The sequence below is a fragment of the Vibrio sp. 10N.237.312.B06 genome, from assembly GCF_041464685.1.
GTDB classification, from domain to species: domain Bacteria; phylum Pseudomonadota; class Gammaproteobacteria; order Enterobacterales; family Vibrionaceae; genus Vibrio; species Vibrio tasmaniensis_A.
The window spans coordinates 1-41,433 of record NZ_JBFSPI010000042.1; the positions used below are offsets into that span (position 1 = coordinate 1).

The 41,433-nt window shown below is 44.6% G+C and carries 33 protein-coding genes and 1 pseudogene; 14 read left to right on the plus strand and 20 right to left on the minus strand.

All coding sequences use genetic code 11. The annotated features are described in order from the left end of the window. Positions 1-120: 120 nt before the first annotated feature. From AB6C75_RS12810 to AB6C75_RS12825, 4 genes are all read right to left on the minus strand, one after another. Positions 121-1,146 carry a LacI family DNA-binding transcriptional regulator gene (locus AB6C75_RS12810; RefSeq protein ID WP_017105499.1) on the minus strand — a complete coding sequence of 342 codons (1,026 nt, stop codon included), beginning with the start codon at positions 1,144-1,146 and terminating at the stop codon, positions 121-123. A 316-nt stretch (positions 1,147-1,462) separates the two neighbouring features. After that, the gene (locus AB6C75_RS12815; protein ID WP_371709094.1) at positions 1,463-2,557 is read right to left on the minus strand and encodes a porin; all 1,095 of its coding nucleotides are present in this window, start codon (positions 2,555-2,557) and stop codon (positions 1,463-1,465) included. Positions 2,558-2,852: 295 nt separating this feature from the next. After that, positions 2,853-3,869 (minus strand): nuclear transport factor 2 family protein, encoded by a 1,017-nt coding sequence (locus AB6C75_RS12820; RefSeq protein WP_371707931.1) that lies wholly within the window; start codon positions 3,867-3,869, stop codon positions 2,853-2,855. A gap of 126 nt (positions 3,870-3,995) precedes the next feature. Further along, complete coding sequence (locus AB6C75_RS12825; protein ID WP_371707930.1) at positions 3,996-5,291, minus strand: MFS transporter; 1,296 nt, start codon at positions 5,289-5,291, stop codon at positions 3,996-3,998. Positions 5,292-5,639: 348 nt separating this feature from the next. On the opposite strand from AB6C75_RS12825, the gene AB6C75_RS12830 reads away from it, so the two are divergent. After that, a complete protein-coding gene (locus AB6C75_RS12830) occupies positions 5,640-7,181 on the plus strand; it encodes a sodium:solute symporter family transporter (RefSeq protein WP_372107936.1) in 1,542 nt (513 codons plus the stop codon). 26 nt (positions 7,182-7,207) lie between these two features. Then, positions 7,208-8,578, plus strand: coding sequence for an L-serine ammonia-lyase (locus tag AB6C75_RS12835; protein WP_371707928.1), 1,371 nt, complete (start codon positions 7,208-7,210; stop codon positions 8,576-8,578). Positions 8,579-8,695: 117 nt separating this feature from the next. Here AB6C75_RS12835 and AB6C75_RS12840 read toward each other — a convergent pair whose 3' ends face one another. After that, the gene (locus AB6C75_RS12840; protein WP_004736367.1) at positions 8,696-9,181 is read right to left on the minus strand and encodes an Lrp/AsnC family transcriptional regulator; all 486 of its coding nucleotides are present in this window, start codon (positions 9,179-9,181) and stop codon (positions 8,696-8,698) included. Between the two features lie 122 nt (positions 9,182-9,303). Between AB6C75_RS12840 and AB6C75_RS12845 the strand changes: the two genes are divergently transcribed. Then, positions 9,304-9,903 carry a LysE family translocator gene (locus tag AB6C75_RS12845; protein ID WP_004736366.1) on the plus strand — a complete coding sequence of 200 codons (600 nt, stop codon included), beginning with the start codon at positions 9,304-9,306 and terminating at the stop codon, positions 9,901-9,903. Between the two features lie 152 nt (positions 9,904-10,055). On the opposite strand, the gene ahpF is transcribed toward AB6C75_RS12845, so the two are convergent. Together ahpF and ahpC are read right to left on the minus strand one after the other, a co-directional pair. After that, positions 10,056-11,648: an alkyl hydroperoxide reductase subunit F gene (ahpF, locus tag AB6C75_RS12850; protein WP_372107937.1), complete on the minus strand. Its 1,593-nt coding sequence runs from the start codon at positions 11,646-11,648 to the stop codon at positions 10,056-10,058. Positions 11,649-11,876: 228 nt separating this feature from the next. After that, positions 11,877-12,434 (minus strand): alkyl hydroperoxide reductase subunit C, encoded by a 558-nt coding sequence (gene ahpC, locus AB6C75_RS12855; protein WP_017078889.1) that lies wholly within the window; start codon positions 12,432-12,434, stop codon positions 11,877-11,879. Positions 12,435-12,933: 499 nt separating this feature from the next. Between ahpC and AB6C75_RS12860 the strand changes: the two genes are divergently transcribed. Both AB6C75_RS12860 and AB6C75_RS12865 read left to right on the plus strand, forming a co-directional pair. Further along, positions 12,934-13,425 carry a VOC family protein gene (locus tag AB6C75_RS12860; protein WP_372107938.1) on the plus strand — a complete coding sequence of 164 codons (492 nt, stop codon included), beginning with the start codon at positions 12,934-12,936 and terminating at the stop codon, positions 13,423-13,425. 307 nt (positions 13,426-13,732) lie between these two features. Then, positions 13,733-14,185, plus strand: coding sequence for a septal ring lytic transglycosylase RlpA family protein (locus AB6C75_RS12865; protein ID WP_371700974.1), 453 nt, complete (start codon positions 13,733-13,735; stop codon positions 14,183-14,185). 202 nt (positions 14,186-14,387) lie between these two features. Here the strand turns inward: AB6C75_RS12865 and AB6C75_RS12870 are convergent. Beyond that, positions 14,388-15,634, minus strand: a pseudogene (locus AB6C75_RS12870) (lipase family alpha/beta hydrolase). Positions 15,635-16,473: 839 nt separating this feature from the next. Here AB6C75_RS12870 and AB6C75_RS12875 point away from each other — a divergent pair. The 3 genes from AB6C75_RS12875 to AB6C75_RS12885 are packed head-to-tail and all read left to right on the plus strand — an operon-like array spanning position 16,474 to position 19,830. Beyond that, positions 16,474-18,570 (plus strand): protein-disulfide reductase DsbD family protein, encoded by a 2,097-nt coding sequence (locus AB6C75_RS12875; protein ID WP_372107939.1) that lies wholly within the window; start codon positions 16,474-16,476, stop codon positions 18,568-18,570. Then, positions 18,567-19,094 carry a protein disulfide oxidoreductase gene (locus tag AB6C75_RS12880; RefSeq protein ID WP_009847199.1) on the plus strand — a complete coding sequence of 176 codons (528 nt, stop codon included), beginning with the start codon at positions 18,567-18,569 and terminating at the stop codon, positions 19,092-19,094. Before AB6C75_RS12875 ends, AB6C75_RS12880 begins: the two co-directional genes overlap by 4 nt. A 10-nt stretch (positions 19,095-19,104) precedes the next feature. Further along, positions 19,105-19,830 (plus strand): DsbA family protein, encoded by a 726-nt coding sequence (locus AB6C75_RS12885; protein ID WP_372091222.1) that lies wholly within the window; start codon positions 19,105-19,107, stop codon positions 19,828-19,830. A gap of 505 nt (positions 19,831-20,335) precedes the next feature. Here AB6C75_RS12885 and AB6C75_RS12890 read toward each other — a convergent pair. Next, positions 20,336-20,467 (minus strand): hypothetical protein, encoded by a 132-nt coding sequence (locus AB6C75_RS12890; RefSeq protein ID WP_372100535.1) that lies wholly within the window; start codon positions 20,465-20,467, stop codon positions 20,336-20,338. 261 nt (positions 20,468-20,728) lie between these two features. Between AB6C75_RS12890 and AB6C75_RS12895 the strand changes: the two genes are divergently transcribed. Beyond that, positions 20,729-21,208, plus strand: a complete 480-nt coding sequence (locus AB6C75_RS12895; RefSeq protein ID WP_009847195.1) for a hypothetical protein — start codon at positions 20,729-20,731, stop codon at positions 21,206-21,208. Between the two features lie 140 nt (positions 21,209-21,348). On the opposite strand, the gene AB6C75_RS12900 is transcribed toward AB6C75_RS12895, so the two are convergent. The 5 genes from AB6C75_RS12900 to AB6C75_RS12920 all read right to left on the minus strand — a co-directional run bounded on the left by AB6C75_RS12900 (position 21,349) and on the right by AB6C75_RS12920 (position 29,046). Continuing rightward, the gene (locus AB6C75_RS12900) at positions 21,349-23,502 is read right to left on the minus strand and encodes a TonB-dependent receptor (protein ID WP_372107940.1); all 2,154 of its coding nucleotides are present in this window, start codon (positions 23,500-23,502) and stop codon (positions 21,349-21,351) included. 604 nt (positions 23,503-24,106) lie between these two features. Next, complete coding sequence (locus AB6C75_RS12905; protein WP_372107941.1) at positions 24,107-25,063, minus strand: GntR family transcriptional regulator; 957 nt, start codon at positions 25,061-25,063, stop codon at positions 24,107-24,109. A gap of 289 nt (positions 25,064-25,352) precedes the next feature. Continuing rightward, the gene (gene fhuB, locus AB6C75_RS12910) at positions 25,353-27,350 is read right to left on the minus strand and encodes a Fe(3+)-hydroxamate ABC transporter permease FhuB (protein ID WP_372107942.1); all 1,998 of its coding nucleotides are present in this window, start codon (positions 27,348-27,350) and stop codon (positions 25,353-25,355) included. Continuing rightward, entirely contained in the window at positions 27,350-28,261 is a 912-nt protein-coding gene (locus tag AB6C75_RS12915; RefSeq protein ID WP_017096909.1) for an iron-siderophore ABC transporter substrate-binding protein, read from the minus strand. The genes fhuB and AB6C75_RS12915 overlap by 1 nt, the downstream gene beginning before the upstream one ends. A 17-nt stretch (positions 28,262-28,278) precedes the next feature. Continuing rightward, entirely contained in the window at positions 28,279-29,046 is a 768-nt protein-coding gene (locus AB6C75_RS12920; RefSeq protein WP_372107943.1) for an ABC transporter ATP-binding protein, read from the minus strand. A 152-nt stretch (positions 29,047-29,198) separates the two neighbouring features. Here AB6C75_RS12920 and AB6C75_RS12925 point away from each other — a divergent pair, with 152 nt between their 5' ends. Then, on the plus strand, positions 29,199-30,404 hold the full coding sequence (locus tag AB6C75_RS12925) for an MFS transporter (RefSeq protein WP_122046393.1): 1,206 nt from the start codon (positions 29,199-29,201) through the stop codon (positions 30,402-30,404). 101 nt (positions 30,405-30,505) lie between these two features. Here AB6C75_RS12925 and AB6C75_RS12930 read toward each other — a convergent pair whose 3' ends face one another. After that, on the minus strand, positions 30,506-32,221 hold the full coding sequence (locus tag AB6C75_RS12930; protein WP_372107944.1) for an amidohydrolase: 1,716 nt from the start codon (positions 32,219-32,221) through the stop codon (positions 30,506-30,508). Between the two features lie 322 nt (positions 32,222-32,543). Between AB6C75_RS12930 and AB6C75_RS12935 the strand changes: the two genes are divergently transcribed. After that, complete coding sequence (locus AB6C75_RS12935; RefSeq protein ID WP_371727335.1) at positions 32,544-33,062, plus strand: lipocalin family protein; 519 nt, start codon at positions 32,544-32,546, stop codon at positions 33,060-33,062. 98 nt (positions 33,063-33,160) lie between these two features. Here AB6C75_RS12935 and AB6C75_RS12940 read toward each other — a convergent pair whose 3' ends face one another. Then, on the minus strand, positions 33,161-33,535 hold the full coding sequence (locus AB6C75_RS12940) for a hypothetical protein (protein WP_009847186.1): 375 nt from the start codon (positions 33,533-33,535) through the stop codon (positions 33,161-33,163). A 70-nt stretch (positions 33,536-33,605) separates the two neighbouring features. Then, positions 33,606-33,911: a monooxygenase gene (locus AB6C75_RS12945; RefSeq protein WP_017101594.1), complete on the minus strand. Its 306-nt coding sequence runs from the start codon at positions 33,909-33,911 to the stop codon at positions 33,606-33,608. A 156-nt stretch (positions 33,912-34,067) separates the two neighbouring features. On the opposite strand from AB6C75_RS12945, the gene AB6C75_RS12950 reads away from it, so the two are divergent. After that, positions 34,068-34,967, plus strand: coding sequence for a LysR family transcriptional regulator (locus AB6C75_RS12950; RefSeq protein ID WP_372107945.1), 900 nt, complete (start codon positions 34,068-34,070; stop codon positions 34,965-34,967). A gap of 41 nt (positions 34,968-35,008) precedes the next feature. On the opposite strand, the gene AB6C75_RS12955 is transcribed toward AB6C75_RS12950, so the two are convergent. Beyond that, complete coding sequence (locus tag AB6C75_RS12955) at positions 35,009-35,623, minus strand: TetR/AcrR family transcriptional regulator (RefSeq protein WP_017078915.1); 615 nt, start codon at positions 35,621-35,623, stop codon at positions 35,009-35,011. 193 nt (positions 35,624-35,816) lie between these two features. On the opposite strand from AB6C75_RS12955, the gene AB6C75_RS12960 reads away from it, so the two are divergent. Together AB6C75_RS12960 and AB6C75_RS12965 are read left to right on the plus strand one after the other, a co-directional pair. Then, entirely contained in the window at positions 35,817-36,932 is a 1,116-nt protein-coding gene (locus AB6C75_RS12960; protein WP_372107946.1) for an efflux RND transporter periplasmic adaptor subunit, read from the plus strand. Between the two features lie 8 nt (positions 36,933-36,940). Further along, the gene (locus tag AB6C75_RS12965) at positions 36,941-40,039 is read left to right on the plus strand and encodes an efflux RND transporter permease subunit (protein ID WP_372107947.1); all 3,099 of its coding nucleotides are present in this window, start codon (positions 36,941-36,943) and stop codon (positions 40,037-40,039) included. A 91-nt stretch (positions 40,040-40,130) separates the two neighbouring features. Here AB6C75_RS12965 and AB6C75_RS12970 read toward each other — a convergent pair whose 3' ends face one another. Both AB6C75_RS12970 and AB6C75_RS12975 read right to left on the minus strand, forming a co-directional pair. Further along, positions 40,131-40,619, minus strand: coding sequence for a hypothetical protein (locus AB6C75_RS12970; protein ID WP_012604429.1), 489 nt, complete (start codon positions 40,617-40,619; stop codon positions 40,131-40,133). A 167-nt stretch (positions 40,620-40,786) separates the two neighbouring features. Then, the coding region (locus AB6C75_RS12975) for an alkyl sulfatase C-terminal domain-containing protein (RefSeq protein WP_372107948.1) at positions 40,787-41,433 on the minus strand (647 nt) is incomplete at its 5' end.

Sequence of the window (41,433 nt, forward strand, 5' to 3'; positions counted from 1 at the left end):
TACCGATGTATTGTTGAACGCGAAATGTACAGCAAAGATCAACACGCCCTAGTTAAATATCATAAAAAATCCCGCTCACACTGAGTGGGATTTTTATTGGAATGCGTTTTAACGTTGGTTCTATTTCAGCGTGGTATTTCGTTCAATGAACTTCACTGGCACCATCAACTTAACCAAGCTCGTGTCTTGTTCTTGAATCTGACTAACCACAATTTTCACAGACTCACGTGCAAGGCGTCTGAAATCTTGCTTGAAGGTCGTGAGTTGATAGTTCAACCACTGAGTCTGCGGGATATCATCAAAACCGACCACTTGCAGATCTTCTGGAATACGCAGGTTGAACTCTAAGCGCGCCACATCCATCACTGCCATTGCTAGGTTATCTGTCGCACAGAAAATCGCTTGCGGGTGTGTTGGTTCTGAAAATAGGGCGCGAATAGTATCCAGTGAATCAAGGTAGTCATAATCAGCTTCAATAACACGAGCTTGTTTGCCCGTTAGGTCTTCGAATTCTGAGCAAAAGCCTGCCTCGCGTTCGCCGTTGGTGTAGGTCGGTACGTTACCGGTCAGGTAAACCGCTGATTTCGTTCCCACGCTATGAAAATGTTGAGCGGCAACTTGGCCTGCGGCGTAGTTGTCGCTCACCACATGGCTACTCTTAGTCCCTTCAACAACACGTGCGAACTGGACGATAGGGATGTCGAACTCTTCACATTCTTCATAAAGCGACTTATTGAATGTCGCAGAAGCCGCAATCACGCCATCAACTCGGTACTGGAAGATATTAGGAATAGAGTGGTTGTCGTTTCCATCAACTTGCCAAGGAATCAATACCGCAGAGTAACCCTGTTTTTGTAGCTCAGTGGAGATAAGCTGTAGGGTTTTCATATGGATAGGGTAGTCAGCGTCAGGAAAAACTAGGCCAATCAATTTGGATTCATTTGTCGTCAGACTGCGGGCAAAGGCATTCGGGCGATAATTCAACGATTTTGCTGCATCGAACACTTTCTGCTTGGTCTTTTCAGACACCGAACTGCCCGGTACAAATACGCGAGATACCGTTGATTGAGAAACGCCAGCCAGCTTAGCGACATCTTTAGAGGTGACGGTTGGCTTTGACGCCGTGGAGTGTTTTGGAGAGCTCATAGACCATACTTTTGAACCAAATTAACTGCGCACAGGATACCATAATTAGGTACGTACTCATAAAGCAATAACAAGGAATGATATGAAAAATAAGGAATAATGACTATTTTGAATTTGATGTTGGGTATAACCCATTCTCAGTGTTGGTAAAAAAGTATGATTACAGAGACAGTGACTAAAAAGCTCTGCGTGAGAGCAGAGCTTTAGATTACAAGTTTACCCACAAATGGAGTGACATACCGCTAAGTCATTAGACTGTTAAGCCAAAAGCCAAAAGCCAAAAGCCAAAAGCCGCTAAGCCATAAGTCACTAGCCATTAGAAGTAGTAACGGATACCAGCTGCGAATTGGTCATCGCTATTCTCGTAATGGTTACCAACAGACTTGTCGTTGCCATTATCAAATTGGTATTCCGTCCAAACTAAGAACTTGTTCTTCTTAAAGTGGTACTCAAGGCCCGGGATAATTAGCTGACGCTCGTAGCCATTTGCGTTGTCGTCTGTGTCCGTTAAGTAGTTAACGTTAAAGGTTGGACGTAGACCATTTTCAAAGTGGTAGTAGGTGAAGAATTCAGCACCACGGTGGTCGTAGAATTCTGCTTTGCTGGTGGTTTCCCAGTTAGAACCTTGGCTGTAGGTGAAGCCAACAAACAGACCATTATTGGTGTAGTTCAAACCTAATAAACCGATGCGTTGTGTGTCGCCATCTTTGATGTTTTGAACTGTGCTATCCACATCATCAAACTCATTCTGATGGTACGCTAAGCCAATCGTTAGGCCATCCATAACGGTGTACAGCGTTGAAGCACCGATACCGTTTTTCAGCGTAACAGTATCTGAATTCGTTTGGTTGAATCTTGTTGATACAGCGACATCTTCACGAGTTGTTTGGTAAGTGAAGCCGTATTTCCAGTTGTCGTTAATGTTGTTGCGGTAAGTTATCGAGTTTTCAGCACGGCCTGTGCCTGATGAAATACCCCAGTCAGATAGGTTGTAGTAACCAGAACCACGTGAACCAAACACACGACCCATATCGGTAAACCAAGCCACATCGTAGAAGGTAGACCACTGCTTAGTACCTGCTGCGATCTTGCCGTATTTCTCGTGCTCGACGCCTGCGTATAGAAGTCGGTCGTAAATGTTATCGCCGTTAGCGCCCGAGTTATAACCCCATTCGGCATGGCCAAAGCCAGTCCAATCGTTGTCTAGTCCCATTTGACCTTTAAGGCCGAAACGAGAACTACCACTGTTCCATTCGCCATTATGATCGCCGCCCTTATCTTGGTAACGAACGTCGAAACGACCGTCTAAAGTAAGGCTATCGCCCGCGTCATTGGTAAAAGTGTGTGCAGCAAAAGCTGAACCTGATGTAAGTGCCGTCAGGATCACTGCAGAAAGTATCGACTTGTTCATTGTTGTTCTCTTTATTCAGGTCGCAGAAAGCCACCGTGCTTTCAAGCCCGTTATTAGTATTGGTTTGGCAGGATGTACCCCATCCATGAGGCACTATTTGATTCAATTATTGGTGGAGCAATTATTGACTGGTGAAGCAATTGATTGATGGAACATTGATTAGTTGGTGAAGCACTTGCTAGGCGCGAGAAGGAACGCCTAGCAAGTCATAGCAACCCAAATTAGATGTCGACTTAGGTTGCTACTGTTTGGTTTCTATCTTTTGGCTATTATCGCTAGGATTAAAGCGTTTCGATTACAGCGTTGGGTTCATGATGGTTGAAGTGCGCTCGAACACGTCTAGACCTTGTTGTTGTAGCCAGTAAGGAAGGTCGATAAGCACCCAGTTCTCAGACAGTTTGTCGCCGTCACGGTAGTAAACGTCAACCACTTGCATGTTTGCGCGTACTTCACCACCAGTCATACCAAGGAAGCCACCTGTTGGTGTGTTTGATAGGTTTGGCCAACCGAAGAAACAAGAGAAGTTACCTTCAGCGAAACGACAAACGTGACCGTTGAACTTCTTATCTTTCAGGTTGTTACGGAAAGGAAGTTGATGCTGTTGTTGGTAGCGAGGAATCGTGTAAGACGCGCCGATACCACATGGGCCGTACCAAATCATGTCTTTTGACCAGCTCTTCGCTAGTACTTCTGGTGGACAACCCATTGCGCCGCTGTCGTTTAGTGCAGAAAGGTCATCAACCATCTTGTTTACAAGAGCAAGAGTCGCAACGCCTTCTTCTGGAGCTGCATCTTCGAATAGCAGACCATCGTGATTACGTGGGCCAGGGTAAACGAAGTGCTTACCTGTTGATGGTGGAAGTGGGTAACAACCCGCTTGGTCCATCATGCCTAGAAGATCTAGGAACAGGCCTGTCTTTGTGATCTTGCCGTCAACAACACAGTTAAACTCTGCGTAGCGAACGTTCATGATTTTGCCAGTAGGGCGCATGCCTAGGTATTCAGCGTCGAATAGACCCATGAAGTGACCCATGCTCATTACCCAAATCTCCTCTGGGTTAACTTCGTTGTTACCGCCGATGAAGATATCTTGACGACGCTGCATGCGTGTCATTGATTTCATCATTGGAGCCCAGAATACGTCAGCCGCAGCTTGAGCGCCTTCTTGTTCGCGGAATGGGTAAACACCGCGCCATAAGTAATCTTCAGACGTGTGTGCTTTTAAAACTTCAGCAACGTTTTCGTGAGTAGCGTTTTCCATTGCGTCAAAGTAGTCACGAACAATGCGTTTAGCTTCTTGATATTTAGACATAATTAATTCTCGTTTTGTTGTCGAGTCAACATTCGGAACAGGACTCGATTTGGATTTTGTTACCGGCTGATTTATCAGCCGGATTGATGTTTATTTCGTGTCTTTAGAGGTTTCGACTAAAGGGGATTAAGCTTTTGCTGGTTCCGCTTTCTTGCTCTTGTCGAAAATGCCGCCTTTCAATGTTTCTGGTAGAGATAGCCACAGTAGACCAGCCAGAATCCATACGATTGGCGAGCCCCACATTGCTGTCGCAAGGTCGCTGCGCTCTTGGATGAATACCAACACCATTGGTGCCCACATGCCGATGATACGACCACCGTGGAACAGAGCTGCACCGAAGCTACGTAGGTGAGCTGGGAACAACTCAGAGAAGTAGCCACCCCATACCGCAGAAGCAGACAGACCGAAGTTGTAGATAAGGCCTAGGATAGCCAGCATGTTTAGGCTGCCGATCATCACGTCGCTTGGCGCAACGAAGAATACTGACGCCATGACACCCGCAAGAATGAAACCAAACGCGTTCACTTTACGGCCGTATTTGTCGGCGATTGCACCCCATACCCAAGCACCGAATAGAGAACCGAATGCTGAGATAGAGAAGATGATGCCGATAGTTGAACCGTCAAATTGGCGAACTTCTTTCAGGTACGTTGTCACGAAGCCTGAGAAGAATTGGTAGCCATAGAAGTTAAGGCCAGCCAGTAGTAGACAAGTGATGGTTAGCTTGCGGTAAGGCGCGCTTAGCATTTCACCCCAAGAACCTTTCTTCGCTGGTTTATTCGATGCTTCAGCCGCGGCTTGATCTTCTTCACCGTAAGCGATCACTTTCTTGTCGCTAGGCAGGATGAAGATCATCAGTGCAGCTGCAACTAGAGGAGGAATACCACCCACCCACATTAGGCTCTGCCAAGGTGCATCGATGCTAGAAATGAACGCCGCGTATGCACCCATTGCCATTAGGGCAACCGAGAACATCGAAGAAGCGAATGCCGTTAACTTACCGCGAACGCTTGGTGTGAACAGGCCGATCATCAGGCTTACTGCTACGGTGAAGTAGCCACCTAAAGAAATACCGATGATGAAACGCATTGCTGCCCACATCGCGTAGTCAGTAAACATCATGTTGATGATGGTTGCGCCACCGTTCAGTGCAGTGATGACAATAAGAGTCGATTTCTTACCAAAGTTTGATGCCACCCATGCACAGCTCAGAGCACCAATAAGTGCACCAACCGACTGCCATGTATAGAACTGAGCGGTATCCGCCAAGTTAATACCATCATACGCATCAACGATGTATGGGCGTACGTAGTCAATAATTACAAAGTTATAACAATAGAAAAAGTAGCCAACTAGAATTGCAAGATAAGCAGCTACCCTTTGAATCATAGGAACTTCGCTCATGTGTTTTTTAGTAGTCATGACCGATAAACCTTTATTTTTTATAGGGTGTTTTTAGTTTCGATTATTGTGTGGCGGTTATTGAATATCACCACACCATCTTCATTTCGGGAGAGATAATAGAATTTTTGTGGTTATTAGATCCGTGATCAAAGTCAATTTTAAAATGAGTGCGTACCCATGTTGTGTATTTTAGTGATCTTGATCTCATTAGATCGTCGTTTTGCGACTTTTTGGGCATTTAGAGTGTTTAATCATCTATCTTAGTGACAATACTCACACTTATTGTGGGTTTTTGAGGGAAAATATCCATTTTTGAGTACTATTGGCGGCGAATGAATTGCGAAATATAATAAACGGAATCTAAAAATGGTTACGTACTCAAGTTTTGTGGTTATTGCTTTGTATGTACTAACTACTCTATTTATCAGTTACTTAGTGAATAAGCGTTATAGCGTTGGTGGCGATTTCTCAACGGGCGGAAAGCAATTTGGTTGGTTTACGGCAGGTGTGTCGATTCTTGCAACCTACATCAGTGCGATGACGTTCGTGGGTATGCCGGGTTGGGTTTATAGCTCAGGCATGGAAGCGATGAGCGTCCATTTGAATTACCCAATAGTGATCTTTTTTGCTGTGGTTTTCTTTGTCCCGGTGTTTTACAAACTCGGCCTGACTTCGATTTATGAATACCTAGAGCACCGCTTTGGCGTTGTTGCTCGCACGATCAACTCTATCGTGTTTATTGTGGTTCAGTGTATTTCGGCTGGGGTAATTTTGTATGCAGTTGCACTGATCTTGGTGCAAGTGTTGCCGGTGAGTATCTCCGAGGCGATCATCTACATCAGTTTGTTTACCGCTTTGTATACTTATGCGGGGGGTATCTCAACCGTCATATGGACAGACATGTTGCAGTCGGCGGTGCTGATCATAGGCAGCATTGCGATCTTTGTTTTATTGCTGATGAAGATTGATGCAGGTGAGGTGTTGTCTCCTGAACATCTGAATATCATCAACCTCGATTTCGACTTGGGTGTTGATACCACATTGTGGGCAGGTGTAGTGGCTGTGAGCTTCTTACATCTAAGTGTGTATGGCACTAACCAACTGATTATTCAAAGAACATTGGCGACTAAGAACGTTAAAACTGCACAAAAATCGATGTTGCTTTGTGGTTACGGCGCGTTCTTTATTTACCTGTTTTTCTCTGTAATGGGCGTTCTTCTGAGTGTCTTTTATCAAGACCAAAGCTTTGAAAACAGCAACGAAGTGATTCTCGATTTTGTGTTTAACCATACCAACCCAATCATTGTTGGTTTGGTGATTTCCGCACTCTCAGCAGCAGCGATGTCGACCTTGGATTCGACTTATAACTCAATGGCGACAGTCGCAACATTCGATTTCTACAAGCGCTTTTTCCGTAAGAAAGCCTCTGATGCACATTATGAATCGGTGGCAAGAAAAATGAGCCTTGTTGCTGCAGCGTCGGTTGTTGTTCCTGCATTACTGGCGGTTTCTAATGAATCAGTGCTTAAAACTATTGCTAGCCTGACCTCCATTTTTGTTGGTATTCGCCTTGGCTCTTTTATCCTGGGTTTGTTCTTTAAAAAGGCAAATGAGAAAGGGGTGATTGCAGGCAGTATTGGCAGTGTGGCCGTCGTATTCATCGCTAAATACAGCGGCATAGCTTGGCCTTGGTTTGCCTTGATTGGCACTGTGGTTTTCTTGGTGTTAGGCGTTGTTGTAAGCCGTTTCTGGGGAGAGGTGACCGAGCAACAAAGCGAATTTATTGCCAAGCAGAAGCATTTGTTCGCTAAGCCTACCGCGAGTCATTACGGCTTGTTGGTATTTGCTGTTGTGACGATTGCTGTTTGTACTGTTATCCCTGATTGGCTTTATGCCGCTCTTTCTTAATTGACCGATTTTTTACTGGTATATCTATGTTATCGATCTTTGATATCTACAAAATTGGTGTGGGACCATCGAGCTCTCACACCAACGGCCCAATGATTGCGGGTTTTCATTTCACACAATTAATCGCTGATAGAATCGCAGATGTGACGCGTGTTCAGGTGGATTTATACGGTTCTTTGTCATTGACTGGAATAGGGCATCACACTGACAGAGCAACCATCTTGGGTTTGCTTGGAAATAAGCCAGACACGATTAAGATCACCAGCGCTAATGAAGCGATGCGTCTTGCTATCAACAGTGGTGAAATGCAGCTGAGTGGCCATCACACCATTGGCTTCAATTATCAAACCGACATGCTATTCCACGAAGACAATCTGCCTTTGCATGAAAACGGCATGATGATTACAGCGTTTGACCAAAGCGGAAGCATAATTGTTGATGAAACTTACTATTCGATTGGCGGCGGTTTTATCGCAACCGCGGATGAACTGCAGAATGGCACTCAAACTCAATCGGTCGAAGTCACCTTCCCATTCAAAAATGCCGATGAAATGCTGCAACAAGCCGATAATAGCGGGATGAGCCTCGGTGGCATGATTCTAAAAAATGAAGCGGAGTTCGAAGGTTCTGACATTATTTCAGAAAAAGCCGATCAAATTTGGCGAGTAATGACTCGCTGCATGGAACGCGGATTTGAAACCGAAGGCATTCTTGATGGTGGTTTGAACGTGACTCGTCGTGCGCCAAACTTGTTGAAGAAGCTTGAAGCGAATGCGGCCGTTGAAAACGACCCAATGGAAATCATGGATTGGATTAACTTGTTTGCCTTTGCCGTGAGTGAGGAAAATGCGGCTGGTGGCCAAGTGGTGACATCACCAACTAATGGTGCCGCGGGTGTCATCCCTGCCGTATTGATGTATTACCATCGCTTCATTAAAGAGTTGGATACTAAGCAGTTAAAAGACTTCTTAGCCGTATCGGGCGCGATTGGTATTTTGTACAAAACCAACGCTTCTATTTCTGGTGCGGAAGTAGGGTGCCAAGGTGAAGTGGGCGTATCGTCTTCTATGGCGGCAGCGGGTTTAACGGCACTACGCGGCGGCAGCAACGAGCAGATTTGTATTGCAGCAGAGATTGCGATGGAGCATTCACTCGGTATGACGTGTGATCCGATTGGTGGCTTGGTACAAGTGCCATGTATTGAACGAAATGCGATGGGTTCCATGAAGGCGATTAATGCTTCACGAATGGCACTCAAACGTAACAGCAAAAGCCTGATTTCATTGGATAAGGTTATCGCTACTATGTATCAGACGGGTAAAGACATGAATAAGAAGTATCGTGAAACGTCTCTAGGTGGTTTGGCGCTGATTCATTTAGCTCACCCTTGTGAATAGCAAGCGTAAATAAACGATATCTGTTTCAAAATAACAAAGCCCAGCCCCTAAGTTTTAGAAATCTAGGGAGCTGGGCTTTTATTTTGCTTAAAGTAAAGGGCTGTCAGGAGAAGTGAACTAGTCTCCAAGAGGCAACTTATAGCTGTTTTTCAACTCTTTAACCGAGATGTTCGACTGAATCGCACTCACGCCTTTTACTCGTCTGATCGAGCTGATACGCTCAAAGTACTCTTCTAAATCTTTCGCTAGCACTTGAATCATATAGTCGGCACCACCTGCAATGCAGTGACACATAGGAATCCAATCGGTTACTTCGACAAACTCTTCAAACGGTTCCGTGTTTTCGACCTCGTGGTTGCCCAGTGTCACTAGCGTAAAGCCTGCAACATGAAAGCCTAATTTCTTGCGATTCAGCTTAGCGGCGTAACCATCGATATAGCCCGTCTCTTCCATGCGTTTCCAACGGCGCCAGCACGGGGTTTCGCTGAGGTTGACCTTCTCTGCGAGCTTACTGTTGCTCATGCGTCCGTCTTGTTGGATATGTTCTAAGATGGCGATATCTGTGTCATCTAACACTTCTTTGGTGGATTCTTTCTGTTTCATGGTGTTTTTAGAAAAGTCTTGCTCAAATTTGGATTAATATTAGCCTATATAGCAATTTAATTCCTAGTCGAATCTGTAAACTCTCTCCGTATAAATACTTTACTTATTAGGAGTGAGAGGAAATGAGCTCTCAATTAATGCTGGCGTTCTTGCTATTTTCAACATCAATTGCAATTACACCTGGGGCAGGCAATATCGCATTACTTGGGATTTCAAGTCGTTATGGATTTGCTGCGACTTTACCTTTTATCTCTGGGAACGCTGTTGGTATCATCATCGTACTGGCGGGTTCCAGTGTCGGTTTGGTGAGCCTATTTACCCTTTATCCAGAGCTATACAACATTTTGAAATACGCGGGTGCGGCTTATTTGCTGTTCATGGCGTGGTCGATTGCTAACATGCAAATCGAAGAAAGCACCACAGATAAACGTTCAGGTTTTATGTCAGGTGTGTTGGTGCAGGTGTTAAACCCTAAAGGTTGGATAGCTTCATTAACCGTGTTTTCGCAATTCATTACTCCGAATGCAGATTACTTGATTCAAGTAGTGACCATTATCGCGGGTATGGTGATTACCGGTGTGCCGTGCATGTTGGTGTGGGCGTATTGCGGCACCATGCTGAAAAAATTACTGCAATCACCAAAACAGATGATGTTTGTGAACCGTTGCTTGGGTGGAAGCTTAGCGATGGTGGTTGCCTTTATGCTTTATCAACCGGCATAAATCACAAAGAAAAAAACCACTCCTAAATCCATAGGAGTGGTGTCTAAATGTCGACTAAGTCGTTAACAGTAAAGAAATAAGTTAACAAATATTTAAGGAACTTGAGCTAAAAGCTTTTAAGCCTAGAAGCTTTTAAGTTTTAAGTTTAAAGCTTAAGCCGTTTCAGCCTCTTTAACTGGAGCTGAGTTACGGATTAGGTGGTCAAATGCACCTAAGCTTGCTTTCGCACCTTCACCCATCGCAATGATGATCTGTTTGTAAGGTACGGTTGTTACGTCACCCGCTGCGAACACACCTTTCATTGATGTAGCGCCATGAGCGTTAATTTCAATTTCACCGCGTGGTGACAGCTCAACTTTCGAACCCTTCAACCATTCACTATTTGGCATCAGGCCGATTTGAACAAAGATGCCTGCTAGTTCGATCTGTTTAAGTTCGTCGGTGTTGCGGTCTTTGTATTCCAGACCGGTTACACGGTTTCCATCACCAATCACTTGTGTGGTTTGTGCCATCTTGATTATTTCGATGTTTGGTGTTGCGTTTGCTTTGTCGATAAGCACTTGGTCGGCACGCAATGTGTCTGCAAATTCAAGTACGGTTACGTGTTCAACGATACCCGCTAAATCAATTGCCGCTTCAATACCTGAGTTACCACCACCAATAACCGCTGTTTTCTTACCTTTGAATAAAGGGCCGTCACAGTGTGGGCAGTAAGCGACGCCTTTGTTGCGGTAGTCTTGCTCACCCGGAACGTTCATTTCACGCCAGCGAGCACCGGTACTGGTGATGACCGTGCGAGCTCGTAGTGTTGCGCCGCTCTCTAGCTCAACGTGGATGTAACCGTCTTCTGTGTCTTCTGCCGCAATGATGTTTGCAGCGCGCTGCTCCGTCATCACTTCAACACCGTACTCTTTTACGTGCTCTTCAAGGCTTGCCACTAACTTAGGGCCAGTTGTCGCTTTCACAGAGATAAAGTTTTCAATCGCCATCGTATCCATCACTTGGCCGCCGAATCGGTCAGCAACCACACCGGTACGAATGCCTTTACGTGCCGCATAGATAGCCGCTGAAGAACCTGCAGGGCCACCGCCGACAACCAATACATCAAACGGTGCTTGTTGGTTTAGGTTAGCCGCTTTCTTTTCTGCTGCGCCTGAATCAACTTTGTTAAGGATCTCTGCCAGTGACATACGGCCTTGACCAAATAGCTCACCGTTAATAAACACGCTTGGAACTGCCATGATGTCGCGAGACTTCACTTCATCTTGGAATGCTGCGCCATCAATCATCGTTGTCTTAATTAGAGGGTTAATCGCCGACATCATGTTGAATGCCTGAACCACTTCTGGACAGTTTTGGCACGATAGCGAGATGAAAATCTCTACATTAAGCTCTTGATCGAGTTCTTTAATTTGTTCGATTACGTCAGCTTCAAGCTTGATAGGGTGACCACCACTATGAAGCAGTGCTAGAACCAGTGACGTAAATTCGTGACCCATTGGCAAACCGGCAAAACCGATCGCGGTGCCTTTCTCTTGGTTCACGACCTGCATGATTGGGCTACGAGTGCTCGCGCTATCATCACGGCTCACTTCAATTTTGTCGGTTAAAGACGCGATGTCATTCGCCAGATCTTGAAGTTTGTTCGCGGTATCGCTGCCATCCAGGCTAAGGACTAACTGAACATTGGTTTTTAGGTTTTCTAGGTATGCTTTTAGCTGCTGCTTCATTGCTTGATCTAACATAATCGTGCCTGCTCTTAAATTCTGTGTCTTGGTATTGACCAATACCTTCTTGCTGAAAAAGGAAAATAAAAAGGGGGCGCAAGTCGGCAAATATTGTGGTGTTGATGTTTTGAAAGGGTGGCGCGCGACTGCCCTTTAGGAGGGGGGCCGAAGCGCGCCTGTAGAACCTTTTAACTGTTCTGTTTTACTTATTCTTTCTTAGCTGTTCTTGTTTGAACTAGGCTTAGATTAAATCTTGCCTACTAGGTCTAGAGATGGCGCTAGAGTCTCTTCGCCTTCTTTCCATTTAGCTGGGCAAACTTCACCTGGGTGAGCGGCTACGTATTGTGCAGCTTTAACCTTGCGTAGTAGGTCTTCAGCGTCACGACCGATACCTTCAGCAGTGATTTCCATTGCTTGGATAACGCCTTCTGGGTCGATTAGGAAAGTTGCACGGTCTGCAAGGCCCTGACCTTCACGCATAACGTTGAAGTTATTTGTGATGTTGCCTGTTTGGTCGCCTACCATGAAGTATTCGATAGTGCCGATTTTGTCAGAAGTATCGTGCCATGCTTTGTGAGAGAAGTGCGTGTCAGTTGATACTGAGTAAACTTCTACACCGCGAGATTGAAGCTCTGCGTATTTGTCTTGTAGATCAACTAGCTCAGTTGGACATACAAACGTGAAGTCTGCTGGGTAGAAGAAGAATACAGCCCACTTGCCTTTAACGTCTTGCTCAGTGATTTCTACGAATTCGCCGTTTTTGAATGCTGTTGCGTTGAATGGTTTGATTTCTGTGTTGATCATGATTCGACTCTCTTTCTAATTTGTAGTGTTTAACGCTATCCCGCGTCGATGGAGCTATATTGCATTCGCACCGAAAATTAGTGAAATCGGACATTTCTATAGATTCAATAGGCAAATCCTATCTTCGTAAGAAGAGAGCTATCGACAAAAGCTATCGATAAAAGTTATCAAACTAGGGCTACGTTCTATTTGGGTAGCTATGCTCTTTAGGCTGTTCTCTATTTCGGCTTATCTCTATTCACGTAAGCCTCTATGTATCTATGTATCTATGTATCTATGTATCTAAGTAGGCAAGTAGGTAAGTAGGCAAGGGCAGGCATGGCTTCTTTAAGTTAGCTAGGATTTGATGCTAAACATGTAAATAACAAAAAATTATCATTAATATAATTTATGATAATTTCAGTTAATCGTCACATCTCCATATACTCTCTTCATCGAAACGAAACATCGAAGCCAGTCTTCGAAAAGCACAGAATTTAAAACGAATTTGGAGCAAGTTATGAAAATGAATCACGTAGGCATCATGGTTGGCGACATGGACAAAGCAGTAGAGTTTTACACGAAAGCGCTGGGTCTAAGAATCGTAATGAACAACACCAAAGTGATGGGAGAGCGCGAATCAGCAATCGGCCGCATGTGTATCGCAGTATTTGGTGAAGGCTTCAAAGGCTTCAACATTGCACACCTAGTCACATCTGATGGTATCGGTGTTGAGCTGTTCGAAATGAAAGATCGTCAAGAGCGTCACGAAGTTGATTTCTCTCGCCTAGGTATCTTCCACTTCTGTCTGCAACTTCCAAAAGAGCAGTTTCATTCAGCGGTTAAGCGTGTTGAAGAGTATGGCGGTAAGGTTCGTATGGACATCATGCGTTACCACCCAGAAGACGAACTAAAACAAGCGCAAATGGTTTATCTAGAAGACCCGTTTGGCAACCTATTCGAATTCTACTCGCACACATACGAAGACACGTACGCGACTGATTACGAGTAATCGCGTTACCTGCCTGTCATAAGGTAGAAAACCGAAACATCCCCTAAAGAGGATTGGTAGAGATACCAATCCTTTTTTGTGTTTGGATGTTTGGTTGAGTGACTTATCTATATGAAGTGATTAAGAAAGGTACAGATTTAAGGCGTTGCTAAAGTTGACGTTTTGAAGATAAAACCTTTCATGAATATGACGGAATAAAGCGTTGTTCATGAAAACATTGCGCCATCATACCGAATGGTAGCCTTGATTGAGTTGTGACTATACTCAGCTCAATATTGCTAACCAACAACAACGAAAATAGAGAAACATGCAGAGATTAGTGTTCCCAAATCACATGAAAAAACGACATATCATCTTTACCGCTCTTATTCTTATGATATTAGCCGGATGTACCTCGACGTCGGCTGTCGGCAGTTCTAAAACAAAGGACTATGCCAAGTCACATGCTCTTGTGGGTAAAGCTTCTTGGTATGGCGATAAATTCCATGGAAAACTCACAGCAAGTGGTGAGACGTATAATATGAATGCTTATACGGCGGCTCATAAAACCTTGCCCTTTGGGACGATCGTGAGAGTGACCAATACAGACAATGGCAAGTCGGTCGATGTGAAAATTAACGATCGAGGCCCTTACGTAAAAGGCCGAGTGATCGACCTTTCTCACAAGGCATTTGCACAAATAGGTAACGTTAAGCAAGGCACTGTGCCTGTCAAAATTGAGATTGTTGATGACAGTAATACCTTTAGGTATAAGCACTAAGACTCCGCTTGTATGTGGAACTAAAAGGATTGGTAGAGATACCAATTCTTTTTTTGTGTGGGCATTACTGGGGGATACTAAAGTGGATTTGGACAAATCCGTGTAAGCTCAAATAACAAGTCCCGTCCTAACCTCTCCTTAATCAGCATCTGCTATCAGTAATACTTGAGGTTGATTCACCCATATCCAATACGCCCAGTATTTACTCCTGTTCGGCTCTCAACCAAAACTCAGAAAGATCTTCAAACAAGTCGTCGTTGTCTAAGATGCTTAAATGGTTTTCATCGTAACCAAGAATTTGGTCGGCGTTTAATTGAGCTGGGCGCGAAAGCTGGCTTGATAGGTCAATTACGCCATCATTATTGTTGGTATTAAATAACTCCCCTGAATTGTATCCAAACGCTAAAAAGTGCGGGGTATGGTTTTTAGTTTTACTACCAAATAACTCGGCGATAAATTTTCCGTCTGGATTTAAATCTACCCAGGCTGGCATCACGATAGGGGAGTATTCAACCCCTTGCTTGGCGGATGCCACACCACCAAACGGGGAAGATATGGTGGTGATGCTGCTGACAAAATTGCACAACTGCCCGATTTGGCACTGACGAACACTGTTTGCCACGATCAGCCCGCCCATGCTGTGTGCCACCACGTGTAATTGTTGGATCTTGTATTCAGTCACTATGGTATGCAGCAGGTTATTTAAGCCTTTCGAACTTAAAATCAGAGATAAGCCAGAAGGGTAGTTGAATACCCATATTTGGTATTTAGATTGATCGATTTTTTCGATTAATGGAGCAAAATCTAAAGCGGTTGCGTTGATACCATGTACAAATAGGATAGGGATTTTAGTTGGGTCGTATTCCGACAAAAGTAGAGTCCAGCATTCCCTTCAAAAAAGAATGTTACTGGCTGCCACATGCCGAGCTTAGCGTTTTCTCGCTTAAAGGGCGGATCCGTTAAACTCACAACGGTGCCTATATCGACAAGATCCAATTCCACTTTCAGTAAAGAGGACAATGAGTGATTAACAAAGGCTCTGGGCGCTTTGTTTTCGTTAATGGCGAGTGAAATTCTTACTGTAGAATTGTCTTGGTGATCATGCAGATTAACGACACTGAATGGTTCGTCAGCTTGTAGGGTTAAATCTTGGTTTTTATCATCAAAGACAAGTAGGTAGTGTATTTTTCTAGATAGCTGCAATTGAATACTGTCGCTATCTATTATGCCGTCGTAGCCATCAACTTCGCTTTTATTGATATCTTTTATCTGTTGAATAACGACGGCTGAGCCCGACGCTGGTTCGGTCAAAATGATTTGGTACTGGTCGGTATAGGCATCAATTGCGTCTATCTCATTCGATAGATTTCTAAAATTACTGCACCCTGATAGCACTGAACTGAGTAACAATGCTGAACTGAAAAATATTGCAGTAAGTAATCGCCTCATTCTAATCTCATCCCCATCTCAATAAGCTTCGTCCTTCAATCAACAATTTTATACATAAACAAACTGCATGAGTTTAATACTAGCAAGAAAACAGAGAGTTAGGTCATACGTTGTTCCTGAGCATGTATTGTCTTGGTCCGAGTTTACTTAGTTCACACTGCTCGACCGCGGTATGGCTGATGTCGATTGTCTTTTCGATACTGATTGTCTTTCCGACCCTGATTGTTGGTGTATGATTTTTACGATTCTCAATCGCTTTGATTCATGAAAATTATCGACATTAAGAAAAAAATTGAACTTTATTATTTTAGTTAAGTCGTATTGCTACGTTTACCATAACAAGACATCTGCAGTTTAGATATGATCTCAAGTCGAAACACACATCAGCTAACTCGTAGCGCACTATTATTAGTGGGTTGGGTTATCTGTTTCTGTCTCGCCAGTAATATGAGTTTTATCCAAGGCTGCAAAGTAAATTATGACAACAGTGATTCTGCTATTTCTACTGCCGTGCAGGCAAACAAGATTAGCGATAGTGGCGTTTTTATTGATGGGGCATCTCAATCCCAAGACGGCCAATCCGTCCAAAAATGTGAGTTATCAGAACATCTGATAAATTTTGATCACCACCAAGTCAATGATCAAGCTATATTCACGTACTTCATACTCGTTGTCGTCGTATTGTGGTTGCTAAGTACTGTCCCGTATTTCCCTCCCTTCACTGAGCCAATCCTCCACAAAGGTAGGCGCATCCATCTCAAGATCTGTGTCTTTAAAGAATGAAAATAAGAGCGTTTAACTAACACTCATATTATTCATTTTTTAAGGAAAAATTAGACATGCCTAAAAGCAAAATGTCATTGCGCTTTGTTGTGCTTTGGCTATTCGTTGCGTTGTGTTTAACATTCACTGTGAACGCAAGTGCGAGCGAATCGATGACTCCTGTTACAACGGGTTGGATGCAAGACAAGTTACATCCGTATGTAGAAACGCGTTTTGTCATGACAGGACAAATTAATAAAGAAGATAAAACCGCGGCGGGTTATCTGGAAGTGAACCTTTCTGATGAATGGAAAACTTACTGGAGAAGTCCTGGCGAAGGAGGCATTGCGCCCAAAATTAAATGGGCTGACTCTAAGAACGTTTCGCAACTGCAATGGTTTTGGAAGTTTCCTCAACGCTTCAACTTGCTCGGCATAGATACGCTAGGCTACAAGCACAACATCATCTTTCCGATGAATCTTCATATTGATGATATGAACAAACCTGTTGAGCTCCATGCAGTGCTGACGATGTCTTCATGCACCACCATATGTATTCTCACGGATTTTGACATCAACTTGGTGTTTAACCCAAGTGAGATGACCGTGAATAACGACGCGATGCTTGTCTACGCAAAAGCAATGAGCGAAGTGCCGAAAGACTCACCGCTTGTAGAGGGTACATCTACGATTTGGGATGCTCACAAGTCGCAACTTCAAGTTATTGCTACACATAAAATTGGTTGGACTGCACCCGATATAATCGTGGATGGTGATTCAGATGAAATGCAAGATGCTGAATTTGGTATTCCTCACATTGAAATTGAAGGTAACCAAGCCATTGCGACTTATGACGTAAGCAGCTGGATGGGCACACCCGATCTCAACAACCAACACATTCGTGTCAGCATCAAAGACAAAGACTTCATTACAGAATACCCAGCCACTGTTACCAACGGCATAGTGGGTAATAGCTCTATGATAAGTATGGTGCTTTTGGCGCTATTAGGTGGGTTGATTCTCAATATCATGCCCTGTGTATTCCCTGTACTTGGAATGAAACTGAGTGGGGTTATTTCTGCTCAACGCATGGCAAGAAAACAGGTTAGGTTCCAATTCCTTGCATCTGCGAGTGGCATCCTCGCATCCTTCTGGTTAATCGCCACTTTCTTGGCTGTGTTAAAAATATCAGGCAGCGTTATCGGTTGGGGAATTCAGTTCCAAAACGGTTGGTTTATCGGTGGGATGTTTATCGTCACAGCCCTTTTCAGCGCCAACATGTTAGGGCTTTTCGAGCTCCGTCTTTCATCGAATACCAATACGTGGATGGCAACCAAGGGAGACAGTAGTTACGTCGGACACTTTACACAAGGCATGTTCGCAACGCTATTGGCTACGCCATGTTCTGCTCCATTTCTTGGGACAGCCGTTGCATTTGCTCTTGCCACGACTATCCCGACGATGTTTGGTATTTTCACCGCACTTGCCGTTGGTATGGCACTTCCATGGATCATCGTTGCTGCATTCCCATCGATAGCTTTGGCGCTGCCTAAACCAGGAGCATGGATGAACCGTGTTAAATACCTGTTCGGCGGAATGATGCTAATCACTAGCGTTTGGCTCTTTAGCTTGCTTCGACCTCACGTCCCTCAATTGTGGTTATACGCAATACTGGCGGTCAGTGTTTGCCTATTGCTTGTCAGGTTGGTTCAAGTGCATGGAATCAAGACTGCGGGTGCTGTTGCCTTGCTGCTGTTGAGTGTTATCTCTGCCTCGTTATTTGTCGAGAAGGCAACATCCAAAATTCTGCCACCAGAACCTGAGTGGGAAGCTTTGTCGACCGTAGCCATTGATGATCATGTTGCTAACGACAAAGTAGTTTTCGTTGATGTTACCGCTGATTGGTGCGTGACTTGTAAAGCAAACAAGATCGGGGTTCTCTTACAAGATCCTGTTTACAGCGTATTGACTGAAGGTGATGTAGTGCCGATGGAGGGCGATTGGACAGTCCCAAGTGATAGTGTCACGTCATACCTACAAGATCACAACCGTTTCGGTGTTCCGTTCAACATGGTTTATGGCCCTAACGCTCCGGAAGGTATTGAGCTTCCTGTCATCTTAACCAGTGATGCGGTGATGGAAGCCATTGAGAAAGCAAAAGGTGGTGACGAATGATGAGAAAAAAAGCTAAGGCAAAACCTCAGTCCAAAAAGCAGAAGTTGAGATCGGCATTACTGTATACCTTGTTCGCATTGGTCGTGGTCTTTGGTGTTGATTATTGGCGTACAAAAGACGTTCCAATGCAGAACGTTCCGCCAATGGTTGGGATGTCATTATCCGGTAAACCGATAGATGTAATAGAGATGAGTAAGAAAGAGCCGGTATTAGTTTATTTTTGGACGACATGGTGCGTCGCCTGCAAATTTGTGACGCCAGTGGTTGATTGGTTTTCATCGAGCTATCCCGTCGTTGGTGTATCACTGACTTCGGGTAAAGATGAAAGAGTTCAACGCTATATGAATGCTAAAGGGTATAGCTACGACAACATTAATGACACTCAAGGTAAAATTGCACGCGATTGGGGAATCTCCTTAACGCCAACACTCATTGTTATTAATGATGGAAAAGTAACAAGTGTTACTTCAGGAATTACTACGCCAATAGGTATCGCAGCCCGACTTTGGTTAGCTAAGTATTAATGGGAAAAATATGAAATTCATTACAAAAAGCATCATCACACTATTGGTTACTCTGGCTTTCTCACCCGTCACTTTCGCAATGACAAAACAAGAAAAAATTGCCGAGATAACGCAAATGCTAGAAACGAACGAAGGTATTATCGATTCAGTTCACGACAGTCTAGCTGCTTACATAGATCAACAAAGTAGCTTTGATAAAACGTTAGTTGAGAGTCATGACTTTATTTATAACAACCCACATCACCCTTGGTATGGTTCCGAACATCCAAAACTGACGATCGTAAATATGACTGATTTTAGTTGCCCGTGGTGTAAAAAATTAGACCCTGTTCTTCGAAAAATAGCGGATGAGTTCCCTAATGACATCAAGGTGATAAATATTTATATCCCTCTAAAGGAGAGAGATTCGCCATTGAACTCAGCAACTTTTGGACTCAATGTCTGGAACAATGACAAAGAAAAATACAAAGCAGTTGAAGAGATGTTGATCAGTAAGCCTGGTATTCACAACGTTCGTTCGATAATGAAAGTAGCGAAGAAGAACAAAGCCACCGATTATGTTTCTTCAGACAGTGAAATGGCGATTGAAGTTGCTGAAAACTATAACTTATTTACGAGACTGGGTGTTCGGGGTACACCAGCGATGCTAATTGATGGAACATTGCTCCCCGGCTACTTGCCATACGAAAAACTATATCCAATAGTAAAGGCTAAGCTAGAAGAGAAAAGTAAATAGAATAAATTTACGATAACTTAATTATTATCTTTGATGGATAAAAAGCCCTATTGATTAGGGCTTTCTATCATTTAAATATTAATTGTAAAAGTAGATTACAAATTAATAAACAATATACAACGCAGCTAGTCCAAATATGCCTAGAAAACTCAGAACACCACATGTTGAGTACAACAACAGTCTCATTGTTAATTCCTGATCACAAAAAATTATTAATAGTATTTACTTTTATAAATTGTCTTATGTGCAATTTAAGGGCGTGGGGTTGACAAGGTTATATTAAAATAGCACCTCCAGATAAATTATCACTTAACATTTAGTTAGAGTTTCCCATGCTGAAATAATTACCTTTACTCTGTGTTTTTTACGAAGTAATTAGAGGTTGTTTATTTTTAATTTTTACAGGTTGATATTCCATTTTGTTTCTTGTGTGGTTGTTATTTGGGTGGGTAATACGTGAATGTAAATTGATTCATAGAGTGGGAATTAACTCGAAAAACGGAAACTAACTCGTAGAATGGAAGTTAATTTCTTTAATCTGGGTGATCAAGTTATCCTCGATGAGGACTGATACGCTCTCGATTAAGTTGTTATCAACACCGTTAAATACGTTCACGTTAGTGATTAGCTTTTTCATAGTCTGCACCTTTTGGAAATGAGTGTGTGTCGCTGATGGAGTCATCATATGGGGGCAGCATTTGAAGAATGGCCATTTGGTGACAGTGATGAATTGGGTGTGTTTTTGCTATTGCTATAAGAGAAGGAAGGGGGATTTCTGTCGAATCATTAATTTGAATAATGATTATTGGTGGTGTCACAAAATGGTAAGTTTTGCTCCTTTTCGAGCGCTAAGATGTATTTCAAATCAAGGCGACTTATCAAATTAGAGAGAGACAGAATGACTAAATCAGACAAAGTTTACGGGTTCAACACACCACAACGTCTATTTGTAGGTTACACGTTAGCTGTGCTGGTGGACTTAGTGGTACTTAACTTTTTCGATGAGTACTGGGACTTCGTCAACATTGAGTCTTTCACTATTTCTTTGATAGCAGCGTTATTACTGCAGTTATTGTTGAAGCTCTCTATTGGCTTAGAGCACAAGATTGCTGAGCACTTCAAAAGTAAACCGGGTACCGGGCCTAAGGTTTATCGCGCCATCACTACTTACATCATCTTGGTGGGTTCAAAGTTCGTGATGCTAGAAGCGATTAACTTATTGTTCGGCGAGAAGGTGAGCTTTACAGGCCCTTGGAATGGTGTAGTGGCGTTCTTCGCCGTGGTATTTACGATTCTCATTGCTGAAGTAATTGTATCGAAGATCTACTTTGCGCTTGATGATAAACAAGAATCAAACTTGAAAGAAAAGACAGCTTAAGCATAAGTAGAATTAAACATAGGGGAGTTCGGAATGAACTGTCAATTGAAAAGGGTTGGCATGTTTGCCAACCCTTTTTGTCTTTTAGCCATCCCACACTTCAGAGTGGGCGACTAATTCAGCTTATGCAGACCGATTAATTAGTACTTAACTTGGTAGTTCAGAGTGTAAGTACGGCCGCGGCCTTTGTAGTCATACGCTGCTGAGTCGTAATGAGACGAGTAAAGGATTTGAGCACGTTGACCCCAAACAGTGGTGTAGTCTTTGTTCAGTAAGTTTTGAATACCAAAACCTAGACTACCGACCGGAAGCTGATACGTACTCACTAGATCAAACACGGTGTAGCCATCAAGTTTGTTTTTGTCGTCTTCGTAATCAAACATAGTTTGGCTTTGTACTTTTACAGATAGGTCTGTGTCATACCAACCTGCCCAAGCACTTGCTTTAGAAGTACTTGCACTTCCTGCAGATACATCTTTCCAACCGTCGTTACCTTTCACTTCAGAGGTGACGTAGTGACCAGAAGCGCCCAGTTGAATGTTGTCATGTACCCAGTAAGAAGCCATCGCCTCTAGCCCGTACACTCGCTTTTTGTCATTGATGTTTTCAATCAGCAATGTCTTTCTGTTGTACTTCACTGATTTGTCAGATTGTGAGTAGTAAGCCGCGGTTTGCAAGCTTAGCTCACCAGTATCAAGGCGGTAACCTAACTCGAAACTGTTGGTTTTGATACCAGACATTTTTGAGTCATTAACGTTGATGCTGTCGTTGAGTTTCCAGTGATCACCAACGAGCTTGTAGCTGCCTTGTCCGTAGTATTTAGCTGGGTCTGCAAGGTCGAAACCTTGCGAGAAGTTTGCCCAAACTTGAGACTCGTTATTAAGGTGGTAGATCGTACCTAGGTTAAATAAGCCAACACCGTAATCAGTTTCACCACCTGGTACTGCGTCTGCTGTTTTGCCTTTACCAGCAGCAATTTTCTTCTGCTGGCTGTAGCCGACAAAATCATCAATCTTGTTAGAGATGTATTGGTAGCGGAATCCACCTTCCACCGTCCAATCATCGGTGATCGCATAGTCAGATTGTATAAAGCCTGCGATAGAGCTGACTTTAACACCTGCATAGCGACCCACTTGTGCATAGGTCTTGTTGACTAAGTTGCCTGAATTGTTCGCAATGGTGCGATCGTAAAGCGCTTGATTGCTATCAAGCTGATCTTGATACGCATCGATACCATAAACAATATTGAATTTATTGAAGCTCTTAGCCAGTGCTGTTTTTAATGAAATAACATCGGTAATTTGTTGACCAGAAGATTGGAAGTAAGGCGTGTAAGTTTGGTCTTCTTTACGGTATGAAGCTTCAGCAATAAACTGATGCCCAAGGAATTGATCATTGACGTAAGAGGCACTCAGCATGATGCGCTCAGTTCCGTGTTCGCGATCCGAGTAAAACCCTTTACGTACGTCAACAAAATCGCGCCCGGTGATGTATAGACCGTAAGGAGAGTTTTGCTGGCTATCGTAATATTGTGCTAGGAAGTTGAGCTTTTTGGTCTCAGACAGGTTCACGCCGACAGTTGTCAGGAAATCTACCGTCTTGTTGAACTGCAGTGAGCCTTGTGAAATGTCAGGAGTAACAATATCGCCATCTGCGTCGAATACACCTTGTGTCTCGGTGTAAACCACAGAAGAGCGAGCTTGAACTTTGTCGTTACCGCCAGAGATAGATTGACCGACTTTGTAATCGAAATCTTCACCTGAATTAAAGCCCGATGAGCCACCGACATAAGATTCGAATTCTAACTCTTCACCTTGTGCTTTTTTAGTGATGATGTTGATGACACCACCAGAAGCACCGGCACCGTAGATAGATGTTGCACCCGATAACACTTCGATGCGATCAATGTTAAATGGGTCGATGGAATCTAAGTGGCGGCTGATTTGGCGAGAGGATTGCAGTGATACACCATCAATCATAACGAGCATCTTACGGCCACGTAAATTCTGACCATAGTTAGTACGAGCGCCGCTGCTGACATCTAAAGAGGGAATGCTCGCCGATAGAATTTCACCTAATGATTTACCGCCACGGTATTCTTGTTCGATTTTATCGGCGTCGATGTACCAAACGGTTCCCGGAATGTCGCTGATCGCTTTAGGTGTTCGGCTAGCGACAACCACCATGTTTTCTTCGGTTGTGTATTCTTGTGCTTGGGCTGTAAACACTGTGCTTGCTGCGACAATCGCTAGCGTAACGGTGGAAAGCTTGAAACTTCCTTTTTCGGTTTTCATTTTGTTCTCAATCTTGATCAATAAAAGGCTGCACAAAGACTCATATTTGTGCGATGACTTTGTTTTTTATAAGTAAACAAGCGTTCATCTTTACTGGTTAGTAATAAATGAAGCCTCCTAAATTAGAAAAGAGGTTAACAGTGGTCACTTACTTATGGCCCCAAACATACTCATCTCGATATCTTTCAAGCTTGTATACGTTCGCATTCACGCCACCTAAGCGGTTACTACTTCTATAGTTAAAGTACGAAGTATTATCGTTAAGTTTATCAATTCCAAATAAGAATCATTATTATTGTGTTTTTGTTGCGAAAATACAATATGAAAATGCAATTTTATTTTATAGATTTGGAAACACTTGTTTGCCGAGGGGGTTAGTCACTCGGGCTGAACAGAGCCAGTGCCTTGTTCCGCAAGTGTTTAAGCGGGTGTGAACCATATAATTCAGAAGGTGTGAAAGTGCAGGTATTAGGGCCTGTTGATCTTTTGAACAAAATTTAACAACGAAAGGTAAACAGGCCCTCGTGTGTTCATGAAGTCAGAATGGTATTTTCGATGGTAGAAGGACACGATAAGGGCAGCCATGATTTGACTGCTCACGTAGTTAACTGTTTTTTGCCATGATGCTGTTGATTAAGCTTTCTCGCTGCTCCATAGAGACCGTCATTACGTCGTTGTAGGTGCGTTTCATGACTCGAATGTCATTTTCCAGTAGCTGAGCTAATTTTGTCGAGGCCGTTTGGTTGTCACCTTCGAGCACCAATTCGATGATCTCTAGGCGACGCTGGCACGATTTAGTGACCGAAGATTGAATGTGCATCGAGACGAGATCGGTCGCTTTACGTAGGCGATTATGTTGTTGCATGGTGCTCAATAAGAAGCGATTTCCTGAACATGCGGCAAGTTGCTCGTGAAACTCAGCACTGAGGCTAAAGAGTTGACTGGCGTTGACAGATTCTGGGGTCTGAATCGCTTGAGCATGGCGATCTCGGCAGCTTTCAATTGCACTGTTATCAAGTGTCCATGTTGGTTCGAGTAGGCCAGCAGGCTCGAAAATGAGTCGACAGCGATAACTTTCGGTGTGTCTTTCTAGGGTGTTCAACACACCATCAAGCTGCCATTTGTACCCTGGACTGCGACGAAAAATACCATCGCTTTCTAACAGGCGCAGTACGCTTTGCATCTCACCACGGTTGGCATCATAACGTTGTTGCAGGTCTTTCTCGGAAAACGACTGACCTAACTCACTAAAGAATAAATCCATGAGTACGCGCAGGTATAATTGTTCTTGGCGAGGTTGTTGGTCGTTGTCTTGGCCTGAAATTTCGATATCTGCCGCATCGGTTTGTAATACAGACCCTTTATAAGGGACGACTTTAGTGATGCCTTGCGCTGACAAGTGTTTTAGCACCGCTCGAATAGGGCTTCTTGATACTTCGAATTGCTGCGCCAAAGATGATTCATTTAGGCTGCTTCCCGCTTTCGCGTTGTCGGCTTTTAGCCTCGCGATGACCTTGAATAACAAATTTTGTTGGAGCTTTGTAATTGTCGTTGTGTCCATGACGCTCAGAGTATGTGTTTAATCTTGATTCCATGGTAAACACAAAAAGGCTTAAATACCATAAATTGTGTTTTTGTAACCAAAAGACAATGTTAATCAACCTGTTGTAATGGATAGGTTGGTTGGTAATTTAGAGGTTCATTGGGAATTGAATGGTTGGCGGTTATTGATAGCTTTGTTGGCAAGTGTGTTGATGAGTGGGTAAGAAGAGAGCCCGCTTAAAGCCTCGACTTCAAATAGAGGCTTCAAACGGGGGCTTTAAGCGGAGAAAGTGACTTCTCGTGTGTGCTTATTTTCTCATTAGATAGAGGAAGTAACCGCCACCAATTAGAGAGGCTAATAGACCTGCAGGGAACTGCCAAGGGAACCATAGCGTACGACCAATCCAGTCGGCAGCAACCATGATGATAGCGCCTAATAATGCTGCAGTGAGCATTTGAGGAATCGCGCGATATTGGTGAAGCGAACGCGCCATGTGCGGCGCCAATAATCCAATGAAACTTAATGGCCCAATGACGATGGTGCACAGAGTTGTTAGTGCCGCGACTAGCAAAAGCAAAGTCAATCGAACAGCGGTTGTGTTCATACCTAGGCTGCTTGTGGTGACGTCGCCTAAGTTAATCAGCTCTATCCAGCGATTCAAAGACAGCGCCACTGCACTTATGATGGCAACCCCAACGGCGAGCAAAATGACATCTTGATTAGCGACTAAATAAGTCGATCCTGAAAGCCAAGTGAGGAGCGCGGTTGCATTCTCATTACCCGAGCTCATTGTGATGCGCAATAGAGCGTCGAGCCCTGCACTTAGCGCGATGCCAGTTAACAAGGTTTGCGTTGGGGCGAAATTGTGTTTTCTTCCCATCAGCCAAACCACGGCAGTCACTGAAGTTGCGCCGAGTGTACCAAGCAGCATTTGCTCTTCTCGGCCGACAGCAGTGCCAAATAGTGTGCCGAGCACTAACGCCAGAGCAGCCCCTGAGCTGATCCCCAATACTTCGGGGCTCGCCATTGGGTTGTTTGAGATGCGTTGAATAATTGTGCCTGCAAACGCAAGCCCGATCCCTGCCAATAGCGCGACTAATACACGCGGTAGACGTAGATCGAATAGCGATGGGTTGAGTTCAAGATTCCAGCCGAACTGGTTTTTACCTACTGTAAGGGCAAGAACACACATTGCCATCAATAGTACTGACATCGCGGCAAGTACTTTACGCGTACTGACGAATTTGTAGTGCTCAATGGTTTCACTGCGGTTTTTGAGATCGGACTGCAGCTTGGTACGTTGCAGTAACCACAATAAGAAAGGAGCACCCAGTAGCGCCGTCATTGCGCCGGTAGGGAGCAGTTCGCCACCGAAGCCAGAGAAGGGCTGAATCACTAAATCCACAATCAATAGAATGAAGCTGCCTACCAACCCGCTGACCAGAATCTGTTTCGCGAGTGCTCTTACACCGATAAGCCTAGCGATAGCAGGAGCCACAATGCCAACGAATCCGATTAAGCCTACTTCACTGACTACGGCTGCAGTAATAAAGATCGCCAACGATAAGCAAAGCAATTTGATTTGTTTGATGTTTACACCAAGCGAAGTGGCGACATTATCGCCAAATTGCAGCGCTGATAATGGACGCTGTAAAACCAGTAATAACAGCGTCGGGATCGAGACCAAAGGTATGAGAACCTGCACGCTCGACCAATCATTCTGATTCAGTACACCGGCACCCCAAACAAAAATACTGGTTAGCCGTTGTTCATGCAGCATGAGCAACATGGTGTTGAGGGAGCCTAAAAATAGGCTGACCACCATACCGGCTAACACCATGTGTAATGGTGAAAAGCCTCGTGCAGAACTTAAGGTAAAAACTAAGCCTGTTGCAAGGCTACCCCCGATGAAAGCGGGAATAAACCCTGGAATAGCTAGGTTAGCAGGGATTAAGAGGATCCCTAATACCATGCCGAGTTCTGCGCCCGCAGCAACACCCAATGTGGTAGGTGAGGCAATGGGGTTACGCAGTACAAATTGCATCACACACCCAGAGACTGCCAGTGCAAAACCACAAATGAGAGCGACGGCAAGCCTAGGTAAATAGGTGAGGTGAGTAATCAGATGCTGATAATTTGAAGAATCAAAGTGAAACAGCGTATCCCAAATCAAGCCAACCCCTTGCGAGTAAGGAGCGGTAATTTGCAGTAGCGAGCTGATCAACAAAACAGCAGCGACAGGTAGTGCCGCTGCCTTGATATTGAATCGCCCGGTGACGGTTTTTTCGATCTTTGCGGTAGCCATTATTTTTGGATAAGCAGTTCGGTAATGTGGTCACTAAACCTTTGAGCGGCGATTAGCCCACCGAAGGTCCAGATGGTAGGAAGTTCGTAAACGGAGTCTGTACGCGTAAACGCCATCGCTTGCCAAAGAGGGGATTGAGTCAGTTTCTTATGCTCTTCTTCCGTTAGCGGACCAAAGATCATCACATTCGTCTGTTGGTGTTCAGCGAGCCTTTCAGTACCTGTAGTGGTAAAACCCCAGAGGTTTGTCTGCTCTTGCCAGTCGTTTTTAAGACCCATGCTGCTTATGGTAGCTTGCGCTAATGAACCTTGGCTATGAATGCGTAAGGTTTTGTCGTTGATAAAGCGTGCAAAAATCAGTGGTTTGTCTGAGTTGCCTGCGGCACGTATTTTTTCACCGTTATCGCTTAGTCTCTTATTTGTCTCATCAATCACTTGTTGGGCGCGTTGTGCTTTGTTAAATAGCTTGCCTAAAGAGAGGGTAACCGAAGTTGCGGATTCAAGTGGTTGTTTCTTTTTGCTGTAGACACTGTAAACCAAGACAGGTGCGATTTTATTGAGCTGGTGGTAGGCCGCCGCCATATGCTCACTGATTAAAATGACGTCAGGTTTGAGTTCTGTTAGTAGCTCTAGGTTTGGTTCTCTTCGAGATCCCACATCTGTCACGTCTGCATTTAACGCAGGTTTTACCACCCATTGCTGATAACCTTGTGCGTCTGCCACACCTTGCAACTCAACGCCTAGGCTTAATACGGTTTCGGTGAGTGCCCAATCTAAAGCCACCACTTTTTTAGGTGTAGCATCGAAAGAGACACTGCCCATTTCATGTTTGATTTCTAGTGCGTGAACGCTCTCTAGAGCAAGGGCGTTGAAAGCTAATACTGTGAACAGCATGGTGATGAACTTTTTCACAACAGGTTCCTTTTGATTTAAGGGATGTAGCTGATAGGTTGCCCTGTCTCAGGGTGTTTAAAGAGCGCAAGCTCCATTCCGTAGATTTGCATTAGTGTTTCTGGCGTCATCAAATCTTTAGGCGAACCGGAAGCAATCACTTTCCCAGAATGAAGCGCAATCAAATGATCACTGAATTTGGCGGCCATGTTCACATCATGAAGCACCATGATCACGGTTAAGCCGAGTGACTGATTAAGCTCTCTGATTAAAGCGAGCAATTCATGCTGGTGCGCAACATCGAGTGCTGAGGTTGGTTCATCAAGCAAAATACATTGGCTTTGCTGAGCAAGCAGCATGGCGACCCAAGCTCTTTGTCTTTCTCCGCCGGAAAGTGTCGCGACAAATCGGTCAGAAAAGGCGTTAAGGCCAACTTTCTTAATCGCTTCGTCTACGATGGCATAATCATCTTTGCTGTAACGTCCAAATGCGCCTTTCCATGGATAACGGCCAAAGCAAACCAGTTCACGAACGGTCACGCCATCAGTAATCGGTGGGTGCTGCGGCAGGTAGGCGACTTGGTGTGCAAATTCAAGGTTACTGTATGAGGCGAGTGGTTGCTCATTGAAGAAAACGTCACCTTCTGTTGGCGTGTTTTGTCGACTTAACAGTTTAATGAGTGTCGATTTGCCGCATCCATTATGGCCAAGCAAGGTGGTGATCTTCTTTGGTTCAAAGGTCAAAGTCGTTGGCGAAAGGATTTTCTTATCGTCGATTTCGAACGAGGCATTGGTAAGTGTGTACATAATGCAATATGAAGTTGAGTTATGGGCTGCTAGCCGCTAATGTAACACAGTGAAATTAAAATGATAATTATTCGCTAAATCAATCTATTTATCATTGTAATGTGCTCGTGCCCACTACGAACCTACCAACCTTATCTAGCGCCTTCGAGTTTATGTCTGTGATACAAAATAAAAAATTTCAACTATTGGCTATTGGTCTTGCTTCGGCTCTTATGGGAATTGGGCAAAACGGCTTACTCGTTTCCCTGCCTTTTCTTGTGGAACAGTCTTCATTTAGCTTGCCTACGTGGTCGATTCTTATCGCAATAGGAAGCATATTATTTCTGCCATCTGCGCCGTTTTGGGGAAGGCAGAGCGACAAATATGGCCCTAAAAAAGTAGTCATTCAAGCACTGATAGGCATGGCTATCAGCTTTGCTTTGTTGTGTTTTTTCGCCATGTTTAGCAAACAGGGGCAGGCATTCGTGTTTTGTTTGATTGGGCTGGTGGTCGCGCGAATTATTTATGGTTGTACGGTGTCTGGAATGGTGCCTGCGAGTCAGCATTGGGCGATATTATTGTGTGGTGAGAAGAACCGTTTACAGGCTATTACATCAGTGAGTCTTGGCCTAAGTGTTGGTCGATTAATTGGGCCTTTGGTCTCCATTTTAGCGTTAAAGTTATCGCCTTTTGCTCCCCTGATCGTGATGATCTTTTTGCCGTGTGTTGCTTTACTTGTCACGATGTTGTTACCAACCCCTAAAGAAGAAACTCGGAAGGCTGAAGGAATAGGGCAAGCACCTTGGTTACCGAATAAAACATTACTGCCTTTTTTATCTTGCGGGTTGTTGTTGTGTGCCGCAGTCGCGTTGTTGCAATACAGTTTTTCTCCACTTATCTATTCGATCACCCGTTGGCCTACCGATCAAATAAGTGACACGATCGGGATTCTTTTGACTATCAGTGCTGCCTGTACTTTTGCTACTCAACTCTTGGTTATCAAAAAAGAAAAGCTGACACCGTTTGTTATGTACCGTTGGGGGGCATTGGGTTTGCTTGTCGGCTTTGGAGTGTTCTTGATTCCCAGTATGTGGGCGTTAGCTGTGGCGATGGTACTGACAGCGATTGGCGCAGCGTTGCTTGTTCCTGCTTACACGTTGTTTGCCACTGAAAAGCAAAGTGGTACACCGGGCGCAGCCGCAGGGTACATCGCTATGTCTCATACTCTAGGCTATGGCGTCGCTTCATTACTTGCGTTTACTTCAACCTTGAACCCTCAGTATCCCATCTACTTATGTGGGCTATTTTCTCTACTGATTTTCGCGACGACTTATGTTGTAAAAATAAAGGGAAATACCAAGCTCGCTGAGCAAGCTTAATCTTATATTTCCCCTGATACTTTTTAGTGAATTAATTGGAAGTGAGCTAACGGATAGCAAATTAACTGGTAGCAAACGGCTTTGTGTCGAGCGTTGGTTTGCTAATTTATGTCTTTGAAAGCAGCGTCTTCGAAAACCACATCCCCTCTTAACACTGTCATCAACACCTGAGTCTTGGCTATTTGTCTTGCCGATATTGTAGTGATGTCTTTGTTGAGAATCGCGAAGTCCGCTGATTTTCCAACCTCAATAGACCCCGTGACGTCTTCGATACCAAGGCTCTTTGCTGCATTGAGCGTGTAAGCGTCGATAGCTGTGTAGATATCAGTTAGGCCTGTTTTACCCATGATTAAGCTATTTGCGATTCCAACTAGAGGGTTGATGTCGTGTACGTTCCAGTCACTGCTCAAGGTGATATTGGCATCAGTCTTAAGTATCGCGTCTAAGTTCATCATGGCTTTGGCGCGGCGAGCACCAAGGAAAGCTTCGGCCCATTGGTGTTGATGTTTGGCTACGTAACCGGAACCGACTTGGAAGTCCGCCGAGACATTGAGCTGCTTGAAGCGGGGAACGTCTTCATCATTGATTAACTCTATGTGAGTTAGGGTATAAGGCTTTTGCGAACCTTGTTTACGCACGCTTTCTATCGCATCAAGAGATTCACGAACGGCACCATCACCAATCGCATGAATGTGCGCACTAAAACCGATTTTATCGAGCGCGGTTAGCCACTCTTTCATCTGTGCTGGTGGAATGTAGTTTAGGCCATTGGGAGACTGTGGCAGATAGGTATCTAAATAGGGCGCGAGTGTTTTTGCTGTACCGTTAATGAAGATGCCATCGCTGTACATTTTTACCTGATCGACGAGCAACAGACGGCTTTTATCATCGGAATACATCTTCTCGAAGACTTCTAATTGAGAGGGTATCGCCATTGATGGGTAAACCCAAGGGCGTAATGACACGCGAGCCGTCAAATCTTGGTTTTGCTCCGCTTCTAGCCAAACGTCATACCAGCCTCGTTTCCAGTACATCCGGCCGTCACCGATGGTGGTAATGCCGTGCGCAGCGGCTTCTTCAAGACCGAACATTAACCCTTGGTAGCTTTGTTCAAAGAGCTCGCTTTGGCTGTTCCACGCCATCTCCATAATTTGGTCGCCAGCGTTATCTAATAAGATGCCATTGAGCTTGCCGCTGTCTTGGTCTTTTAAATAAGCGCCACCTTGTGGATCAGGAGATTGTTGGCTTATTTTGGCTATTTTTAAGGCTTTTGAGTTGACCCACATAGAGTGAGAGGTTTGCTCCATAAGCACCACGGGGCGATCAGGGAAGATACTGTCGATGATCTCAAGTGGTGTGTATTCAGAGTCGCTGTCGAGTGTCGACTCAAGAGAAAAGCCATAACCCATCAGCCAGCCTCGACCATTGGTTTCGGCATTGATTTTACACGCTTCTAAGTAAGGGATTTGCTCTTCTAATGTGGCTTCAGAGTCTAGTTCGCAATTGCCACCCAGCTCTGAGGCGGCTTCAAACACATGGTTATGATTATCAATGAACCCCGGCAAAACAAAGGCATTCTCCAAGTCGATGACATCGGTACTCTGACCTTGAAAAGATTGCGCCTGAGCGTGGTCACCGATGAAGATGATCTTGCCTTTATGGGTAACGATCGAGTCTGACTCGCGATGCCCATATATGTCGGCATTGGTAAAGATCTGGTCTGCGGTTAGGCTTTGAGAAAAAGCCGATGGCACAGAGACTAGGCTAGCGAATAATGCAATCCATGCAGTGCGTGGCAAAGTGAGCTTATTGTTCATTGTTATTTATTCCATGTTCCACTGTTTAGTAAGTATAGAAAGCGAGTGGTAAGAATCATATCGCGGATTTTTGATAATAAAGTGTCCATAGTTGCTCTCCTGACTAAGTTAACTTGCCGTAAATTTAGTGGTGACTCTGACTCAATATCGAATAGCAATGAAACACCATTGATTCATTCGCAGACTAAACAATTCACATAAGATTCTGAATAAATTACAGTTAGGTGAACTTTAAAAATGGATTTAACGTATTACCAAGGATGTAAGTTTATGTTTTCACAAGGCTTACTCGCATTACTAATAAAAACAAGTCGAGGTTAGGATGAAAAAAATATTATTGCTGCTTAGTGTGATTCTATTGGGTGGTTGCGCGGGCATGCCTGAAACAGTAAAGCCCGTTCAACAGTTTGAATTGGATAGATACTTGGGCAAATGGTACGAAGTGGCTCGTTTAGACCACTCGTTTGAGCGTGGCTTAGATAACATAAGTGCCGAATATAGCTTGCGTGATGATGGTGGCGTTAAGGTGATTAACCGCGGCTATTCGGCTGAAGATGGCGAATGGAACGAAGCGGAAGGTAAGGCGTACTTTGTCGAAGGCAGCGATCAGGGTTATCTAAAAGTGTCGTTCTTTGGCCCCTTCTACGGAGCTTATGTGGTGTTTGAGTTGGACAAAGAGAATTACCAATACGCGTTTGTTTCGGGCCCAGATACCGACTACTTGTGGTTACTTTCAAGAACACCAGAGGTTGCACCAGAAGTGATGGAGAAGTTCAAAGCGATGTCTAAAGAGCGTGGCTTCAATACTGATGAATTGATTTACGTTGAGCACAGTAAATAAGCTGAGCGCGCTAGGTTAACGACAGTTGATTGAGAAAAAGGAACAGATGATGAGTGCATCTGTTCCTTTTTTATTGGTTTGGTTTGGTTTTGTATGAACTAGCCTTGTCGACGAACCTGCAACACGCTGAGCACCGATAGTGAAAGGAAGAACGCCGGATCACTCCAGCCGAAGCCAACAAATATTCCTGTAAATGCCGCATACAATGTGATGATGGCGCCGAGCATATTTGTAACCACCAAGCCTTGGATGAGCTTTTTAGCGGACAAGCCAGGTTCAATGTCTCTAAGCAGCCAGCTTATTGCAGCGATACCACCCAAAAATATACTGGTGTGTTGAGAGAGAAAGTACGCGTACTTATCATTGATCTCTACGCCGTACATGGGCCACATTACCGTTGGGATAAAAAACAGTGCGATGGCAAACCCTGCGTAAATAATGCCGTGTAGGCTAAGAAAAGTTTTGTTGTTCATTACGTATCTCTCTATTTATTACTTAGCTATTCAGTATCTTTGTTGTCATTCAGCGAATGAACAAGTTTGATTAACCGTTGATTGGGCCTTTATTAATGGTAGTTAATGGCTGATTGACGTCAAAAATCACACCACGCACTTCTTCAACCCCCATCTCTTTTAAGCGAGCGCTATGCATCGCTAGGTACGTCTCTGCACTGAGTTGGTCTTCAAAAAGGTAGACACCACCGCCCAGTTTTTCTGCTTCGTTCTCTGTCCAAATTTTCCAGATCATGCCCGGTTCGTTGTTAATAGACTTTGCTAGGTCAACGAGTGCGTTTGACATCTCTTCACCAAATGGGCCGCTAAATTCAAAATCGACTTGTAATAATTTCATGGTTATTTCTCCAAACAGTTACTTGGTATTGCGCTGAGACTCATGGTCATTTCGCAAAACATAGGAGGCTTGATTGCCTGTTGAAATAGATATTACCTGTAAAAAACAGACAGAAAAGTTCATAATATAGTTATTAACTGTCAGGATTTTAGACCGATGAGATTGAAAACCACCCTCGACCAATGGCAAACGCTTTACGAAATTGACCGTGCAGGCAGCATTCAGGCGGCGGCAGTGCAATTGAACAAGAGCCATACCACGCTGATTTATGCGCTGAGAAAATTGGAGGACCAATTAGGCGTGACTTTAGTGCAGGTTGAAGGGCGTCGGGCGGTATTGTCGGAGGATGGGAAATCACTGTTGCGGCGTGCAAGCAGTATGTTGGAACAAGCTCGCGAGCTAGAGTTGATCAGTGAACAGCTAGCGAAAGGTGTTGAGTCTGAAATTGTGGTTGCTGTTGATCACTTGTGCTGCCTTGAACGCCTTTATCAACCGATGGCTGCATTTTTGACGGAGAACAACACCACATCGATACAAGTGATTGAAACGTCTCTGTCTAAAACAACCGAACTGGTGACTCAAGAACTGGCTGATGTGGCTATCATCAACTTGCCTATTACTAATTACTCAGCCGAAGCCTTTGGTTTTACGATGATGGAGCCAGTAGTTGCTAGCTCACATCCGTTAGCAAGTGCCGTTTCAGTGTCGTTGAATCAACTGTCGTCTTTGCCGCAAATTGTGGTGCGAGATTTAGGTGCTCAAACTAGTCAAGGCAGCAAAAAGCAAGGGAACAAACAGGATGTGGGCTGGTTGAAGTCGAGTCAGCGTATTACGGTGGACAATTTCGACCATGCGTTTGGCGCGGTAGAGCAGGGAGTCGGGTATTGTCGACTACCAAAGCACATTGTTGAAAGCCGAGGAAGTGACAAGCTCACTGTGTTGAATGTCGAAAATGGCAGTGGGTATCACGTTCCGCTGCACCTGACTTTACCAAAAGGAGCCAAGACAGGCCCTGCTGCTAAACGTTTCTATGAGTTACTTCTTGAGTCAGTTTAAAATGCGAGCTAACGGCGACATGAACCTTGAACCTTGAACGATTAACGAGGCTGATTGCCGTTTAAGAATAGCGCGACACACTCGCGAGTGTAGTGAAGTCTTTCTTCTTCAGATTCTCCGCTATCGTGTCCGAAGAATCCCCAATACGCTGACTTACCATGGAACATAAGCAGCAGTTGTCTGGCTGCAATGACTGGCGAGCTTGATGTCGACAGTGTGAGATCACCAGAGTCTATTTTCGACTGCAAATAATCAGCGAGTAATTTTGTGGTTTTCTGAGGGCCAGTTTCTAAATAGATAGAGGCGATCTCTGGATGCGTATTCGCTTGGCTAATGGCATTTTGAAAGGTTTGTCTAGATTGTTCATCAAGTAATAAATCCTGAAACTTCACACCAAACTTCACCAACTCATCACCCACCGCAGCATCCATATCAAAGGCTGCAGGACTGAGTTCTCGCTCCGCACACTTGGTTTGCATGCAGGTTTCGAAAAGTTCGTCTTTGTTTTTAAAGTGAGAGTAGACCGTTTGCTTAGAAACGTTCGCTGCTTTGGCTATCTGATCCATATTGATCTTGAAGCCATATTCAGAGAAAAGTTGGCTGGCTGCGGTTAAGATCTGCGATCTCTTCTGTTCACTCTTGATGATTTTAGTCACGTGCTGTTTCTCGTTGCTTGGTGTTGCTCAGTTCAATGCATTTCGTTCTGCGCTAAGCATTATGCTTTTTGTGATGGTTTTATCAATCATTAACGATGAAACTTATTTTTAACACAATCAAACTAGACAGTCTAGTTTGATTTGGTTAGTCTAAAAAAAGAACATAATTGAGTACCGCATAGGAACAGTACGTATGTATAAATTGATGAAGGGAAGCGCAGTGGCAGTGGCGTTGTCGGCTTTTCTTGTTGGATGTGGCGAAAAGGAACAAGCCCAAGAGTCGGTTGATTCAACCGCTGAAACGGCATCGAGCGTCCAAACTATTTTAACCGTGGAAACGATGGCCTTGGCGCTGTCTCCTTCTTATGCAGTACAACGTGAATATGTCGGTGTGGTTAAGGCGGGTCAACAGGCTAATTTAGGTTTCGAACTGGCGGGCAAAGTAAACGAGATTCTGGTGGATGTCGGTGACACAGTCACAACGGGTCAGCCGTTGATCAGACTGGATACCCAACTTTTGGAAACCGAGTCTAGCCAACTGAAAGCGCAGGCTGAAGAAGTCAAAGCTCAATTGAGTTTGGTGGCAGCGAACCTTAAACGTCAACGTTCATTGAAAGCGAAAGGCTTCAGTGCCGAAGCTGAGATTGATTCGTTAACCAGTGAGCAACGCGTATTGCAGGCGAACTTGCTGCGTATTGATGCCTCGGTAAAAGGCAATCAATTGAAGCTGGTGAAATCGACAGTTCGTGCGCCATATTCAGGGACCATCGCAACACGCTTTGTCTCGCTTGGAGATGTAGTGAATATAGGGAATCCAACTCTTACACTGCTTGCCTCTGAAGGGAAAGAAGCCTTTATCGGTATTCCTGCCCATCAAATGAAAAAGGTTACTTCACTTTCCGCCCCAAGTATTCGCGTCGGGCGAGATGAATTCGCTGTGAGCCTGTTGAATCCGGGCGCAATGGTCGACACACAGTCTCGCAGTGTCGGTTTGCGTTACTTGTTTCCTGAACAATCGTCGGTGTTAGAAGGGCAACTTGCCTATTTGAAATTTGATGAGCAGCTTGATGACCAAGGCTACTGGGTGCCATTAACGGGTTTGATTGATGGATTGCGCGGTGTGTGGAACATCTTTGTGATTGGTGAAGACAACAAAGTTGAGCGCCGAAGTGTTCAGGTGTTGTTTGCCAACAATCAACAAGCGTACGTGAGTGGGGCGATTGAAGACGGTGAACAAGTGATTGCCAGTGGCTTACATCGTTTAGTTCCCGGACAAACCGTGAAGCCAGCAAGCGTTACTGCTGAATAGGGAATAGCATGAAAATCATAGAGACTATTTCCAACACTCGACTGCTTATCTTAATGACCGCACTGCTCATGGTGAGTGGTATTTCTGCGTTCATGACGTTGCCACGTGCAGAAGACCCAGTAATCATCAACCGTTACGCGAACATCACAACCAGTTTCCCCGGAGCCAGTGCCGAACGTGTTGAAACCTTGGTAACAGAAGTTATCGAGAACAAGCTGCGTGAGCTGAGTGAAGTTAAACTCGTGAGCTCAACCTCAAGACCGGGCGTGTCTATTGTCACCTTAGAATTGAATGACACCATCACCGAGCCTGAGCCAGTTTGGTCTCAAGCTCGCGACAAGTTATCTGACATCGAATCCATTTTGCCTGCGGGCTCTCAATCTCCCGATCTCGATAGCGACCATACCTATGCTTTCACAACTATCGCATCTCTAACTTGGTCTGGTGCAGGCGAGCCTGACAGATTAACTCTGGGCCGTTATGCCAAAGAGCTCGCCAAGCGGTTACGAACTTTGTCGGGTACTGAATTCGTTGATGAATACGGGATGCCACAAGAAGAGATTCAAATCAGTTTGCGTACTGCCGATGCAGCGGCGTTAGGGCGCTCAAGTGCCAATATTGCTGAGTCGCTCGAAGGGGCAGACGCCAAGAACTCCGCCGGCGAGTTAGTGAGTGCTTATTCTCGCTTTGGCTTAGAAATTAAATCTGAACTCGATTCTATTGAACGCATTAAGCAAGTGCCAATAGCCACTGATAGCAATGGTCACATCATCCGTATGGAAGACATTGCTTCTGTGAAGCGTGGTGAGAAAACCCCACAAGACCAGATTGCCATTATTGATGGTGAGCCGGGTGTGATTGTCGCGGCAAGAATGCATCCTGATCTGAGAGTCGACAACTGGACGTCGCGAGCTAATGCTCTGATTGGTAAATTTGAGCAAGAGTTACCAAGTAACGTTAAGGTGACGGTGCTCTTTAATCAGCAAGGTTATACCGAAACTCGCTTAGACGATTTAGGCAAAAGCTTGATGATCGGTTTCGGTCTGATCTTGATTGTGTTGTTTGTCACTTTAGGCGTGCGTGCCGCGATCTTAGTCGCCATTTCTCTGCCGTTAACCTCATTATTGACCTTGTCGATCATGAAAATGACCGGTGTGCCGATTAACCAAATGTCGGTGACAGGCCTAATTGTGGCGCTCGGGATCATGGTTGATAACGCGGTGGTGATGGTCGATACCATTCAGGCGTATCGTTTGAAAGGGCAACAACGAGCAGAAGCGACCATGAATGCGTTGAAGCATTTATGGGTGCCGTTATTAGGCTCAACCTTAACTACCGTGTTGGCGTTTGCCCCGATTATCTTGATGCCGGGTGCATCGGGTGAATTTGTCGGTGGTATTGCGATTACCGTTTCTTTCTCATTGATCGGCTCTTACATTATTTCGCACACCTTAATCGCAGGCTTAGCGACCAAGCTACTGCCGAAACAACTCAGTGATGTCGACAAGAAAGGGCAGCACCATTGGTACATGACGGGTTTGAGAATCCCGGCTTTGACGCGTTGGTTCTCGTCTTCTGTCCGTTTTGGTGTGACGCATCCAATCATCACTATAGCTCTTGTGTTATTGGTACCGTTTACCGGTTACTGGAGTATGTCTCAGCTGACAGAGCAATTCTTCCCGCCATCAGACCGAGACATGTTTGAGATTCAGGTTTACATGCCGCCGCAAGCGAGCATTTACGCCACCAAAAATACCTCTGAAAAAATCGACGATATCATTCATCGTTACCCTGAAGTGGAGCGTATCGATTGGCTAGTGGGCGCAAACTTCCCATCCTTCTATTACAACCTGCAAGCAAGGCAAAATAACGCGCCGTACTTCTCGCAAGCCATGGTGAAAACAGAGAACTTTGACCAAGCCAATGCGCTAATTCCACAGTTGCAAAAGATGTTGGATGAAGAGGTGCCGGAAGCACAAATCTTGGTACGTAAGCTTAACCAAGGGCCTCCATTTACCGCGCCCGTTGAACTGCGAGTGTATGGTGAAAACCTCGATACGTTGAAAGCGATTGGTGAGGATGTGCGATTGATTTTGGCGGGTGTTCCTCATGTGACGCACACAAGGGAAACGCTGCAACCAGGTACTCCGAAGGTGTGGTTGAAGGTCGATGAAGATACCGCAAAGCTGAATGGTATTTCATTGAACCAGTTCGCAGGTATGCTGCAAACTACGCTGACAGGTCGTGAAAGTGGCTCTGTGATTGAAGGCAGTGAGTCGGTACCAATCCGTGTTCGTGTGGCAGATGAGGCGCGTGAAAACTTGGCTCACTTAAGCAATATTCGTTTGCCAATCAGCTCTGATGTCTACTCAACGGGGATCAATGTTTCGACTCTGGCAGAACTGGAATTGACGACCAGCCGCGGTGCGATAACCCGCCGAAATGGGCAACGTGTGAATACCATTGAGGGCTACATTGAAGCGGGTGTCTTGCCTCAAACCGTGCTCAATGAATTCCAAAAACGCCTAGAAAACTATCAGATGCCATCAGGCTACACGATTGGTTTTGGTGGTGAATCAGCTGAACGAGATAATTCAGTCAACAGCCTGATTTCGAATGTCGCTGTCGTGGTGGTATTGATGGTGTTGGTGGTGGTGATGTCGTTCAACTCGTTCCGAATGAGTAGCATCATCTTCATGGTAGCAGGATTGGCGGGTGGGCTAGGGTTGTTGTCGGTGTGGACTTTCGGTTATCCGTTTGGCTTTACGGTGATCATCGCGATGCTCGGCATTGCAGGTTTGGCGATCAACGCGGCCATTGTCATTCTGACCGAATTGAAGCTAGACAAGGAGGCTTCCTCTGGGAGTGTTGATGCAGTCGTTGATGCCGTTATGTCTTGTACTCGACATATCAGTTCAACCACAATCACAACCGTTGGTGGCTTTATGCCGTTGATTATTGCTGGTGGCGGTTTCTGGCCTCCATTTGCGGTCGCTATTGTGGGCGGTACCGTATTAACCACGCTTATCTCGTTCTACTTTGTGCCTGTGGTTTATCATTTGATGACTAAAAATCAGCGTAAAAACATAGTGACTCAAGCTGCGTAACTGTTTTTCAATTTAACTGCTCTTCAATTACCCATAATCGAGCCGTATCTGGTTCGATTATGGCGTTGTTCTCTCACTAAATTCATTCCAACTACCCTTCAAAAATATCACTAAGCCAATCTTCAAGTTGCTCTCGTTTATCTTGTGGGCCATTGATGATCACCAAACCGTTTAGTGTCGCGTGATCCCAAGATATGGTGCCAGTAGCTAGCGCATCGAACACATCGAGTTCCGTAATCAGTAATAGATCTTCCTCTGTAGGCAAAGTATCTCGACCTGACACATCGACACCTTTCTCAAGTTTAACTTGGCTGTAATGACCTTTAATTGCTTCGAATAAGTTGAACTCAATTTTGCTTGGGTGGGGTTTCGCAAGCGCAGCCTTGATGGCAAAGAGTCGAAAATGATCCGGTTTATTGAGGTTGTTGAATTCATCGTCTTGTCTGGCTGTGATGACGTTGCCAAAGACTTCTAGTGAACCGGGCTCTGTCACTAAACTAAATCCTGTATCTTGGTGAAGACCACAAGCGAAAGTTAGGGAAGATGTGAGTGAAAGAATGAGAGCAAATCGTTTTAGCATGTGTGAACCTTAAACGAACTAGGGCAGTTTTCTTACTTCAACAATAGATCGAGATTGTTGAGTGAAGGTTGCGAACTGTACCAATAAATAAACGATAAAGGGACCACAATGGGTCCCTAAGTTATCGGCTCGCCATCCTTAGCATGCCTTTGCTTGTGTATATCTAATTAACGAACGATTAGCATGATCTCTTCTGGAGTCATTGGCTTATCGAAGTAGCTCATGAATTGACCGAAGCCTTTGATGTCGCCGTTCGAGAACTTGAATGCACCAGACTGTAGGTTGCTACCAATCACTTGTTGAGCGTTTGGACCCGCAATCAAGATTTGGTTCAGTACTGCACGAGTGGTGTCGATTTGAACGTCTGCGCCTTTTACTGCTTCTTCGTGTAACTGAGCAATACCGTTACGGATTTCGATAGTGAATGCTTCGTTCGTATCAGAGAAGTTGTACGTTAGCATCATGTTCACGTCTAACGAGTTTTCTGCGATAAGCGTTGAAGTCATCATGTCGAAGATCTGCTTGCTTGGTAGCGCAGTAAGCACGTCAACAGAAGCGAAGCTGATCATGTTAGAGAAGTCACGTTTGTTCTCTAGTTCAGCCGCCGCGTTAAGCGCCCAGTTACGCCAGTTGATGTTCACTTGGTCTGCAGCCCATGCTTTGTAAGCTTGTGCTTTCATCTCGCGAGCTTCCATATCTTGCTTGTTTACCGTGATTGGGTAAGAAAGAATTTCTGCTGCAAATGTGTAGTTTTCAGCCTTAATTAAACATTGATAAACCCCCAGCTCTGCTGGGGTGACTCGCATAGGTTTGA

Excerpts from the sequence above, each read along its gene's own strand:
- AB6C75_RS12970 (WP_012604429.1), bottom strand. The coding sequence starts at position 40,619 with ATGCTAAAACGATTTGCTCTCATTCTTTCACTCACATCTTCCCTAACT.
- AB6C75_RS12890 (WP_372100535.1), bottom strand. The coding sequence starts at position 20,467 with ATGAAAAAGCTAATCACTAACGTGAACGTATTTAACGGTGTTGATAAC.
- AB6C75_RS12880 (WP_009847199.1), top strand. The coding sequence starts at position 18,567 with ATGATGAGAAAAAAAGCTAAGGCAAAACCTCAGTCCAAAAAGCAGAAG.
- AB6C75_RS12920 (WP_372107943.1), bottom strand. The coding sequence starts at position 29,046 with ATGTACACACTTACCAATGCCTCGTTCGAAATCGACGATAAGAAAATC.
- AB6C75_RS12860 (WP_372107938.1), top strand. The coding sequence starts at position 12,934 with ATGAAAATGAATCACGTAGGCATCATGGTTGGCGACATGGACAAAGCA.
- AB6C75_RS12875 (WP_372107939.1), top strand. The coding sequence starts at position 16,474 with ATGCCTAAAAGCAAAATGTCATTGCGCTTTGTTGTGCTTTGGCTATTC.
- AB6C75_RS12930 (WP_372107944.1), bottom strand. The coding sequence starts at position 32,221 with ATGAACAATAAGCTCACTTTGCCACGCACTGCATGGATTGCATTATTC.
- AB6C75_RS12905 (WP_372107941.1), bottom strand. The coding sequence starts at position 25,063 with ATGGACACAACGACAATTACAAAGCTCCAACAAAATTTGTTATTCAAG.
- AB6C75_RS12815 (WP_371709094.1), bottom strand. The coding sequence starts at position 2,557 with ATGAACAAGTCGATACTTTCTGCAGTGATCCTGACGGCACTTACATCA.
- AB6C75_RS12835 (WP_371707928.1), top strand. The coding sequence starts at position 7,208 with ATGTTATCGATCTTTGATATCTACAAAATTGGTGTGGGACCATCGAGC.
- AB6C75_RS12895 (WP_009847195.1), top strand. The coding sequence starts at position 20,729 with ATGACTAAATCAGACAAAGTTTACGGGTTCAACACACCACAACGTCTA.
- AB6C75_RS12965 (WP_372107947.1), top strand. The coding sequence starts at position 36,941 with ATGAAAATCATAGAGACTATTTCCAACACTCGACTGCTTATCTTAATG.
- AB6C75_RS12885 (WP_372091222.1), top strand. The coding sequence starts at position 19,105 with ATGAAATTCATTACAAAAAGCATCATCACACTATTGGTTACTCTGGCT.
- AB6C75_RS12845 (WP_004736366.1), top strand. The coding sequence starts at position 9,304 with ATGAGCTCTCAATTAATGCTGGCGTTCTTGCTATTTTCAACATCAATT.
- AB6C75_RS12935 (WP_371727335.1), top strand. The coding sequence starts at position 32,544 with ATGAAAAAAATATTATTGCTGCTTAGTGTGATTCTATTGGGTGGTTGC.
- AB6C75_RS12825 (WP_371707930.1), bottom strand. The coding sequence starts at position 5,291 with ATGACTACTAAAAAACACATGAGCGAAGTTCCTATGATTCAAAGGGTA.
- AB6C75_RS12950 (WP_372107945.1), top strand. The coding sequence starts at position 34,068 with ATGAGATTGAAAACCACCCTCGACCAATGGCAAACGCTTTACGAAATT.
- AB6C75_RS12945 (WP_017101594.1), bottom strand. The coding sequence starts at position 33,911 with ATGAAATTATTACAAGTCGATTTTGAATTTAGCGGCCCATTTGGTGAA.
- ahpF (WP_372107937.1), bottom strand. The coding sequence starts at position 11,648 with ATGTTAGATCAAGCAATGAAGCAGCAGCTAAAAGCATACCTAGAAAAC.
- ahpC (WP_017078889.1), bottom strand. The coding sequence starts at position 12,434 with ATGATCAACACAGAAATCAAACCATTCAACGCAACAGCATTCAAAAAC.
- AB6C75_RS12940 (WP_009847186.1), bottom strand. The coding sequence starts at position 33,535 with ATGAACAACAAAACTTTTCTTAGCCTACACGGCATTATTTACGCAGGG.
- AB6C75_RS12830 (WP_372107936.1), top strand. The coding sequence starts at position 5,640 with ATGGTTACGTACTCAAGTTTTGTGGTTATTGCTTTGTATGTACTAACT.
- AB6C75_RS12840 (WP_004736367.1), bottom strand. The coding sequence starts at position 9,181 with ATGAAACAGAAAGAATCCACCAAAGAAGTGTTAGATGACACAGATATC.
- AB6C75_RS12820 (WP_371707931.1), bottom strand. The coding sequence starts at position 3,869 with ATGTCTAAATATCAAGAAGCTAAACGCATTGTTCGTGACTACTTTGAC.
- AB6C75_RS12925 (WP_122046393.1), top strand. The coding sequence starts at position 29,199 with ATGTCTGTGATACAAAATAAAAAATTTCAACTATTGGCTATTGGTCTT.
- AB6C75_RS12865 (WP_371700974.1), top strand. The coding sequence starts at position 13,733 with ATGCAGAGATTAGTGTTCCCAAATCACATGAAAAAACGACATATCATC.
- AB6C75_RS12900 (WP_372107940.1), bottom strand. The coding sequence starts at position 23,502 with ATGAAAACCGAAAAAGGAAGTTTCAAGCTTTCCACCGTTACGCTAGCG.
- AB6C75_RS12960 (WP_372107946.1), top strand. The coding sequence starts at position 35,817 with ATGTATAAATTGATGAAGGGAAGCGCAGTGGCAGTGGCGTTGTCGGCT.
- AB6C75_RS12810 (WP_017105499.1), bottom strand. The coding sequence starts at position 1,146 with ATGAGCTCTCCAAAACACTCCACGGCGTCAAAGCCAACCGTCACCTCT.
- fhuB (WP_372107942.1), bottom strand. The coding sequence starts at position 27,350 with ATGGCTACCGCAAAGATCGAAAAAACCGTCACCGGGCGATTCAATATC.